The sequence below is a fragment of the Pseudomonas sp. 7SR1 genome (genome assembly GCF_900156465.1).
In the GTDB taxonomy this organism is placed as follows: domain Bacteria; phylum Pseudomonadota; class Gammaproteobacteria; order Pseudomonadales; family Pseudomonadaceae; genus Aquipseudomonas.
Map to the genome: position 1 here is coordinate 3,169,492 of NZ_LT707064.1, position 56,486 is coordinate 3,225,977.

The window sequence follows — 56,486 nt, forward strand, 5'->3', positions numbered from 1 at the left end:
CCGCACAGTTCGACCTGGCGAGGCGTTGCCTCGGGGTCGAGGCTGAAGCTGTCGCCCAGGACAAACAGCGGCACCTCGCGTTCCTCGGCCAGCATGCCGTTGTGGGAGCGGTCGTTGTTCATGCCGTGGTCGGCGGTCACCAGCACCTGGTAACCGGCGTCGAGCCAGGCTTGCAGATAGACCGCCAGGTTGATGTCGGCCGAGCGGGCGCTGTTGCGATATTGCGGGGTGTCGAGGCCGTGCTGGTGACCGGCATCGTCGATGTTCATCGGATGAACCAGGAGGAAATTAGGCTGGTAGCGCTGACGAAGATGTTCGGCGTCGGCGAACAGGTGGGAATCGGGATAGTGGTCGTTCCAGTAGAAATGCCCGTACTGGATGGGCAGGTCGGGATTTTCGGTATGCCGGTCGCGGGCCGATATGAACGGTGAGGCGTTGTAGAGCTCGCTGATCCAGTGATACGCCGCCGCTGCCGTGCTCAACCCGCCGTCGGTGGCGTAGTGGAAGACGCTGCGCTGGTTCGACAGGCGCGAGACGTTGTTGTGCACGATGCCGCTGTCGATGGGCTCGACGCCGGTGAGGATGCATTCATAAAGAGGACGGGACAGGGCCGGCAGTTCACATTCCAGTTTGTAGAGCGCCGCGCGTCCTGCGCCGACATACGCCTGCAGATGTCCCATGGCATGGCGCGCGACTTCGTAGTTGAGGCCGTCGAGCACTACCAGGATGACATTGTGTTTCATAGGGACCGGGACTCCGGATGGAAACCAGAAAGCTCGGATTCAGCGCAGATCAGATGTGGGAGCGAGCTTGCTCGCGATGAGGGCGTGTCAGTCGACATCAATGTTGGCTGATACACCGCTATCGCGAGCGAGCTCGCTCCCACAAGGGGGTCTTCGTTGGATATCCGAGCGGGGCTGACTACCGCCTCACTTCATTTCGACGATGACTTCTTCATTCCACTTCTGCGGCAGTGCCTTGGAGGTTTTTTCCCACGCATCGGCGTCCTTGATTGGCGTCACGCCCTTGTACTGCTCGTTGGGCAGCAGCTTGGTCTTGACCTCTTCCGGCAGTTTCAGGTGCTCGGCGCGGATCGGACGGGCGTTGCCCTTGGCCAGGTTGATCTGGCCGGCGTCGCTGAAGATATATTCACGGGTCAGCTTGGCGGCGTTCGGGTGCTTGGCGTATTTGTTGATGATGGTGGTGTAGCCGGAAATGACCGAGCCATCGGAAGGAATCAGCACGACGTAGTCATCCGGGTTGGCCATCTTGGCCTTGTAGCTCAGGCCGTTGAAGTCCCAGACCACACCGACTTCCACTTCGCCTTTTTCCATGGTGGCGATGGTCGGGTTGGCCATGGACAGGCGCCCTTGCTTGGCGATGTCGGCGAACATCAACAGGGCCGGTTGCAGGTTCTTCTCGTCACCGCCGTTGGCCAGGGCCGCCGCCAGCACGCCATTGGCGGCCTGGGCCGCGGTGCTCACGTCGCCGATGGAGACTTTGTACTTGCCGGTTTTCAGGTCGGCCCATTTGGTCGGCACTTCGGAGCCGTGCAACAGCTTCTTGTTGACGATGAATGCGATGGTGCCGGTGTAGGCCAGTGCCCAGTTGCCGTCCTTGTCCTTGGCCCAGTCCGGAATCTGTTCCCAGGTGCTTGGCTTGTAAGGCTGGACCACGCCCTGCTTGACCGCGATCGGGCCGAAGGCCGCGCCGACGTCGCCGATGTCGGCGCTGGCGTTGTCTTTCTCGGCGGCGAACTTGGCGATTTCCTGTGCCGAGCTCATGTCAGTGTCGATGTGCTTCAAGCCGTAGAGCCTGGCCAGGTCGTCCCAGGTGCCTTTCCAGTTCGCCCAGTCATCAGGCATGCCGACGCTATTGACGGCGCCTTCCGCTTTCGCAGCGGCTTCCAGTGTTTTCAGATCGGTATCAGCGGCCATGGCGGCGGTGCACATGGCGATGGTCGAGCCTAACAGTGATGCCAGGAAAAGCTGTTTCATCCGAAGCTCCTATGGGCGTATTCAACGCTGCGATTGCGGTTGTGTTGGTCTAGGTCAGCAATACCTGAGCCAATTTAAGCGGGCCCTGTGACAATTTGATGTCGATGCGAAAGGGCGCCACGGCTGCGAGACTCGAGCAAAGCGCCTGAGATTTAAGCGTAGACCATGGTTAAACATCTGATCTGAAAGGACTTGGCTATGATTTTGCAGGGGGGGTGAAGTGACCGTTCGGCGGCTCTGTCATCTAGCAGTCATATGCCGTGCCTAGGCTTGCAGGCATGAGAACAGGATCGATGGTCCATCGATTTCTGCCCGGAAACAGTGCTGGTCTAGTCCAGATAGGTAACGTTTGATGCGCATCGATGCAACCAAGGCGGTGACAACCATCGGCCAGGTCCTGCAAGAGCAGCTCGACCACGGATTGCTGGCCCCCGGCAGCCAGCTGCCGGCCGAGCGCAAGCTCAGTGAGTTATTCGGGACAACGCGAATCACCGTGCGTGAGGCCTTGTTGCAGCTCGAGGCCCAGGGACAGATCTATCGCGAGGAGCGCCGGGGCTGGTTCGTCTCGCCGCCACGGCTGGCCTACAACCTGATGCAACGCAGCCATTTCCACGCCATGGTGACGGCCCAGGGGCGGGTGCCTTCCACCCAGGTGATTTCGGCGCGGATGCAGCCGGCTTCGGCGGCGGTGTGCGCATGGCTACAATTGCCGGCGCTGTCGAGGGTGATCCAGATCTGCCGCGTGCGGCGTATCGATGAGCGCCTGGTGCTGTATGTCGAGCATTACCTGAATCCGCAGTATTTTCCCGACATCCTCCAGCTCGACCTGAACCAGTCCATGACCGAGTTGTATGCCCGCCATTACGACTTGCATTACGGCCGGGTGAAATTCGAAATCGTTCCCACGTCCTTGCAGCCGGAGGCTGCGGCAGCGTTGAAGGTGTCAGTGGGCAGCCCCGGGCTGCGCATTGCCCGGGTCAATTACGACCAGCACCAGCGCCTGATCGACTGCGACCTGGAATTCTGGCGGCATGATGCGATCCATGTCGGTGTGGATGTGCCGGAACAGACAACCTGACCCGGCGCTACAGCGACTCGTTGAGCTTGGCGAGAATCCTGAACAGGACCGTGGCCAGGATCAGCAGCATGCCGATCCACATGGCGAAGACCCCGACATTCTTGTCGCGGAAATTGAAGCCGATGCCCAGCAGGACCATGCCGGCCAGAATGGGCACCAGCATGGCGTTCAACGAAGACATGGAAATCATGGCGACAGCCTTGTCCAGGGAGGGATAAGGTCAGTCTAGTTGGGGATTGGCCGGGGTGTGATGATGTACATCACATGAGCCGCGATCCGGAGGCGAACACATTTGTGGCGACGGGATCTATCCCCGCAGGACTGCGAAGCAGTCCCAGGATTCGTCGGTCGCCGCGATCATCCGGTAGGGCATAGGGTTGCTGTGCAACCCAGCGGGGATAAATCCCCTCGCCACAGGAGTCTGCTTGTCTCTGCTGCGGATCTCCGGTCCGGACAGGTTTGGCGGTTCAGGGCAGCTCACGAGAGGCATAGAACGCGCTCAGCACCTTCACCAGGTGCGCCAGGTCATGGCTGCCGCACAGTTCGCGGATCGAGTGCATGGCGAAGGTCGGCAGGCCGATGTCCACGGTACGCACCCCCAACTGGCTGGCGGTGATCGGACCGATGGTCGAACCGCAGCCCATGTCGCTGCGCACCACGAAGCTTTGCACCGGTACTTCTTCGGCCATGCACAGGTGACGGAAGAACCCGGCGGTTTCGCTGTTGGTGGCGTAGCGTTGGTTGGAGTTGACCTTGATCACCGGCCCTGCATTGAGCTTGGGGCCATGGTTGGCGTCGTGCTTGTCGGCATAGTTGGGATGTACGCCGTGGGCGTTGTCGGCGGAGACCAGCAGCGATTTCTGAATGGTCCGTACGAACTCTTCGCCTTCAGGCAGCAGACGGCGCAGGGTCTGCTCCAGCATCGGGCCATCGGCCCCGCAGGCCGAGCAGGAGCCGACTTCCTCGTGATCGTTGCACACCAGTACGCAGGTTTCTTCGGTATCGGCGTTCAGCAAGGCCTGCAGCCCCGCATAGCAGGACAACAGGTTGTCCAGGCGCGCGCCGGCGATGAAATCGCCATGCAGGCCAACGATGGCGGCGCTCTGGGTGTCGTAGAAGCTCAGCTCGTAATCGAGCACCACATCGGCATTCAGACCGTGTTCGCGGGCCAGTTGGTCGGTGAGCACGGCACGGAAGTCGACGCGTTCGTCACCGGCGAACTGGGCGAGGATCGGCGGCAATTCGTTCTGTGGGTTGATGGCCCAGCCCTGGTTGGCTTCACGATTGAGGTGGATGGCCAGGTTCGGAATGGTGGCGATCGGCGCCTTGAAATCGATCAACTGGCTCTCGACCTTGCCATCGCGGCGGAAGGTCACGCGCCCGGCCAGGGACAGGTCACGGTCGAACCACGGCGCCAGCAACGCGCCGCCGTAGACTTCCACGCCCAACTGCCAGAACCCGTGGCGCTGCAGTTCAGGTTGGGGCTTGACCCGTAGGCAAGGGCTGTCGGTATGGGCACCAACCAGGCGGATGCCGTCGTGCAGGGGGGCGTTGCGGCCCAGTTTGAAGGCGATGATCGAAGAGTCGTTGCGCGTGACGTAGTAGCGACCGTTGGCCTCGGTGGCCCAGGTTTCGCGTTCGTCAAGACGCTGATAACCCGCCGCCTCAAGGCGCTTGGCGAGGCTGGCGGTGGCATGGAACGGGGTAGGAGAGGCCTTGAGGAAATCGATCAGGCCCTGGTTCAACTCTGCGCGCATAAATAACTCCAGACAGCAATGGGCGCGAGTTTACCCCATCGACAGCCTGCATTGCAGATCCAATCCCGTTGCTCAGGGCCTCGCGTCCCCGGTATCGATCAGGCCGAAGGCGTGACCTGCCGATTCAGCTGCGCCAGTATCAATGACTTGTCTTGAGCTCTGGAGGGCGCAGGCATTTGCTGCGGCCATTGTTCCAATTGGCCGAAGGACTTCTTTCGGCGTTCGGGTTCCAGGCGATTGATCTCTCGCGATGCCGAGTCCCACCAATGATGTCGGCAAAGGTTGAAGTAGGGATTCTGCGGCGCCTCGCTGCCATACAGCAGGTCACGACCGATTCTATAAAAGGCGCCGCGTTGATTGCGCAACTGCCATTTTATCTTCAGGCGTCTCCAGATAGGCGGGAGTGGTCGGCTTCGCGGTACGTCGCGGCTGCGTTCTATCAATTGCGCATCGAACGTTTCCCCATGCTGCGCGAAGAAGTGCGCATGCATGGTGTGGAAAAACTGCTTATGCCCAAAATAGTGATAGACGTGTCTGTCGGTTTTCCTGATGGTCTGGTTGCGCAGCGTGAATGAGATCGCGATCTGCTCTATGGTGTGGATGTCAAAGCCACCTTCGGTCCATTCATCGATCCGCTCGATGGCCTGCTCCAGCAACGACGCGTCGTTATCGTTAACGCCGCACAGCCCGCTGTTATAGAGCTTGAAGCCGTTCCCCCGACTGACGCCGTGGGCACGCAGGCAGTTACCCAGGCGGAGGTAGGTCTCGCGTTCGCACACCTGGTCCCAGTGATATTCAAAGCTGTCCATCAGGTTCTGTCCTGGCTGGATCTGTTGGAATAATGACCCCGGGTGGGCGAGGAACAGTGTGTCGGTGTCGACGAACAGGGTCTTGTGCGCCAGCTTCAACCCTGCGGCGATTGCACAGGCCTTGCGTCTGTGAATGTAGCCATTGTTGCCTTGCCATTCGCTCAGCAACTGTGGCGTCAGGGCAAGGGTCTCGACGGGCCAGCCAAGGTAGTCCTCGGGCCTGTCGGTCAGGATTCTGATATGCGGCATCGTCGATGACTGACCATGGCTCAGGGCTGTCAGGATGCTGAACTTGGCTTCGTGCCGGTACACCTGCTTGTCGCCATAAATCAGGTACAGCAGTTGGTGACGGACTTTCTTGACGGGTGTTCCTTGGAAATCAATGACCTGCATTCAGGGGCTTCTCGGTTGAAAACTCATGTCTCGGCCAGGGACGATCAGAAGGGCGCCGGGCACTCGAAACGCAGGCGTTCGCCACTTTGCGGATGAGTGAAACTCAGCATGCTGGCATGCAGGCAGAGGCGGGGCCAGGCAGCCAGGGCCTGAGGGTGGGCATAGAGCCCGTCGCCCAGCAGCGGATGGCCGATGCAGAGCATGTGTACGCGCAACTGGTGCGAGCGCCCGGTGATCGGCGTCAGTTCGACCCGGCACCAGTCACCGCAACGTTCCAGCACTCGCCAGAAGGTCAGGGCGTGCTTGCCGTGCTCATGGTCCACCACGTGACGTGGCTTGGTCGGTGGGTCATAGCGCAAGGGCAGGTCGATGCTGCCGCTGTCCAGTGCTGGCTGGCCCCAGCACAGCGCCGTGTAGGCCTTCTCGGTTTCACGGTCATGGAACTGCCGGGACAACTCGCGATGAGTGTCGGGATCGCGGGCCAGCAGAATGATGCCGGAGGTCTCCCAGTCCAGCCGGTGTACGATCCGGGCTTCCGGATAACCGTTTTCCTGCAGGCGGGTGATCAGGCAGTCCTTGTTGTCATCGGCCCGGCCGGGGACCGACAGCAACAGGGTCGGCTTGTCGACCACCAGGATAGCGGCGTCCTGATGAATGATACGGATGTTGGACAGGGGCATTGAAAACAGTCTCGGTACAAACGCCAACGGCGGCTCGGACCCGGCCCTTGAGGGAGCTGCTTGCTCGCGAAAGCGGTTTTGAAAGCACATCGATGCTGGATGTGCTGCCGTCTTCGCGAGCAAGCTCGCTCCCACAAAGGCAGTGGGGTCCGAGCCGCCGTGGCTCCCGCAGGATCGATCAGCGATCCGGCAGGGTGATATTGAGTTCCAGAATCGAGCAGCTGCCCTGGCTTTCCAGTGCGACATGCACGTCATCGTTGCCGATATTGACGTACTTGCGGATCACTTCGACCAGTTCCTTCTGCAGGGAAGGCAGGTAGTCCGGGGTGCTGCGTTGGCCGCGTTCGTGCGCCACGATGATCTGTAGACGCTCTTTCGCGACCGAGGCGGTACTGGGCTTTTTGTTGGCACGAAAGAAGTCAAAAAGGTTCATTACCTACCTCCAAACAGGCGCTCGAAGAATCCCTTCTTCTCGACGTTGAGGAACCGGTGTTCCAGGTCTTTGCCCAGCAGGCGGTCAACGGTATCGCTGTAGGCCTGGCCGGCGTCGCTCTGGTCGTCGAGGATCACCGGGACGCCCTGGTTGGATGCCTTGAGCACCGCCTGGGATTCAGGGATCACGCCGAGCAGCCGCACGGCGAGGATTTCCTTGACGTCTTCGACGCCGAGCATTTCGCCCTTCTCGACACGCTCCGGGTGGTAGCGGGTGATCAGCAGGTGTTCCTTGATAGGCTCCTCGCCTTTCTCGGCGCGACGGGACTTGCTCGCCAACAGGCCCAGCATGCGGTCGGAGTCACGCACCGAGGAGACTTCCGGGTTGGTCACGACGATCGCTTCGTCAGCGAAGTACATGGCCAGGTGGGCACCTTTTTCGATACCGGCCGGCGAGTCGCAGACGACGAATTCGAACTGCTCCTTGAGCTCCATCAGGACTTTTTCCACGCCTTCCTGGGTCAGCGCGTCCTTGTCACGGGTCTGGCTGGCGGCCAGCACGTAGAGGTTCTCAAGGCGCTTGTCCTTGATCAGGGCCTGTTGCAGGTTCGCTTCACCGTTGACCACGTTGACGAAGTCATAGACCACGCGGCGCTCGCAACCCATGATCAGGTCCAGGTTTCGCAGGCCGACGTCGAAGTCGACGATGACTGTCTTGTGGCCGCGCAGAGCGAGGCCGGTACCGATAGCGGCGCTGGTGGTGGTCTTACCCACACCACCCTTGCCGGATGTAACCACGAGAATCTTGGCCAAGGTGTTTCACCCCTAAGGAAAAAGGACTTTGTCAGCCCCTGAAAAACATCTCTAGAGAACGGCGGCAATTGGACAGGCTTGGCTGGAACAGGGTGCAGGGCCGAGTCTACCTCCGGTAAACACTGCCTGGTCCTGTTTCCTACGTCGTTTCAGCCGTTTTCGCTACGTTTCAGAGATGCTTGGAAAATGCGGCAGTATCCGTCAAAGCCGAATGATGTTCAACACGTCGCCCGACAGGCTGACCTGGACGCCGGCCCCCCATAGCGGATCGCGGCGCAGATCCTCGGAAACCTTGTACTGTCCGGCGATAGAGAGCAGTTCAGCGCTCAATTGCTGACAGAAGATCCTGGCTTTCGTATCGCCCTTGACGCCGGCCAGCGCTCGGCCGCGCATCGGGCCGTATACATGGATGTTGCCATCGGCCAGAAGTTCCGCTCCCGGGCTGACCGAGGACACCACCACCAGATCGCCACCCTGGGCATAGATCTGCTGGCCACCACGTACTGGCGAGGTGATCACGCGGGTCGGCTTGACGGTGGGCTCCGGCGGTTTTTCCGGCTTTTTCGTCGATTCGGCCGGGCCTGGTTCCAGCAGCCGTTCCCGGGCACCGGATGGTGGCAGCACGGGAATGTCCACGGCGATTGCCGCGGCGATGTCCTCGATGCGGCTGGCACGGATCGCCAGGGTGCGCAGGCCGTGCTGGCGACAGACGCGCATCAGGCCGGGCAGGTCCACCGCACCTTCGCCAGGAGGCAACTTGTCCAGGGCCAGCACCAGTGGAGCGTTGCTGAAGAAGTTCGGGGCTTGCGCGACTTTCGCCGTGAGCTGTCGGTCGAGGCCCTCCAGGTCGTTGCGGGCCAGCTCCAGCACCGTAATGGCGAGCATGCTGCCCTTCAGCTGGAACACGGGATCTTGGTCTAGCGGTTCGGTTTGGCTCATGGTCGGCGTACAACGGCTTGTCACTAAAAGTGCCGAGACTTATAACGAGATCGTCCGCGAGCCGCAAGCCGGGTCGAACGATGTAGAATGCGCGGCCCATGTCTTTATGGAAGCTGTAATGGATCGCCCGCGTTTTCAAACCGCTTTTTTTCATCCGCGTTTCTGGTTGCTCTGGTGCGGCCTGGGGCTGTTGTGGCTGGTCGTCCAGCTGCCTTATCCGTGGCTGCTGCGGGTCGGACGCGCATTGGGGGCGCTGATGTACCGGGCGGCAGGCGACCGGCGGCGCATTGCCCGGCGCAACCTGGAGCTGTGCTTCCCGGAAAAGTCCGCGGCCGAGCGCAAGCGCCTGCTCAAGGAGAACTTCGCTTCCACCGGCATCGCTTTTTTCGAAATGGCCATGAGCTGGTGGTGGTCGCGCTCGCGCCTGGCGAAGCTGGCTCATATCGAAGGCCTGGAGCATCTCAAGCAGGCCCAGCGCGAAAACCAGGGCGTGATCCTGATGGCCTTGCATTTCACCACGCTGGAAATCGGTGCCGCATTGCTTGGCCAGCAGCACACCATCGACGGCATGTACCGCGAGCACAAGAATCCGCTGTTCGATTATATTCAGCGCCAGGGTCGTGAACGGCATAACCTCGACTCGCTGGCGGTGGAGCGCGACGATGTGCGTGGCATGCTCAAGCTGCTGCGCGCCGGTCGGGCGATCTGGTATGCGCCAGACCAGGACTACGGTGCCAAGCAGAGCATCTTCGTGCCGCTGTTCGGCATCCAGGCGGCGACAGTCACGGCCACCACCAAGTTCGCGCGCCTGGGCAAGGCGCGGGTCGTGCCGTTCATCCAGGAGCGCCTGGCCGATGGCAGCGGCTATCGCCTGGTGATCCAGGCGCCCCTGGAGGATTTCCCCGGCGAGACCGAGGAAGCCGATTGCATTCGTATCAACCAATGGGTGGAGCAATCGGTGCGCGCTTGCCCCGAGCAATACCTGTGGGCCCATCGCCGGTTCAAGAGCCGCCCGCCGGGTGAGCCGAAGCTGTACGACAAGCGCGGTTGAACCTGTAGTCCACATTCATGAGCACGGAGCGTTGCGATGACCCCAGCTGAACCGGTGACAGGTTTGATTCTTTCCGGCGGCGGGGCTCGGGCGGCGTATCAGGTAGGTGTATTGGCGGCAATTGCCGAGTTGTTGCCAGACGGCGCGCAGAACCCGTTTCCGGTGATTGTCGGCACCTCGGCCGGAGCGATCAACGCGGTCAGCCTGGCCAGCGGGGCGATGGACTTCAAGGCCGCCATCGAGCGCCTGACCGCGTTCTGGCAGGCGGTGCGCAGCCATCAGGTCATGCGCAGCGACTGGCGCGGCGTGATCGTCCAGGCGACGCGGTTCATCGCTCACAGTCTGCTGGGCCTGGGTGCCCGGTTGCCGGTGGCGTTGATCGACAGCTCACCCTTGCGCGAGCTGCTCCAGGCACAATTCCATGCTTCGGGTATCGAGCAGGCCATTGCGCAGCAGCAGTTGCGTGCCGTGGCGGTGACCGCGTTCGGCTATGAATCCGGCCAGGCCGTGACCTTCTACCAGGGCCGCGGCACCATCGAAGCCTGGTTGCGACATCGTCGAGTTGGCGTGCCGGCCTTGTTGTCGGTCGAACACCTGCTGGCCAGTTCGTCGATCCCCTTGCTGTTCGCGCCCGTCAAGATCGGCCCGCAATATTTCGGCGATGGTGCGGTACGCCAGTCGGCGCCCATCAGCCCGGCATTGCACCTGGGGGCGAATCGGGTGCTGGTGATCGGTGTCAGCGGCAACCCCCGTGGCCCCAGCCCCCGGGAATCGGTGGAGCGCAGCTACACCGGGCAACAACCGACGCTGGCCCAGATCGGTGGGCACATGCTCAACAGTACCTTCATTGACAGCCTGGAAAGTGACATCGAGTTGCTCCAGCGTCTCAACGGGTTCAGCCATCTGCTGCCCGATAACGTATCGCCCCATGCGTTGGGCGCCGCGCCGGTAGAGGTGCTGGTGATTTCGCCCAGCCAGCCGATCGACGAAATCGCCGCCCGCCATCGCCAGGAGCTGCCGGCCGCGTTGCGAATGTTCCTGCGCGGGCCGGGCGCGACCAAGACCAGCGGTGCCGGTGTGCTGAGCTATCTGTTGTTCGAGGCGGGGTATTGCAACGAGCTGATCGAGCTGGGACGCCAGGATGCACTGGCGCAGCGCGAGGCGTTGACCCGGTTCCTGGGGCTGGCCCAGGGATGACTCCATGCCGAGCCCCTGTGTGAGCGGGCTCGCTCGCGAATGCGTTGGATCGGCTTGCACCGATGTTGAATGCTCAGCCGCCCTTGCGAGCAAGCCCGTTCCCACAGGGGGGCGTGGCGAGCTCCAGGGGCGGGATCGACCTGTACCGAGTCGGATCAGAAGTGGTACTTGAGCAGGAAGCTGGTGGTGCTCTGGTTGGTCTTGAATGCTTCGCTGTCTTCGATGGCGTACTTGTTCTTCCAGTAATCGTACTCCACGCCCACATACAACTGCTTGGCCCCCAGTTTCAGCGCTTTGCCCAGGTCGTACTTGATCTGCGGGACGATGTGCAGGTTGGCGTGGTAGGTGCCCTTGGCGTTGGTGTCGTTATCCACCACCCAGTCGATGAAACCGTCGATCAGGATATCGGATGAACCCACCGGGAGGGTGTAGGCCCAGACTGGCGTGATCTGCCAGACATCGTCGCCGGGGCGGGAGCCTTCGGTCTGGCGGTTATAGAAATTCAACTGGAAATAATCGAAGCCGGGGACCGCCAGGTCGAAGCCCGGGCCGATCAGGTAGGACTCGTTGTCGCCTTCACCGAACTCATAGGTCATGGCCAGCAGCACGTCCTTGATCGGCCCCACTGCCAGCTTCTGGTCGAAGAGCTTGCCGAACGACAGGCGCGGACTGAACTCGCCGTAGTAGGTATTCGGGCCGGACTGGCTGTCGTCCTGGCCGTTGTAGAAGATCCGGTCGAGGAAGAAGAAGTTGTCCCCGTATTTCCAGGCATCGGCGTGTTCGAAGGTCACGGTCTGCTGGATACGCGGGTTGATCTGGAAATCCTTGCCGTAGAGGTAGGTCAGGCTGTTGTTCTGCCACTGGAACAGATCGTCGGCCATCGCCTGGCTGCCGGCCAGCAGGGATCCCGCGACAATCAGGCTGGTGCACGTACGTTTCATTCGGTTTGCTCCCAAGGTTGGTGATTTTTTTGAAGTCAGCGCTCTGGTGTGGCGCCTTTTGCCACGGATAAACATCCGTTCGGTCAGCTTTCTGTTCGTGGCAGGGGCTGACAGGATTGAGCCGAAGCCGGCAAGGGCCATCGGCAGGATCAGGCGTTGGAAATTATTGGAGTGGGCCGGATTCGAGCGGCCGCGCAGGATACGGACTTGCCCCGAGGGGCTCAAGTACCCTGCGACGGTGAGTCTGCCGCGCTTCCGAGGCGTAACGGCGAGTCTGGGTCATCTTGCGTTCCTCTAGTTCTTATTGTTTGAGGCGCAGCAGCCCCTGACGGGCCACCGGCGGTATGTGCCGGTGCCTGTCAGTGGCATGACGGGGGCTGGGGGCTGCGGGGTTGATCGATGGACGAACGTTGGCGTCGGCCAATCAACCCACAGGCCTTAGTTGGTTCGCGCGCCCTGGCTGATCCACGCGCCGATCAGGTCGCGTTCCTGTTGGGTCATCTGGGTGATGTTGCCCAGGGGCATGATCTGGGTGGTCACGGCCTGGGCCTGGATACGCGCGGCCTGTTGCTGGATCTGTTGCGGCGTATCGAACATCACCCCGCCCGGTGCGGCGCTGAAGAGCGGGCTGGTGGGTTTGGCCGAGTGGCAGACCGAGCAGCGTTCCTGGATCACGCTGTGGACCTTCTCGAACGAGGGCCCCTGGGCGTTGCTTGCCTGGGCGGGTTGGGCGGCCGGTGCCGCTGGCGCCGCTTGCGGCTTGGCCCCACCTCCGGCTGCGGTTTCGGGCAAGGGTTGATATTCGATGGCCGCGGGTGCCTTGGTCACTTCCGGTGCGGTGGGAGGGGCCTTGGGGCCTGTGACATAGGCCAGGCAAATCATGGCCAGGGCACCGACCGGCAGCGTCCAGGCGAACCGGTTGCTGTCGTGGCGGGTGTTGAAATAGTGACGCACCAGCACCGCGGCTACCGCGATCCCGGCCAGGATCAGCCAGTTGTATGGACTGCCGTAGGTGCTCGGGAAGTGGTTGCTGATCATGATGAACAGCACCGGCAGCGTGAAGTAGTTGTTATGGCGCGAGCGCAGCAAACCCTTGGCCGGCAGGGCCGGGTCGGGGGTGCGGTTCTCGGCGATGGCGGCCACCAGGGCGCGTTGCGCCGGCATGATGATACGGAAGACGTTGCCGACCATGATCGTGCCGATGACGGCCCCGACATGCAGGTAGGCGCCGCGTCCGCTGAACACCTTGCTGAAGCCGTAGGCCGCGGCGATCAGCAGCACGAACAGGATCAGGCCGAGCAGGGTGGGGTATTTGCCCAGGGCCGAGTCGCAGAGGAAGGAATAGACGAACCAGCCGACGAGCAACGAGCCGAGTCCCAGGGCGACGCCTTCGGGCCCGCTCAAGCCGCTGCCGGGAGCCAGCAGGTAGACGGTCGGGTTCCAGTAGAACACCAGGCACAGCAGCACGATGCCCGACATCCAGGTGAAGTAGGCTTCCCACTTGAACCAGTGCAGATTCTCCGGCATGGACGGTGGCGCGAGCTTGTATTTTTCCAGGTGGTAGATACCGCCACCGTGGATGGCCCACAGGTCGCCGGCCAGGCCGCTCCTGGGGTTGACGCGATTGAGGTTGTTTTCCAGCCAGACGAAGTAGAACGACGCGCCGATCCAGGCCACGCCAGTGATCATGTGAACCCAGCGCACGCTCAGGTTCAGCCATTCCAGCATATGTGCTTCCACAGTCGTTACCTCTCGCCCGTCACGCTTGTTCTCGCGTGATCGGACCTTCTCTTATTGGTGGGGGGCGAGGATCAGACAATCATCCTCTTTGAAGAAATGCTCATCGCAGTTATTGCCTGTGCCACTGCGATCAACCACCAGGAAGTCATCCCGCTTTTCGATCGTCAGCACCGGGTGGTGCCAGACGCCGCGATGGTAATTGATGCCCTGCCTGCCGTTGGTGACGAAGGCGCGGACCAAGCCTGATACAGGTACATCGCCAAGTGGCGCGACCACGATCAGAAAGGGGTTGCCGAGCAGCGGAATGAAGGCCTGGCTGCCCAGCGGATGGCGCTCCAGCATGCGTACGGTCAGCGGCATGTCCAGCGCGTCGGCGCGGAAGATGCTGATGATCGCCTGATCGTCCGGCGTGGCGGTTTGCACCGTCGCCAGGCGATGGAAGCGAATGGTCGAGCCGTTGTTGATCATGAAGTGATCGCTGCCGTCGGTTTCGATCACGTCACCGAACGGGGCGAAGGCTTCTTTGGTCAACGGTTCGATCTTGAGTGTGCGCATGCTGGTCTTCTTGTCTTGAATTCTGTGTTGTTTGTCGTGTCGCCATCGCGAGCAAGCTCGCTCCCACAGGGGAATGCATTGCAAATGTGGGAACGGGCTTGCCCGCGATTCGGGGTCACCCTTGTTTCGATACCTTGCCCAACACCCGCAGACGACTCACACCGCCATCCGGGAAGACGTTCAGGCGGATATGGGTGATTGGCCCAAGTGCCTTGATCTGTTCGGCGAAGGTGTGTTCGGCATGCATTTCCAGTTTCTGGCTCGGCAGCAGTTCGCGCCAGAACAGCGATTGGGTTTCGATCTGGCTGTCGGTGCCGCCCTTGACGAACGCGCCCTGGATCGAGCAGCTGTCCGGGTAGTTGCCCTTGAAGTGCAGGGTGTCGACGATGACTTTCTCGACGATGCCGGCATGGCCCAGGGCGACGATGACCCAGTCGTTACCGGGGGTACGGCGGCGGGCGGTTTCCCAGCCATCGCCCATGTTCACGCCACGGCCCGGGTTGAGGATGTTGCTCATGCGGCCGAAGTGCTCGTCGGAGCAGGCCAGGGCGCGCCCGCCATTGAGGGCCGCCGCCAGATCGACCTGCTCGTTGTCGCCCATGGCCGACCAGTCGCGGTAGGGAATGCCGTGGACACGCAGGCGGGCCACGCCACCATCGGGGTAGATGTTGAAACGCAGGTGGCTGAAGGCCTGGTCGTTGGCGATCTCATGGTAGTGGTGGCTGTCGCCCTTCAATTCCACGGCCGCCAGCACTTCGGTCCACTGGGTGTTTTCGTCCGGATCGCCTTCAGCCAAGAAACAGGCTTCCAGGGAGGCCGACGGTGGATAATTGCCGGTGAAGAATGAGGTGTCGATGTCCACGCCCTTGATCGAGCCTGGCACACCCAGGCGGATCACTGCGCTGTCGTAGCCTTCGAAGCGCTTGCGGCGCGACTCCCAGCCATCCATCCACTTGCCGTTGTCGTCGAACACGCCCTCTTTCCACACGGCCGGGGTCGGCTGGAACAGACGGTTGGCGTCGGCGAACCAGTCATCGGTGACCGAGATGATCCTGGTGCCCAGGCGGGCGTCGGCCAGGTTGACGAATTTCTCGAAGGGTACGGCGTAAGCTTTCATTCTTCTTGTCTGCCTTTTGATTGATTGGCTGGGGATGCTTGCTCGGCCCTGGGTCACCAGGGCTGCTCGCTAAAGGGTCAGTAGTCGGAACAACGCGATCTTGTTGATCTCTGCCAGCGCGCATTGGAACTCGGTGTCCACCGGGTTGTGGATGCGCGTTTCGAACGCCGCGAGGATCTGATGCCGGTTGCTGCCTTTTACCGCCATGATGAAGGGAAACCTGAACTTGGCCTTGTAGGCCTCGTTCAGCTCGGTGAAGCGTTGAAACTCTTCGGCCGTGCATTGGTGGATACCGGCGTCGGCCTGTTCGTTCGTGCTGGCTTCGGTCAGTTGGCCCTGGACGGCTGCTTTACCGGCCAGGTCCGGGTGAGCGTTGATCAGCGCCAGTTGGCTGGCGTGATCGGCGCTTAGAAGGATGTCGCTCATGCGCTGGTGCAGGGTCTCGATCTCGTCGATCGAGGGATCCTGGCCCAGGTCGAAGGCTTTTTCGGCCACCCACGGCGAATGTTCGTAGATGTCGGCAAAGGCCCTGACGAAGGCTTCACGGCCCATGGTGGAAGGCTTGAGGGTCTGGAAGACGGTCATTTCGACGCTCCTGGTTTCCAAGCCCCTTGATACGGGTGGGTCTGCTGCCAGTGACGGGCGATGTCGACACGACGGCTGAACCAGACGCGTTCATGGCCCTTGACGTATTCGAGGAAGCGCTTGAGGGAGGCCAGGCGAGCAGGGCGGCCGATCAGCCGGCAATGCAACCCGATGGAGAGCATTTTCGGCGCCTCGGCCCCTTCGGCGTACAACACGTCGAAAGCGTCCTTGAGGTACTGGAAGAAATCGTCACCCTTGTTGAAGCCCTGCACCTGGGTGAAACGCATGTCGTTGGTGTCCAGGGTGTACGGGATCACCAGGTGCGGCTTGCCAGTGGGCGTGTTGGGTTCCCAATAAGGCAGGTCGTCGTCGTAGGTGTCGCTGTCATAGAGAAAGCCGCCTTCCTCCATCACCAGCCGACGGGTGTTCGGGCCGGTGCGGCCGGTATACCAGCCCAGCGGGCGATCGCCGGTGATCTCGGTGAGGATGCGGATCGCTTCGAGCATGTGCTCGCGCTCCTGGGCCTCGTCCATGTACTGGTAGTCGATCCAGCGGTAGCCGTGGCTGCAGATTTCATGGCCGGCGGCGACCATGGCACGGATTACATCCGGATGCCGCTGGGCGGCCATGGCCACGGCGAAGATCGTCAGCGGGATGTCGAATTCCTTGAACAGCTTGAGAATCCGCCAGACCCCGGCGCGGCTGCCATACTCGTACAGCGACTCCATGCTCATGTTGCGTTCGCCCTGCAACGGTTGCGCCGCGACCATTTCCGAGAGGAACGCTTCGGACTCCTTGTCACCGTGCAGGATGTTGCGCTCGCCGCCTTCTTCATAATTGAGCACGAAGGACAGGGCGATACGGGCATCGCCCGGCCAGTGGGGATGGGGAGGGTTACTGCCGTAACCGATCAGGTCGCGTGGGTAGTCAGCGCTCACTGCAGTCTTCCTTCTTGTTCGAACCATGTAGGTGGCGCCCGGGCAATGCATCTCAGGCTGGCGTCACGACGATGAAGTGATTGTATACAACTTTATGCGCGCTTTGTAAGCCTGATTTTTCGCATTTTTCATCGTCGGCACAGCTTGGTCTACGCTGCAAGAAACCTGCCCAGTCGGTCAGTCAGGTGAGGCGAAGTCATTGTATCCATTGCATTGGCTGCAGATTGAGCCATAGCGTGGCTTGGAGGGCGGGTGAAGCAAGAGTGTGATTTTTATTGTGTACAATTTCCATTTAAAGTGTCTTAATTCGCACATTGTCGTAGCGTTTCGTGCTCCGAAACGGTGCGGTCAGTCCTTATCAACCTATCAGGAGGCGCGCGCAATCAATGGGACGCTTGACTACTCACGTTTTGGATGCGGCACATGGTTGCCCGGGCAGCTCGATCAGGATCGAGCTGTACCGAGTGGAAGGTTCGCAATTGCACCTGGTCGCCAGCGCGTTGACCAACAGCGATGGCCGTTGCGATGCGCCGTTGTTGCAGGGGGATGACTACCGTTCCGGGGTCTACCAGATCCAATTCCATGCCGGCGATTACTACCGCGCCCGTGGCGTCCAGCTGTCCGAGCCGGCGTTCCTGGATGTGGTGGTGCTGCGCTTCGGCATCTGCGCCGAGCAGGATCATTACCACGTCCCCCTGCTGATTTCGCCCTACGCCTATTCAACCTATCGAGGCAGCTGATCCCCCAAGCAGCTGCCTTACCCTGGAAGCGACTGCCCATAAAGCTTCTTTGGTTTTTCGCCCGCTCACACTGCGGGCTTTTTTTTGAGTGGCGCCTCTACAGCCGCGCATTGTCGTCCCGGATGATGAAGACCGTATCGGCAATGCCTGGGCGGATTTCGGACCCCCCCTTGAGCCAGATGATCTTGTTGGCACTTTGGGCGTCCCTGACGACTTTCGCGGCAGCCTCGCCCACCTGGTTTTCCAGGAGGACACCGGCTGTGTTCGGGTCCGTATACGATGGCAGGGAGATCTTCGGGATCCTGGTGCGATGCAGGCTCATGTAAAAGACGTGGTCATGACCTGTTCGTTGGAATACCAGTGCCGGGAAGCTACTGAAAGAGCTGGGCTCCATCACCGTATAGCCATTACGGGTCAGGAGGCCGGCCATGAAGCGCTTGAAATCCACTGGCGAGTAGGTGGTGAGGAAGTACAGCCATTGTTGCTGGAACCGCAGGGGATCGAAGTCCAGCCGTTCCAGCGTTCCGGTCGCGGAGGGGATGGGCAGCGCTATGGCGCGGGCAGTGCCCCTGGACGATGAGGAGGTCGGGAGAATCGGAAGCATCAGTAATGGATCGGTCCATTGCGGGTGCGGCGATGGCGTCGCGTTTTTCCAACTGTGGAAAATCTGTCGGAGCGCGGTCAAGCCCGCGCCGTCGGCGAACGATGAGTCATTGGCGAGCTCAAACTGCCTTCTCGCGATGTTTTCCAGGGTGACGGTGGTGACCTCTGGAAAGACCTCCCTGACATAGGCCGTCAGGGGCTTCTCGAAAGGGAGCCTGGGGTCGATTTCCCAGTGATTGCCCGGGGGGATGCGTACCGCGCTTCGGGGTTGTTCGTCAGGCGTATGTCGGAGAATGGCTTCGAGCAAGTCAAAATCGTAGGCGGGATGGGTAGGCGACTGGACATAGGTGATCGGATACTCACGGGCGGCGGTGCTTGACACTACCTTGTAGTGAATGTCGCCCAGGGTGATGAATTCCGACGTCGAGAACCGCGGGTCGAACCCCCAGTTCTTGGTGAATGCCGGCTCGCCCTGGGTCACCGCCTCGCTTTGAGACGCTGTCGTGCGTGGACGCTTGGGCGCGACCGCTTCCGACGATTCCTCCACCGTTGGCCTGTCGAGTGCAGGAACAGGATCGGGATCACTGCCGTGCGTCACCTCGCCATGGGGGAGCCGACGCCATAGGTGGCTGCCTTCCACTTGTTCCAGGCGGGGGCCGGAGGCGATGAGTTCGGTGCTGGAACGAGCGCGGTAATTCTGCTGGGAATCGCGTCCGAGCAACACCGTTCCCCCTTCCGAAAGCTCCACGTAAGTGCGTGTCCTGAACGTGCGGATGCCAGAGGTTGCGTCTGGCTCCGATAGCATGGGGACCAGCTCGGGAGAGAGGTAACAATCGTCCAGTGACACCGGGACAGACGCGGCGCGGGTGCCTGCCCGGGATGCGATTTCGGCTATCTGGACGGCCGGAGGCAGGGCTTCAGGGGCTTGGGTTTGTCGTCCGGGGGACGAGGGGGGCTGGTCGATTCCTTCTCCTGGCTGGGGATTCCTGGGCAGCGCCTGCGGTGTCGTATCGCGACCGGCATGGGGTGTATCAGGGGACGACTTGGGGCTATTGAGCCGGGTGTTTCGTCTTGGACTCATTGCATTCCGCTCTTGGGTTTGAAAGTACCGATATTCATGAAGCCAGGCCTGTCGTAGCTTGCAGACCGACAGGCCAGGTGCTTTCAAGATGCTCGCGGAAAACCGGCAGGCGGGTGCACTACATATGTATGGGACCGTTGAAAAAGGAACTTTCCAAGCCACGTCAAGGCAACGGACACCGGGACTTGGCTTCACCCAGAGAAAGAAGCCAATTGAGTTGGGAAAGCCTGATGCCGAAGACTGCACTCAGTACCAGCACTTGCGCGAACCTCACCGAATTTCCCAATGTGAAGCCCTCCATCATCTCCACGCATTTTTCCCGTAGCAGACGCAGTGCATCGTCTCCCACGGGGGGCGTCTGAGCGAGGCCCTCGCGAGCCAGGCTGCGATAGGTCTTGAGGGCGTGATCGCAGAGCTCCGTTCTTTTGAGTTGCGCCGCCCCGATGATCCGGGACCTGTCGCTGTCGAGCGTCCACCTGCGGGTCTTGAGGTTATAGCTCAGGTTCCCGGCAGCCCCGTCCCTGACGGCGACGTGCAGCACCTTCAGCGCTTCGTGCTTCAGGTTGGCCAGTTCCCCGGGCAATGCTCCGTCGGGGTCGCTGGGAGGTGTGAAATACCGGCCATCGAGTGCTTCCACGTACACCCGTTCAAACAGACTATCGACAGCATGGACGACACCCTGTGCCGTGATGACGCGTATCTGGTCGAGCAGGTCGTCAGCGTCATGGACGGGAAGGTGGATGGTGATTGTGCCGATACGCAGCAGATTGGAGGACAGCCTTATCTCGACTGCGCCCAGGTGCGTGGCGTCGAGTTCCCAGGTGGAGGCATGGGGCAGTCGAGGATTGGCACTGACCAATGCGCCCGGCGTGGACAGGCGTAGGGTCATGTTCGGGCTGAGGTGCACAAGGTAGGTGGCGCCTTCGCCAATCAGGACTTCGATGCCGGTCTGTTCAGTGGGGGCTGTCAACAGGGCGCAAGTTGCCCAACTGCGCATGTAATGAGGTGTGTTATCCAGTGGGCGGAGGTAGGTGTATTTCCTGTTTGTGAGCGGGGCCGGCATTGGGACTTGCGCAGTCCATGCCACCGGATCCTTGCCGACGAAGGTTTCGTCCAGCAACAGGCCATAGTCGGGTGAAGGTTGGACCAGGCGGTAGCATACGTCGTCATTCAGGATGAGGATGACCGTATGGTGGGACGCCAGGGCGGAAAATGCGCGGCGGCCCGTCACCGCGCTTTGCGCGCTGTAGCGTTCGTCGGAACTCGCCAGGTTTTTCAAGGCCACCTGGCGGGTGCCAAAGTGGAGCGTCAGGCCGCATTCGCCATACCGTGCCACCTCCAGTTCATCCTGCCCGGTGGCCTGGGCCTGGTAGTGAGCCTCGATGCGCGTCAGCTCGGGACTGCGATAGTCCAGGTGAAGGGTGGTGCAGAAGGCGCTTTTTTGTTTGAACCTCAGTGTCGTGAGCTCATTAAGCCGCGAAACATGATAGTTCGTGTCTTTGTCATGGGCGACCTGCTGTTCGCTTCGATCGTTCAGGATGGACGGATGTCGCGGTGTGCCTTGCTGCACCACGACGACTTCAATATCGAGAGGATGGTCGTGCTCGATCATATCGGGCAGGTCGGGTATCAGATGGTAGCCGTCCCGGGTGATGAACATCAGCCGATCATTTTGCAGGGCCTTCGGATAATGGCTGTCGGTATAGACATTCCTGACGATCACTTTGCGACGCTCCCGGTCATCTGCATCGAAGCCCGACGTGATGACCAGGTGGCCTTCTTCGACAGTCCAGCTTTCAATCAGGTCGGCACGCCAGTCCAGGGCGATGACACTGTTGTCCGCACCGTCTTCGGTGATGGTGACGCAGCCTGGCTTATGAGCGATGGCATAGACATCGCTGCCAGGCCCTCCGTCGGCGTTGCGGTTGTTTCCAGTGAGAATGAAGATCCGGTCATCTCCCGGGCCGGCCTCTAGGGTGTCATTGCCCCGGGATTTGATGATGTTCGCGCTGGACGTGCCCTTGATGATGTTGGCTCCGCCCTCGGGGATCTCCACGTTTTCGATGCCTTCAAGGGCCGCATGGCGATAATGTCTGCTCCCTGTGCCATGACCTTCCTGGACGATGGTGGATACTTGCCCGGCGTCCAGGTCGACCTGGTAACCCAGCCGCGGCGCTTGGCTATTGCCGGTACGGCCCGATAGGACGAGGGTGTCGTTACCCTGGCCGCCTTCGAGACGATTCGTCGAAAGTGCCTGCTGCCCTCCGGGGGCCTGTGTCGAGCCTTCGAAAATGAAAACGTCATCCCTGGAACCACCGGTCAGTTTTTTTACGCCGCCTGCGTAGTGAAAGACATTCGGCTTGTCTGCGACGCCGACAACGGTGTCGTTGCCACCGCCGAGGTACCACTGGATGGCTTTATCTTCTCCGGACGTTTCGATGACTGCACCGGGCGTCTCGGCGGTGACGCCTTTGCTTGCGTCTATGCGATCGTCGTTGTCCATGATCCGGGGGCGTACTGTCGTCGCCTGGTACCTTTCACCGGTCCACCAATTCCAGGTGTTGTAAGTCACCGGTTCGAGTTCCACGGTGAACGTGCCGTTCACGATGGCCTCGGTGCTGTCTTTCAACGGGCCCTTGAGGAGGGCCAGGGCATCGGCTTGCAGGCGCTTGGTATGCTCGGCGGTCGCCTTGGCCACGAGATAGCGGTCCTGGATATCCTGATCGGCATCGATCGTCCAGAAGGCGAACCAACCTGTGCGCAGGCGCTCGTTGACGGTGAGGGTGATGTAGTCGTCGATCTCATCGACTTGCCGAATCGCCCCCCAGACCTGTGATCCAACCAGCAAAATCAGGCCCGCTGCCAGGCCCACGGGACCGGCTGAACCAAACCCCGCCAACGCCGCCATGCCGATGGTCAGGGTCATGGCGGCGCTGGTGACGCTCAGGGCGGCGCTGACGTAATGGTCGGTGGCCTCTTTGCCAGTGGTGTTGCCCGCGGCCTTGAAGGCATCGATGGCGGCGACGATGTCGAAGGGCAGGGTCAGCACGCTGGCAATCAGGCTGCTTCCACGGGCCAGCCGCGTGGCGAATGTCGTTTTGGAGAAATCCCCGAGGGAGCGCTGGCCGGCCTTGATCATTTGCGTGGCTTGCCTGGTCACGGCCGCCTCGACGCCGATCGACGTGACCTCGGCGGCCACGCTGCTGCCATTGAACACGGCCTGGTAGGCGTCCTTGTTGCGGATGGCGTCCTGCAGGCCCCGCAGGCCGCTATAGATTCCGAAAGCCTGGAGCCCAAGCCCTGTAGGGATGAGGACATTGCTCTTGGTTGTGCTGGCCCAACTGAATGCTTTGTGAGCTGGCCTCTGGATATCGAGCTTTTGGGCACTTGCCAGGAGCCTTTCGAGGGGACCTCGATAACGGGCGGGTGTAGCGGTGGATTCAGGTTTTTCCCTCAGCATTGAAGGTGCGGAGGACGAGCGCTGGCTCGCCATTTCAAACAGCAACGTCGACAGCCGATAGTCATCCGCATCGGCGGACAGTTTCAGACGGGTTTCGATATCAGGCGCGCTGAATTGCAAAGAGTCCACGAAGAAACGATTGGCAATGCGGAAGAACGTATTGTCCCCGTTCAGAGGCTGCCCATCAGTCGTTGCTCCCAGTGCATCGAGGGCTGAGCGGGTCACCGTTACGGAACCGATGTGCAGCGGACCATAAAGCCTATCGACGACTTCAAGTTGAGCCCGCCTGTGCAGGTGGGCCGACAAGAGCGCTACGTTATCCACAGCGTTGAAGTGGAGTGTCTCGACGGTGTGTTCGTTAACGGGAAAGCCCAGGTCCGAAATGACGACGGTAGGCTTGTCGGGAGCGGAGCTGGGCTGGAGAGCCTTGGCCATGGTGAACGTCCTTGTTCAGTGATGATAGCTACCCACCTATGAAAGGCGTTCGCCAGAGAGGTGTACATCGACTGGTTGTTGCTAGGTTTTGCAAACGCTTCAGGTGGAAAAAGAGAGTCGCCAGAGGATTTGAATATTTTCGAATCGCCTCTCATGCCCCAGTTATGTTGGGAGCTGTATTTTTATGAATATTAATCGGCAAGTGCAGTAGCAAAATGTTATAGGTGACTGTAATACCTGACAGTGCCGAGTTCTGTTTGTGTGTATTAGATTTTAGGTGTGGGCTGAATAAGGGCTTTTATTGTGTAAGTTGCTGTCAGCTTAATTCTTGTCGATCAGTCTGGTTATAGTGCTGGATTGAAGGGAGTGTATGTCATGTCTAATGCGCGTGTTGCGGCGTTGAAGGTCGTGGGTCTACTGCTAACTGGTTTTGCGCTATCTGTCGGTGCTACAACTGAAACTTTTACTCAAAGTGGGAGTTTCAATGTTCCCTACGATGTGACGCGTATCAAGTTCACTGTTATAGGCGCAGGTGGTGGCGGTGGTGGCGGTGGAGGAGCTTATGATGGTTATGTGCTCAACGGACGTGGAGCAGGCGGCGGAGGCGGTGGAGGTGGCGCCAATTTGGAGTGTGATTCCTCCGTTCCGGCAGGTGGGCAATTGACAATCGAAATCGGTACCGGGGGGGCGGGAGGAAGCGCTGGCGCTCTGAGTCAGGGCGGCGGATCAGGAGGCAACGGAGAAACCACTAACGTCAATTTTCCGTACGGAGGTGGAGTATGGGCCGGAGGAGGGGCCGGTGGAGGTGGTGGCAGTGCCGGGGGCGTGCCCAGCAATACCCCTGGCAGCGCTGGGTATGGGGCGGATCAACCGAGGGTTACAGGCTGTGTTAATGGCAAGGTAGGATTTCAGGGGAAACCTGGAGGGTCCCAAGGGGGGAGCGAAACCGGTGGTGCAGGCGGGGCGGCCGGAGCGACGATTCCTTCTTCTTGCGGCAATGCTGGTATGGGCGGTTCGGGGGGAACTGGAGGTACTATCAATACGAGCAGCCAAACGGGGCATGGTGGACTTGCGGGCAATAAAGGCTCGGATGGTTGTGTGGTCCTCGAATATTGAATTTCTGGTGCTGTTGACTACCTGGTGTTGTGTGTTAACAAATACCATCCCGTTTTGACTATGGCTGTTGCCGTCATGCTGGGTCTAAGCCTCTCGTTATAATGAGTCACGACCCGTCGTGACACCTTGCCTGGCGGCAATCGCTATTTTTAGGAAAGACACTTTATTTACAGGGGTCGGGCGTTGGAATGAAACTTTAGTTAATGTGAAGAGGGTATTCATTAAGGCGTAAACCAAAGCGAGTACCCGTCGATTGTTTGGTGATAAGACGCCCACCGCGTGAGGTTCTCAGAAATATCCTGTTAACGATGGAGGAACAGTGTGCGAGCCCGCTAGGATGCTTTTACTGTTTAACGGCTCAACAACGAAGCCGTCCCTGCACCACCAAACAACCCGGCACTGATGCGATTGAACCAGCTCTGGCCCTTGCCCGTTCGCAAGTACCTCGCCGCACCGTGGGCGCCGAGGCCGTAGGCCAGCTTGCAGAGCAGGTCCAGGAGGGTCCAGGTGACGATCATCACCAGCAGTTGCGGCAGGAACGGTTGTTCGGCGCTGAGGAATTGTGGCAGGAATGCGGCGAAGAACAGGATGTCCTTGGGGTTGCTGGCGCCCAGTACGAACGCTCGGCCGAACAGCGCGCGGAAACGCGGAACGGCAGCAGCCTGGGGAACCTCGGCCCCTTGGGACGGCTGGCGCGATTGCTGCCAGCTCTGCCAGGCCAGGTAGAACAGGTACAGTGCGCCGACGATTTTCAAGGCACTGAACAGTTGTTCCGAAGCCAGCAACAACGCACCGAGTCCCAGCGCCGATGCGCTCAACAGACAGATAGAGGCACTCACCCCGCCCAGGAAGGCGGGGTACGAGCGACGCAGGCCATAGTTCAGGCTGTTGCCGATCATCAACAGCGACAGCGGGCCCGGAATGAGGATCACCACCAGGGCGGCACCGCTGAACAACAGCCAGGTTTCCAGATTCATTGCTTTGCTCCTGATATACAAAAGCCCCACCCGAAGGGGTGAGGCGGGTGGATCGATGTATCGCCTACAGGAAAATGAACTTGGCGATGAAAATCGCGCAGAGCGCCCACAGGCTGACTGAAATGTCCTTGTGTTTACCGGTGCAGGCCTTGAGCACCACATAGGTGATGAAACCCAACGCGATGCCGTCGGCGACCGAAAAGGTCAGGGGCATCATGATGGCGGTCACGATGGCCGGGATGCTGTCGGTCGGTTCGTCCCATTCGATATGGGCCATACCGCCCATCATCAGCATGGCGACATAGATCAACGCTCCGGCGGTGGCGTAGGCAGGAATCATCCCGGCCAGCGGCGCGAAGAACATCGCGGCAATAAATAGCACGCCGACGGTCACCGCGGTAAGCCCCGTCCGGCCACCGGCCGCCACGCCGGCGGCGCTTTCCACGTAGCTGGTCACCGGCGGCACGCCGACCATGGCGCCAAATACACTGGAAGCGCTATCGGCCTTCAGGGCGCGGGACAGGTTCTCGATCCGGCCATCGGCCTTCACCAGGCCGGCGCGTTGGGCGACGCCCATCAAGGTGCCGGCAGTGTCGAACATGTGCACAAACAGGAAGGCCAGCACCACGCTGATCATACTGACGTTGAACACGCCGGCCACGTCCATTGCCATCCAGGTCGGCGCCAGGCTCGGCGGTGTCGACATGACCCCGTTGTACTGCACCAGCCCCAGGCCCCAGCCGGCCAGGGTCACGGCGATGATGCTGATCAGGATCGCGCCGAACACGCGGTGGTAGCTGAGCACGGCGATCATCAGGAAGCACACCGCGGCCAACAACGGACCGGGTTCACGCAACGAGCCGAGCTTGATCAGGGTGGCGGGGCTGTCCACCACGATCCCGGCGGTCTTCAGGCCGATCAGTCCCAGGAACAACCCCACCCCCGCACCCATGGCGAACCGCAGGCTCACTGGAATGCTGTTGAGCAGCCATTCCCGGATGCGTGACAACGTCAGCACCATGAACAGCACACCGGAAATGAACACCGCGCCCAAGGCGGTTTCCCAGTTGTAGCCCATGGTGCCGACCACGGTGTAGGTGAAGAACGCGTTCAAGCCCATGCCCGGGGCCAGGCCCACCGGCCAGTTGGCGTAGAGGCCCATCAGCAGGCATCCCAGGGCGGCGGCGATGCAGGTGGCGACGAAGGCCGCGCCATGGTCGATCCCGGCATCGGCCATGATGTTGGGATTGACGAAGATGATATAGGCCATGGTGATGAAGGTGGTCAGGCCGGCAATCAACTCGGTCTTGACCGTGGTGCCATGCAAGCTGAGTTTGAAGAGGCGGTCCAGCCAGCCACTGCGTAGGGGCGGCGAAAGGTCTAGCGTCCGGGCGTCGGGTTTGCGGCTTTCCACAGCGAGTACTCCTCAAGAGTTTTATTTTTATTTCCAGCTCCGCAGGCCCTGGGGGGTGGTTGCGCAGCGTTGAGGCAGGTAAGGCTGGCGACGTTTGTTGACCTGTTGGTCAGGAACTCGCACGAGGCGAATTATGCTTTTGTATACAAATAAAGCAAATAATGTTTTCTATGTTGTCGACGAAAAATCGGACGATAGGGATATATCGCTGGATAAATAGTAAGCCCGCCCCGCGAGGAGAGATGGATGTGACGAGAGGCTTGCATGCGCCGCCAAACCTTGTGGTAGCGGTCTTCGTGCGAAGGCATTGACGCAGGCGATGGGAATTTGCCTCAGTCGCCAGACTTGCCCAACGCCATATTCACCGCCAACCACCCGTCCACCGCCGCCTCCCCAGCCTCGGCAAACACCCGCTCCAGCAGTTTCACCTGTTCACGCCGCAACGCCTGTTCGAACCGCTCACCTTCGGCGGTCAGCTCCAGCAGCCGCTTACGCTTGTCGGTCTGCGAGGCGACGCTGTTCACCAGGTGCATCTCCATCAACTGCCGCAATGGCATGTTCAGGGCCTGTTTGCTCACCCCAAGCAATCCCAGCAGTTCTTTCACGCTCAGTGTCGGGTAGCGGGCGATGAAAAAGACGATCCGCTGATGCACCCGGCTCAAGCCACGTCGTTCGAGCATCTCGTCAGCCTTGGCGGTGAACGCCTGGTAGCCGAAGAAGAACGCTTCCATGGCCATTTGCTGGGAAGTCGGGTTTTTAAGGTCAAGCATATTGACGTATCCAGAAAGGTCGGGGTAATTTCGGTCAAGCAGTTTGACTTATTTCCCTAATACCTCGCTACAGGGTGATCCCATGGCTTTTTCCGAACGTGTCTCGCGCCTCAAAAGTTCGTTGATCCGAGAAATCCTCGCCGCGGCCCAGCGCCCTGAAGTGATGTCGTTCGCCGGTGGCCTGCCGGCCGAAGCCATGTTGCCGAAGGTGGAGTGGGAGGCCATGCCGTCGGCCATGGGTCAATATGGCATGAGCGAAGGGGAGCCGGCCCTGCGTGAGGCCCTGGCGGCCCAGGCGCGGTCGTTGGGCCTGGCCTGTGAAGCGAGTCAGGTGCTGGTGGTCAGCGGTTCCCAGCAGACCCTCGACCTGGCGGCGAAACTGCACATCGATGTCGGTACCGAAGTCATGCTGGAGGCGCCGACCTACCTGGCGGCGTTGCAGATCTTCCAGTTGTTCGGCGCCGATTGCATCACCGTACCGTTGCAGGCCGATGGTCCGGACCTGCAGCAGTTGCGGGCACGGCTGGAGCGGCATCGACCGGCATTCATCTACCTGATTCCCACTTTCCAGAACCCTTCGGCGGTGCGCTACAGCGAGGCCAAGCGCGATGCGGTGGCGGCGCTCCTGGATGAATTCGGCGTGACCTTGATCGAAGACGAACCCTACCGCGAACTGACGTTCGACGGTGCTAGCGCCACGCCGATTGTCAGTCGCCTGAAAAAGGCCAGCTGGATCTACACCGGCACGGTGTCGAAGACCCTGCTTCCCGGGCTGCGGGTGGGCTACCTGATCGCCAGCCCGGACCTGTTCCCGCATCTGCTGCGGCTCAAGCAGTCGGCGGACCTGCACACCAATCGCATCGGACAATGGCAGGCCTTGCAGTGGATCGGCAGCGAGAAGTACCAGCGGCATCTTGGCGTGTTGAGGGATTTCTACCGGGATCGTCGCGACCGTTTCGAAGCGGGCCTGCAAAAACACTTTGGCGACATCGCGGATTGGAACATGCCCCAGGGCGGGCTGTTTTTCTGGCTGACCCTGAGGCAGCCCCTCGACACCCGCACCTTGCTCGCCGCCGCGCTGGCGGCCGACGTCGCGTTCATGCCGGGGGAGCCGTTCTTTCCCGAGCCGGACAAGCACCCGGGACACTTGCGCTTGAACTTCAGCCACATCGACCCGACCCGCCTGGATGAAGGGCTCAAGCGGCTGGCGGGGGTGGTGCGGCAGGCTCTGGCGGCAAAGGCGGCCTGAGGTGGGAGCATTTGCGCTGATCTTGCTGGCCACTTCGCAGGCAAACCCCACATAGGTGCATGGGGCTCTGTGGGAGCGGGTTGCCCGCCCCCAGGCTAGCGAAAACTCAGACCACCGAGAAGCGCTTGTCCAGGTAATCGATGATCACCTTGGACTCATACATCCAGGTGGTCTCGCCCTTTTCTTCAATGCGCAGGCACGGCACCTTGATCCTGCCGCCTTGCTCCAGCAGCGTCTGGCGATCCTGGGCGTTGTTCTTCGCATCGCGCAGGGCCACCGGTACGTTGAGGCGGTGCAGGGTACGGCGGGTCTTCACGCAGAACGGGCAAGCATGGAACTGGTACAGCGTCAGGCTGCGTGCCGCCTGGTCCACTTGCGCCTGGGCCTCGGCCGAACGCCGCTTCTTGGCGGGACGGGTGATGAAATCGATGAAGATGATGAGCTGGCCCAGGCCAACCCGAAGCGCTTTGACGATCACGTGACAAGCCTCACGGCAGGGAAGAAGAGGGGCGCAGCTTACCTGATTTTTCGCGGACGAAAAAAACCGGCGATCACTGCCGGTTTTTTTCGTGAGACGGATTACTTGATGAGGCTGAGGAATTCGCTGCGGGTCGCGGCGTTTTCCCGGAACTCGCCCAGCATCACTGAGGTGATCATGGAAGAATTCTGCTTTTCCACACCACGCATCATCATGCACATGTGCTTGGCCTCGATCACCACGGCCACGCCCAGGGCACCGGTCACCTGCTGGACCGCGTCGGCGATCTGGCGGCTGAGGTTTTCCTGGATCTGCAGGCGACGCGCATACATGTCGACGATGCGCGCCACCTTCGACAGCCCCAGCACCTTGCCGCTGGGGATGTAGGCGACGTGGGCCTTGCCGATGAATGGCAGCAAGTGATGCTCGCACAGCGAGTACAGCTCGATGTCCTTGACCAGCACCATTTCGCTGTTGTCGGAGCTGAACAAGGCTCCATTGGTGACCTCTTCGAGGGTCTGTCCATAACCGCGGCAGAGGTACTGCATGGCCTTGGCAGCGCGCTTGGGCGTGTCGAGCAGGCCCTCGCGGGAGACGTCCTCGCCCAGTTGGCCGAGAATCGCGGTGTAATTCTGTTCCAGAGACATGAAACTACCTGTGGGATTTTACGCAAAGGGCAAGGGTACGGTGGCGGACACGGCGCTGCAAGCTCGGCAATCGAGGGCTACTCGTCGCGGCCTTCCATCATGGTGCGCTTGAGCATCACGTACACCGCCCCGGCGCCGCCGTGTTTCGCCTGGCAGGACGTGAAGCCCAGTACTTGCGGGTGCTGGCGCAGCCAGGTGTTGACGTGGCTCTTGATCATTGGCCGCTTGCCGTCCAGGCGCACGGCCTTGCCGTGGGTGACGCGTACGCAGCGGATTTCGAACCGGGTGGCCTCGGCCAGGAAGGCCCAGAGGGTTTCCCGAGCTTTTTCGACGCTCATGCCGTGCAGGTCGAGGCTGCCTTCGAAGGGGATCTGGCCGGCCTTCAGCTTGCGCATCTGGCTTTCCTGGACGCCATCGCGGGCCCACATCAATTCATCTTCCGGCCCGACGTCGATCACGAACTGATCGGACAAACCGTCCACGGTGGTGGCGTCGGCGCGTACGGTGGCGGCCTGGCGCAGCTTGGCGATCTGGGCGCGATCGGTCTTGGGTTTGCCGGTTTCGGCGCGATCGTGCTTGATCGGTTTTACGCCCTGGATCGCACTCTTGAACAGGGAAAAGTCGTCGTCTTGCATGTCAGCCTCCGCGAAGGCCGGCCAGTTTACCCAAGTCCGGCGGGATCGGGCGCGAGAAAAACGTCGGGCGGTGGTTCAGTCGTGTTTTTTCATCAGGTGGGGAGCCATGGCCAGCTCCAGGGATTGGCGGGCGCGACGGCGGCAGCGGCGCCAGAGCCAGATGCCCAGCAGCAGCACCAGCAGGCCGACCGCCAGGATGATCGCCGAGCCCAGGGGGGTGGCGTTCAGCTCGCCCAGTGCGGGCGGGCGTCCCAGCAGGCTGGCGGCACCGGCCATGGCCAGCAGCACACCGAGTGTTGCCAGCAGCGCAGCGATCGCCGCGCCGAAACGAAATCGCCAGTTGCTCGGGCCCTTGGGCCGCAGGCGACGTGCGTCAAAACCATCGGATAACTTCATTCCGACCTTCCTCAATGGGTATCGGCCCTTCGACCGGAAGATGTTCGGGTTGTTCCTGAGGCCTGGCGAGTGAGTGGCTTTTGCGGATGAGCGGCGGAACAGGGCCGCTCATCGAGGCAGGGTCAGATAAGGTCCTGGGTCAGGGCCAGGGTGGCGAAGTTGTCCGCCATGATCGCCATTTCGGTCTGGTGCACGTGTTCGGCGCTGAGGACGGTGCCCTTGTGCGGCAGGTCGCGGGTGGCGCAGGCGTCTTCCACCAGCGTGCAGCGAAAGCCCAGGTTCTTGGCGGCGCGTACCGTGGTGCTGACGCTGGAGTGGCTCATGAATCCGCAGACGATCAGGTCGAGGGGGCCGAGCTCTTCCAGGCGTTTCTTCAGGTCCGTGCCGTGGAATGCGCTGGGCAGCAGCTTGCCGATGACGATCTCGTCACCCTCAGGTTCCAGGCCCGGAATGAACTCGCCGCGTTCGCCCTGGGGGTCGAACAGCCCGCCGTGGGTGCCCAGGTGGCGCACATGCACGATCGGTCGACCGGCGGCACGGGCCGCACCGAGCAATTGCTTGATGTTCGCGACCGCTGCATCCATGCCGCTCAGGGCCAGGGGGCCGGCGAGGTATTCCTTCTGGGCATCGATGATGATCAGGGTCGCTTGACTCAGGTTGGCCGCCGCGTAACCACGGCCACTGAGTTGAAACATCGTTTTTGGAACGGACATTCTGGGGCTCCTTCGAGTGGGGCTTTTGCGACATTCTCCTCTGGCTGAGCGGTTCTGTGAATCGCTTCCATCGCAAGGGCCGCCGTTGCTGGCCTACAGCCTTGTCAAGATGCCTGTATTGTTCAATGGGGGCACTCGAAAAACGGAAGGATCCTACAATCTCTTCGGGAATTTCAGTGGTCCCCGAGGCGGGTTTGGGCTGGGACGTGTTTGGCTGTTAGACTCGCCCGTCGTTTTTTCTGGAGTTTGCCGCCGTGATCACTTCCCGCCTTCGTACCCTGCGCGACCATATCCGTTGGGCCGTCAGCCGTTTCCACGGGGAGGATCTGTTTTTCGGCCATGGCACCGACAACGCCTGGGACGAAGCCCGGCAACTGGTGTTGGGGGCATTGCATCTGCCTTGGGAAATCTCCGACAGCTACCTGGACTGCCGCCTCGAAGACGAAGAGCTGGTCCATGTACAACGCCTGCTGCATCGGCGTATCGCCGAGCGCATCCCGGCGGCCTACCTGCTGGGCGAAGCCTGGTTCTGCGGGATGTCTTTCATTGTCGACGAGCGCGTGCTCATTCCGCGCTCCCCCATCGGCGAGCTGATCGAAAAACGCTTCGAGCCCTGGCTGGGCCAGGAACCGACACGGATTCTCGACCTTTGCACCGGTTCCGGCTGCATCGGCATCGCCTGTGCCCAGGAATTTCCCGAGGCCGAAGTGGTGCTGGCCGACCTGTCGTTCGAGGCGTTGGAAGTGGCCAACCAGAACATCGAGCGCCATGTCGTCGACGAGCGGGTCTTCACGGTCCAGGGCGATGGTTTCGATGGCCTGCCGGGGCAGCGCTTCGACCTGATCGTGTCGAACCCGCCCTATGTCGATGCGCAAGACTTCGCCGACATGCCCCAGGAATACCAGCATGAGCCGGAGCTGGGCCTGGCCTGCGGCGATGATGGCCTGAACCTGGTCCGCCGGATGCTGGCCGAGGCGGCCGATCATCTGACCGAAAAAGGGCTGTTGATCGTCGAGGTGGGCAACAGCCAGGTGCACGTCGAGGCACTCTACCCGGAAGTGGATTTCGCCTGGCTGGAGTTCGAGCGGGGCGGCCATGGCGTGTTCATGCTCAGCGCCGAACAGTGCCGCCAGCATCAGGCGTTGTTTGCTTCGCGGGTTTGACCCGAGTGAGCTGACGGAACTGTCCTTGTGGTGAGGGGATAAATCCCCTCGCCACGGGGTTATGTTTCAAGCGGCCCTCAATCAGTGCCGCGTCGCAATCCAGATCAGCAACCCCGCCTGGAACATGGCGAAAGCCACCAGGCAGGTGATGGTGAAGCGCAGGCCGGTGTCTTCGCGCTTGAACTTGCTGACCCTCTCTTCCTGCTGCTTGATCTTGACTTCCTGTTCCGCCAGGTTCTGCTCGGCTTGCTGCAGCATCTGCGCGGCTTCCAGGATGGTCACGAACTGCAGCTTCTCGGTGTTCCAGTCTCCCACCAGGTCGCCGACCTGGACGGCCTTGACGCTGCCCTTGAGGTGCTGGGCGTCGGCGTAGACCACCTCGAAACCCTGGGCCTTGAGGAAGTGATCGCGGCGCAGGCGGGTGTCTTCGTTCAGCGCGTCCTTGTTGTTCAGGTCGGTGCCTTCCACCCGATAGCTCGACCAGCGCTTCTTGGCCCAGGCAATACCCTGGGCCGCGAGGAAGCGGCCAATGCCACGATTCATCGGCTCGACCTGCAGGCTCTCCGGGGAAAAATGCAGGCGTTTTTCCACGTGGTCGGCCCAGACGTCCAGGTGGTTCTGTTCCTTGCGCACCCGCTGGCCCGGCAGCTGGATGCTCATGCGCAGCAGGCTGCGCTCCTTGCTGTGCCGCTCGGCATAGCTGAATTCGACGAACCGCAATGGCCGCGCACCCGTGGCGCGATCGGTCTTGAGCGGTGCCAGCCGGAGCATCTTGTGATGCTCGGCTTGCACGTCCGCCCAGGGCAGCTCCGCGCTTGGCGGGGCAGCGGTCTCGGCGGTGGTGTCGGGTGAAGTTTCAGTTTCAGTCATAGCGGCAAAATCCTGTCCAGGCCGGCTCCTCGGCAGCCAATGCGCTGTCCGACACCGGTTTATCGGCCGTTTTTGCCAGGACTGGAGCGTTAATCGCTTAACGGGAGGTGATCGAGTCGATAAAACCCACGATCCGGATGCCCAGTTCCGCTGCCAGGGGCAGGTTGGGGTCCTTGTAGGATTGCAGTTGGCGTCTCTCATCGTTGGGCACGATGCGCAGCACATGATTCATGCCATTGACCAGCGCCAGCTCGGCGTCGGGCTTGGCGGCCTTCAACTGCCTGGCGTCATCGACACCGACCTGGATGTCGTGAGTGCCCTGGACGATCAGCGCCGGCATCTTCAGTGCGGCGAAAGCCTGGGCCGGATCCTGGCGGAACAGCGAGATCAGGTACGGCTGGACGCTGGGGCGGAAGATGAACTGCAGTTGTGGCGGCACATTCAGGTCGACTCGACCGCCCTTGAGGCTGTCGAGCAGCTCGTTGCTGCGTAGCATCAGGGGAGGCGGCAGGCGGCTGCCCAGTTGTTGGCGAAGCACCTGGTCGATCGGCCGGGCACTGCCGCCCACTGAAACCACCGCCACCGCGCTGGCCTGGGGAGCGGCGAGACTGGCGATCAAGGCACCCTCGCTGTGCCCCAGCAGGACCAGCGGCCCCAAGCGCGGATCGGCGGCGAGCTTGCGACTCCAGGCCACGGCATCGGCCACGTAGGCTTCGACGCTCAGGTTGCGTTCATCCGCAGTGGCGGCCAGGCTGGCGGCCACCCCGCGCTTGTCGTAGCGCACACTGGCGATATTGTGCCTGGCCAGCACCCAGGCCAGGCGCTTGAGGCTGTCGTTGCGCCCGCCTTCGGGGTTGTTGCCGTCGCGATCCGTGGGGCCGGAGCCGGAGATGATCAGGACAACCGGCACGGGCGTATCGGCCTTGGGCAACAACAAGGTGCCGAACAGCTCACCGTTGCCCGTGTCGAGGCTGATGGGGCGTTGCAGGACCGTGGCCTGGGCCAAGCCGCAAAACAGGCAAGTGAACAGGGTGAGGCTCAGGGCAAGCAGGTTTAACATCATCACGCCATTAGTTGCGAAGGTGCCGGTTGGACTGACGGGCCTCGATAAGGTTCGAGGATGAACTACGCAGGGAGCCTGCGTATACTGGCGTCCATCACGAATCCAAGGTTGAGTCTCTCAGCGATTTCACGGAGCACCCTGCATGTCCGGCAATACCTACGGCAAGCTGTTCACTGTCACCACCGCGGGCGAAAGCCATGGCCCGGCGTTGGTCGCCATTGTCGACGGCTGCCCGCCGGGCCTGGAGATTTCCCTGGAAGACCTGCAGCGTGACCTGGACCGCCGCAAGCCGGGCACCAGCCGCCATACGACCCAACGCCAGGAAGCCGATGAAGTCGAAATCCTCTCCGGGGTGTTCGAAGGTCGCACCACCGGCTGCGCCATCGGCCTGCTGATCCGCAACACCGACCAGAAATCCAAGGACTACTCGGCCATCAAGGACCTGTTCCGGCCGGCCCACGCTGACTACACCTACCACCACAAGTACGGTGAGCGCGACTACCGTGGCGGCGGTCGCAGTTCGGCCCGGGAAACCGCCATGCGCGTGGCGGCAGGGGCGATTGCCAAGAAATACCTGGCCAGCCAGGGCATCGTGATCCGCGGCTACATGAGCCAGCTGGGGCCCATCGAGATTCCGTTCAAGACCTGGGACTCGGTGGAGCAGAACGCCTTCTTCAGCCCTGACCCGGACAAGGTGCCGGAGCTTGAGGCCTACATGGACCAGCTGCGTCGGGACCAGGACTCGGTCGGTGCGAAGATTACCGTGGTGGCCGAAGGCGTGATGCCCGGCCTCGGTGAGCCGATCTTCGACCGTCTCGACGCGGAACTGGCCCATGCGTTGATGAGCATCAACGCGGTGAAAGGGGTGGAGATCGGCGCCGGTTTCGCCTGCATCGCCCAACGTGGCACCGAGCACCGTGACGAGCTGACGCCGCAGGGTTTCCTGAGCAACAATGCGGGTGGCATCCTCGGCGGCATTTCCTCGGGCCAGCCGATCGTGGCGCACCTGGCGCTGAAGCCCACGTCCAGTATCACCACCCCGGGGCGCTCCATCGACATCCACGGCAATCCGGTGGACGTGATCACCAAGGGCCGTCACGACCCCTGTGTCGGCATTCGGGCTACGCCAATCGCCGAGGCGATGATGGCGATCGTGCTGATGGACCACCTGCTGCGTCATCGCGGCCAGAACGCCGGCGTGCGGGTCGCCACGCCGGCGCTGGGTCAGCTTTGATGGCTGGCCTGCCGACCGCAGTGGCCTGACGACCGTGGCGGCACTGCCGTACTGGCGGCTCTCCAGTTTCTATCTGTTCTATTTCGCGCTGCTCGGTTCGACGGCGCCGTTCCTGGCGCTGTATTTCGATCATCTGGGTTTCAATGCGGCGCGCATCGGCGAGCTGGTGGCGATTCCCATGCTGATGCGCTGCGTGGCGCCGAATATCTGGGGCTGGCTGGGGGACTACACCGGCCAGCGCCTGGCAATCGTGCGTTTCGGCGCGATCTGCACGTTGCTGACCTTTTCCCTGATCTTCATCGACAAGAGCTATGCCTGGCTGGCGATGGTGATGGCGCTGCATGCCTTCTTCTGGCATGCGGTGTTGCCCCAGTTCGAGGTCATTACCCTGGCTCATCTGGGGGGCCAGGCCTCGCGCTACAGCCAGGTTCGCCTGTGGGGCTCCATCGGCTTCATCATCGCGGTGGTGGCCCTGGGGCGGCTGCTCGAATGGCTGAGCCTGGACATCTATCCGGTGGCGCTGGTGCTGATCATGGGCGGCATCGTGTTCGCCAGTTTCTGGGTGCCCAACGCCCAGCCGGTGCAGGGGCCCCGGGTGGCGGGGGATGGTTTCCTGCGCCAACTGCGCAACCCGGGCGTCCTGGCGTTCTATGCCTGCGTCGGCCTGATGCAGGTGAGCCATGGGCCGTATTACACCTTCCTGACCCTGCACCTGGAACACCTGGGCTACAGTCGCGGCCTGATCGGCGTGCTCTGGGCCGTGGGCGTGGTAGCCGAAGTCTTGATGTTCCTGTTGATGAGCCGGATCCTCGCGCGCTTTTCCGTGCGTCGTGTGCTGCTGGCGAGTTTCCTGTTGGCGGCATTGCGCTGGTTGCTGCTGGGATCGCTGGCCGAGTTCCTCTGGGTGCTGCTGTTTGCCCAAGTGCTGCATGCCGCCACCTTTGGCAGCTTCCATGCCGCCGCCATCCATTTCGTGCAACGTAGCTTCGGCCCACGCCAGCAAGGCCAGGGTCAGGCCCTGTACGCAGCGCTGGCTGGCACGGGTGGGGCGCTGGGTGCGTTGTATTCCGGCTACAGCTGGAATGCCCTGGGCGCCAGTTGGACATTCAATATCGCCAGCCTCGCGGCCTTTGCGGCAGCAGTCCTCATTGCCATTCGCATGAAAGAGGACAGGCCATGAGCCTTCGAACCGTTAATTTGCTGGAGCCACAGTCATGAGCAGCCTGTCCGTTTATCACCTCTCAAGCCCCGACATCCCGAACAAGGTGCTGACCCACTTCGAAGATATCGCCGCGACCCTGGCCGAAAAGGGCGTTCGCTTCGAGCGTTGGCAAGCCGCCACGAAGATCCAGCCTGACGCGACCCACGACGAGATCATCGCGGCCTACCGGCCCCGGATCGAGCAGTGGATGGGTGAGGAGGGATTGTGTGAGGTCGAGGTCATCAGCTTGGATAACGACCATCCGCAAAAAGACGAAGTCCGCGCCCGGCTCCTCGAAGAGCACCACTACGAACAGGACGAAGTCCGTTTTTTCTTGGCCGGTCGTGGCCTGTTCAGCCTGCACATGGACGATTACATCTACGCTGTGCTGTGTGAAAAGAACGACCTGATCTCGGTGCCCGCCGGCACGTCTCACTGGTTCGACATGGGGGAGCAACCGTATTACGTGACTCTTCGCCTGTTCAAAGATCAGGAAAAGCGCGCCGCCCGGTTCACCGGCAATGACATTGCCAGCCGTTTCCCACGGCTCGAGGACTGACGCGGCGCCTTGAGCGTGCCAGGAAAAACGAAGCGGGCTTGTTGGCAAAAGCGCGGTGTCGGCCAGTATTCAACTGACTGACACCGCGCTTTTGTCAGCAAGCCCGCTTTTTTTCGACAGGCTCAGGCGCTGTGATAGGTCGGCAGCGCGAAGCGATGTTGGCTCTGCAGCAGGGTAATCTGCGGCAATTCGCTGGCCTGCTCAGCCAGGTCACGACGGATGGCGCTGATGGCCCAGGACAGTTGATCCCCGGCGTGCAACTGGGCGTAGGAAATCGTGCGTTTGAACAGTTTGCCTTCGCTGTTGCGCAAGGTCAGCAAGATGCCGCCGTCCGGGCGTGCCTGAGTGGTGACTTCATAGTTGGAAAACAGGGATGCAAACTTTTCTTGAATCATGTTCATGTGACTGCTCCATGGTGAGGCAAACCGTGGAGGAGCTGTTGCAGTGTCTGTGCCAGCCTTTGAAGTTAAATAAATGCCTTTAAAAACAATAGGTTAAATTTTCATTGAGTTTTTGCGGTCGTGCATCTTGCATGAATGGCCATCGTGCATCCTGCATTTTGCGTGGTGGGTCGATGTTTTACGGAACCAAATCGCTTCGCGATGCTCCCGTTTCGCTCCCAGGGTGGTGGGATACAAAACATTGCAAAAACCGCATGTACAGCCCCGCGATCCCTGGCGTACTTTCGAGCCCATACCACCTTCCGCCCGATAACAAGACACTCGAAGGTCGAACGGGAAATCCATGAGTCCAACACCCAGCGATGCCATTACCTGGGGCATGATGCTGCGCAAGCTGCCCACCCTGGCCAGGGCCGTTCCCCGGATCGTCAAAGGCCTCAAGCTGGCCAACGTTCAGGACCCGACCCAGCCCTGCGGCCTGGGCTGGTGTTTCGAACAGGCCGTCCAGCGCAACCCCCAGGGGCCGGCGCTGCTGTGCGGCGACCTCTGTTTGAGTTATGCACAGGTCAACGAGCAAGCCAACCGCATCGCCCACTACCTTTTGGCGCAAGGGATCGGCAAGGGTGACTGCATCGCCATCTTCCTGGAGAACCGCCCGCAGCTGCTGGTCACGGTATTGGCCGTGGCGAAGGTCGGCGCGGTCAGCGCCATGGTCAACACCTCGCAGACGGGGGATGCACTTGTCCACAGCCTGGCGTTGGTCGCGCCGGTGGCCGTGGTGGTGGGCGACGAGCGGGTCCCGGCGTTCAATGAAGTACGCGGCCGAACCGGATTATCGGACACCCGCACCTGGTGGGTCGCGGATGAACAGAGCGCCGCCATGCCCGAGGGGTTCGTCGACCTGATGGGCAGTACCGCAGACTACCCGCACGATAACCCGGCCAGCAGCCGGCAGGTCTTTTCCAACGACCCCTGCTTTTACCTCTACACCTCGGGCACCACCGGGCTGCCCAAGGCCGGCGTGTTCCGCCATGGCCGCTGGATGCGCACTTCCACCAGCTTCGGGCTGATCGCCCTGGACATGAAGCCCGATGACATTCTCTATTGCACCTTGCCGCTGTACCACGCCACGGGCCTGTGCGTCTGCTGGGGCGCGGCAATCTGCGGAGCCTCGGGATTCGCGATCCGGCGCAAGTTCAGCGCCAGCCATTTCTGGAGCGATGTGCGTCGCTATAGGGCCACTACCCTGGGGTATGTCGGTGAGTTGTGCCGATACCTGATCGACCAGCCAGCCAGTACCGAAGACCGCCGGCACCGGGTGCGCAAGATGATCGGCAACGGCCTGCGACCGGGGGCCTGGTCGGCTTTCAAGACGCGCTTTGGCGTGGAACATATCTGCGAGCTGTACGCCGCCAGCGACGGCAACATCGGCTTTACCAACGTGTTGAATTTCGACAATACCGTCGGTTTCTCCCTGATGGGCTGGGAGCTGGTGCGCTACGACCATGACAGCGGGGCACCGCTGCGCAACCTGCAGGGGCGCATGCAGAAGGTTCCCAAGGGCCAGCCGGGCCTGCTGTTGGCGCGCATTGACGACAAAGCCCCCCTGGACGGCTACACCGATCCGGCCAAGACCGAAAAGACCATCTACCGGGACGTCTTCGTGCCGGGCGACCGCTACTTCAACACCGGCGATCTGCTGCGCAACATCGGCTTCGGTCATGGGCAATTCGTCGATCGCCTGGGTGACACCTATCGTTGGAAAGGTGAAAACGTCTCCACCACCGAGGTCGAGAATGTGTTGTTGCAGCATCCGCAAGTGGCCGAGGCGGTGGCTTACGGTGTGGAGATCAATGGCACCAACGGCCGGGCAGGCATGGCGGCGATCACCCCGTCCGAGTCCCTGGCGACCCTGGATTTCAGCGAGTTGCTCCTGTTCCTCCAGGGCAAGTTGCCGAGCTATGCGGTGCCGTTGTTCTTGCGCATCAAGGTGAAAATGGACACCACCGGCACCTTCAAGTACCAGAAGAACCGCCTCAGGGCCGAGGCCTTCGATCCCTGTGTCACCGGCGACGAACCGGTCTTTGCCTGGCTGCCCGGCACCGAAACCTATGTGCGTATCGACCGGCCATTGGCCGCACGGATTCAGGGCGGGCAATACCGTTATTGACTACGGCTATGGCCGGTACAGAAAAAAAGCGAGTGACAGGGCATGGGGCGCCCCGGAAACTAGCCGCTTCGTAAAGAGCCAAGTGGAGTTGCCCATGTCCGATACAAGCCGCCAGATGACCCCGCAAGAAGCCGCGGAATTTGCCGAGCAGGTATTCAACGTTGCACGCCAGGGCGATGCCGCCATGATGGCGGCCCTGCTCAATAAAGGCCTGCCACCCAACTTGCGCAACCACAAGGGCGATACCCTGCTGATGCTCGCTGCCTATCACGGCCATGTGGACACGGTGAAAGTCCTGCTGGAGCACAAGGCCGACCCGGAAATACGCAACGACAATGGCCAGAGTCCGATTGCCGGCGCGGCATTCAAGGGCGACCTGGCCGTGGTCACGGCGTTGGTGGAAGGGGGCGCACAGGTGGAAGGCGCCTCCTTCGACGGCCGCACGGCGTTAATGATGGCGGCCATGTTCAACCGGGTGCAGATCGTCGATTACCTGATCAGCCAAGGCGCCGACCCGAAAGCCCGGGACGCCAATGGCAGTTCGGCGCTGGACGCGGCCAGGACCATGGGCGCGGCCGACACCACGGCGCAGTTGGAGAAGTTGCTCGGCTGAGAGCCTTGGGTACAAGGCTCGAACCTGCTGCTGGTGGCGAGGCGCTTGCGTTCGCAGGGCTGCCTGGTCACCTGTCAGCCCCATCCTAATCGGTTCGCGGATGCGCTATTCTGCGCGCCCTTGAAATTCCCTCGCCACAGGATTTGCCATGAAACCCGCACTCGTCGAACTCATCAGCAAAATCAGCTCCGGTTGCCTGGGCGATGCCGAGATTGAGCGAATCGCAGATGAAGCGGCCCAGGCCTATGCCGATCCAGCGATATTTCTGGCGGCCAACCCGGACATCAATTACGACGACACTTTCCCGATCCCGCTGGGTGAGTGGGTCGTGGTCGGCAGCCTGCCGGATACCGTGCTGTTCCAGGCCGATACCTATGTGCAGTTGTTCGAGCAGATCCTCGCCTCGTTCGGCCCGGGCGTGGCGTTCAACCTCAAGCCCAAGCAGTTGGCGAAGACCGAGGCACTCACCGCGCTGAATCGTATCCAGGTCCAGATGAGCAGCCTGAACAAGGAAAACGGCGGCTACGTGCTGATGAACTTCAGCCAGTTGCTCGACGATGAATTGCAGATGGTGCTGGTATACGGCAATGACGTGCCGCGGGTGCTGGAACTGTGTGCCGAGGTCGGCATCGCCGCCACGCCAGCCCTTGAGGCCCTCAGGATCGCCGTGCATATCTGAAGCGATAAACGGAACCCTTGCCGAGGCGCCGCTATCCTAAGAGTGCATGTCACCATTCTGGAGCGACACCATGGGTTCTACCTTCAACGGCCTGATAGGCCTGATCATCCTGGCGCTCGATATCTGGGCGATCATCAATGTGCTCAAGAGCGGCGCGGGAACCGGGGCGAAAGTGCTGTGGGTGCTGCTCATCCTGCTGCTGCCGGTGCTGGGGCTGATCATCTGGGCGATTGCCGGGCCGCGAGGCAACGTGCGGGTCTGACGGCTGCCTGCGATACCCGGCGGTCCCTGACCGCCGGGTTGTCGTTCGTGTCAGGCCGTCGCCACTGAGCGCTCCTGCGAAGCGCCCAGGAAGCGCAGCAAGGCCAGCAACGGGAATACGCTGCCGACGATGACCACCCACGACCAGCCGCCGTGTTCATAGATCGCGCTGGCAATCGACGAGCCGAATGCGCCGCCGATGAAGATGCTGGTCATGTACAGCGCATTGAGGCGACCGCGACTCTTGGCGTCGAGGGCGTAGATGGTGCGCTGGCCCAGGACCATATTCATCTGTACACAGAAATCCAGCAGCACCCCCGTGACGGCCAGGCCGATGACGCTGTAGAGCGGATGCACGAATGCCGGCAGGAAGCTCAGGCTCGCAAAGAGCATGGCCAGCAGCGAAGCGATGCGGGTATGACCGGCGTCCGCCAGGCGCCCGGCGATGGGCGCGGCGATGGCGCCGATGGCCCCGACCAGGGCGAACAAGGCAATTTCGCTCTGGCTCAGGCCATGGTTGCGTGCCAGTTCCAGGGGGACCGCCGTCCAGAACAGGCTGAAGGTGGCGAACAGGCAGGCCTGGTAAAAGGCCCGTTGCCGCAGCAGCGGTTGCTGGCGCAGCAGGGTGCCGAGGGAGGCCAGCAACTGGCCGTAGGAGGCACTGTGGTCAGGCTGGCGCTTGGGCACGGTGAAAGCCAGGATGATACTGATGGCTGCCATCAATCCGGCCGCGCCCATGAACATGGCACGCCAGCCGAAGTGGTCGGCGACGACGCTGGACACCGGCCGCGCCAGCAGGATCCCCAGCAACAGGCCCCCCATGATCCCGCCGACCACCCGTCCCCGGGAGGCTTCCGGCGTCAGGTGCGCGGCCAGGGGAATCAGGACTTGCACCGACACTGAACTGAAGCCCACCAGCAATGAAACCAGCAGGAACACATTGGGCTGATCGGTGAACGCCGCGCCCAGCAGGCTGGCGATCGCCACCAGGCTGGTGAGGATCATCAACCGGCGGTTTTCCAGCAGGTCGCCCAGCGGCACCAGGAAAAACAGGCCCAGGGCGTAGCCGATCTGGGTCAGCGAGACGATCAGGCTGGCCATTGTGCTGGTCAGGCCGATGTCTGGTGCGATCAGTTCGATGATGGGCTGGGCGTAGTAGATGTTGGCGACGATGGCGCCGCAGCAGAAGGCGAACAGCAGCACCATGCCGCGGGTCATGCTTGTACCGGCGGGTGCGGTGGATGGGGGGGCACTCATGGCAATCTCGTCAGTAGCTTGAAAGGATGGCGTGAGGCTAATGAGTTGCGCCGCTCAGGAACAGGCTTTGCGGCTGATATCAGACATGCTTGCCGTTGATGGTGCGGCGAACCCTTTATAGGGCGAGGGCGTTGCCTCTGTGGGAGGGGATTTATCCCCGCTGGGCTGCGCAGCAGCCCTAAAACAGGACACAACGGTATTCAGACAACCCGCGTCGGCTGGATTGGGGCCGCTACGCAGTCCAGCGGGAATAGATCCCCTCGCCACAGGACTGCGCATGACCCATTGGTTTTGTTACTGGCCGCTGTAGATCTGGTCGAAGACCCCACCGTCATTGAAGTGAGTCTTCTGCACCGTGCGCCAGTCACCGAAGGTTTTTTCCACCGACAGGAAATCCACTTTCGGGAAACGATCGGTGTATTTGGCCAGGACAGCCGGGTCTCGTGGACGCAGGTAGTTGGCGGCGGCGATTTCCTGGCCTTCCGGCGACCACAGGTACTTGAGGTATGCCTCGGCGGCCTGGCGGGAGCCTTTCTTCTCGACGACCTTGTCCACCACGCTCACGGGCGGCTCGGCTTCGGCGGACACGCTCGGGTAGACCACTTCGAACTGGTCGCGGCCGAACTCGCGGGCGATCATTTCGGCTTCGTTTTCAAAGGTCACCAGGACATCGCCGATCTGGTTGGTCATGAAGGTCGTGGTCGCCGCGCGGCCGCCGGTGTCCAGGACCGGGGCCTGCTTGAACAGCTTGCCGACGAAGTCCTTGGCCTTGCTTTCATCGCCGCCATTCTTGAGCACGTAGCCCCAGGCCGACAGGTAGGTGTAACGGCCGTTGCCGGAGGTCTTGGGGTTGGGCACGATCACCTGCACGCCGTCCTTGAGCAGGTCGGGCCAGTCTTTCAGGGCCTTGGGGTTGCCCTTGCGCACGATGAACACCGTGGCCGAAGTGAACGGGGCGCTGTTGTTCGGCAGACGGGTGACCCAGTTCTCGGGGACCAGCTTGCCGTTGTCCGCCAGGGCATTGATGTCGGTGGCCATGTTCATGGTGATGACATCCGCCGGCAGCCCGTCGATCACCGAGCGCGCCTGCTTGCTGGAGCCGCCGAAGGACATTTGCACCGTGATGCTTTCGTTGTGTTCGGCCTGCCAGTGCTTCTGGAAAGCAGCGTTGTAGTCCTTGTAGAAGTCGCGCATCACGTCGTAGGAAACGTTGAGCAGGGTCGGGGCGGCGTGGGCCAGGCTGCCGAAGGTCAGACCGGCGGCAAGGAGTGAGGCGCCAAAGAGTTTCTTCACTGCGAATTCCTTTTTATTGAAAGGGGTTCCGGACACTAGCTGTAAGCCTAGGGCCCTTCAAGCATCAAAAAGTGCTTTGCTTATTCCAGTTTCTTGAACAGTGCATTACCGCAGCGGGAGCAGAACGCCGCCCCGTGCTCGTGGTTGTTTTTGCTGCACACCGGGCAGTCGTGCTTGAGCTGGTCCCCGCGCATGGCCGAGGCCAGTTCAGCCGTGAAGATACCGGTCGGCACCGCGATGATCGAGTAACCGGTGATCATCACCAGGGATGAGACCACCTGGCCCAGCGGTGTCTTGGGCACGATGTCGCCGAAGCCCACGGTGGTCAATGTCACGATAGCCCAGTAGATGCCCTTGGGGATGCTGGTGAAGCCGTGCTCGGGACCTTCGATGACATACATCAGCGTGCCGAATACGGTCACCAGGGTCGAGACGCTGACCAGGAACACGATGATTTTCTGCTTGCTGCCCCGCAGTGCCGACATCAGGTAATTGGCCTGCTTGAGGTAGGGGCTGAGCTTGAGCACGCGGAAAATGCGCAGCATGCGGATGATCCGGACGATCAGCAGGTACTGGGCATCGCTGTAGTACAACGCCAGGATACCCGGCACGATCGCCAGCAGGTCCACCAGGCCGTAGAAGCTGAAGGCGTAGCGCAGTGGCTGGGGCGAGCAGTACAGGCGCAGGCCATATTCCACCAGGAAGATGAAGGTAAAGCCCCATTCGATGTAGGCCAGCAGGGCCGCGTAGTCCTTGTGCACGCTGTCGATGCTGTCGAGCATCACCGTCACGAGGCTGGCGAGGATGATCAACAGCAATGCGCTGTCGAAGCGTCGGCCGGCCACGGTGTCGGTCTGGAAAATCATGATGTAGAGGCGCTGACGCCAATCGTTGCTGTGGTCCATAACCTTCGCCTGAGTCGGAATCAGCGAAGCCTAGGTCGATTGCGTTGCAGAGCGCAAGGCGTGGCGTCGAGACTGGCCTGGCGCCATGTCCGAACCGTGGCGTGGACCAGCCAGCAGGCGAGGATGAACGGGGCCGTCAGCGGCACCAGGCCGAGGGCGGCGAACCCTGGTGCGAGGATCAACGCCAGCACGATGCCAGTCAGTGGCAGCCATGGCCGGTGATGCTGTTGGCTGAGGGCCAGGGCCACCAGCACCGGGTTGTAGCCGCCCAGCCCGGAAAGGGCGGTTGCGTTTTCATGCTGTAGCAACGTGAAGGCCAGGCCGACGGCGGAAGCGAACAATGCCCAGGCGCCGGCGCGCCGGTTGGCCAGCAGCAGACCGGTGGCAATCAGCGCACCGGCCACCGGATGGCCGAGAAACATGGCCTGGCCCAGTCCGCTCAACTGAGCGGCCAGTAGGTTGGGTAAGGTTATTTCAATCGAGGTGGCGAGAGGCGGCGGCAGGGTGAACCCCATCAGCAGCCAGGCCAACGCGACAAAGGGCGCGGTGTAGGCGGGCAGGCAGCGAGGGTCTCGGGTGCGCTTGAGCCATTGCTGGGTGAGCATCGCGCTGAGGCCACCCGCGGCGATGATCAACGGTGGCAACAGGACGGACCAGGGCAACGTGAGGCTCAGCAGCAAGCCCAGCAGAATGCCGTTGTAGCTGAACAGTCCGGCTTGCCGGTCGGCCTTGGTGTAACCACGTCGCTGGGCCGTCAGCAACCCGGCCACCCCGCCGAGCAACGCGCCGCCGAACAGGGCGGGCGCAGTGAGCAGAATCGCCGACAGGCACAGCAGACCGCACAGCGGATGGCGCTGGAGGAAAACCTGGCTGAAGCCGTTGAGCAGGGCGGTGGCCCAGTCGGGGCAGTGGGTGTTGGGCATGATAGGTATATGTCAGAGGGACGAGTCGACTTCATCGCGAGCAAGCTCGCTCCCACAAGGGCACCGCAGCTCCCTGTGGGAGCGAGCTTGCTCGCGATGAGGCCAGTACCGACGTTCGTGGCCTGTGTGGCTGATTCGTGCGCTCAAATTCGAATCAGCCGTACAGGCCCCTAGATCAACGTCTCGATGCGCAGGGAATTGGTCGACCCCGGTTTCCCGAACGGAACGCCCGCGGTGATCAGCAGCGTATCGCCGCGTTGGGCCATGCCTTGCGCCTGGGCGATTTCCAGGGCGGTGGAGCACACCTCGTCCACCTGCCGCAGTCGATCGTTGACCACCGAGTGCACGCCCCAGGCCACCGTCAGGCGGCGGGCGGCCTGCAGGTTCGGCGTGAGATTGAGGATCGGTACTGTCGGCCGCTCCCGCGCCGCTCGCAGGCTGGAGCTGCCCGACTCGCTGTAGTTCACCAGCACCGCCACCGGCAGGACATTGCTGATCCGGCGGATCGCGCAACTGATGGCGTCCGACACCGTGGCCTCGGCTTTCGGCCGGCTGACATCCAGCTGGGCCTGGTAATCCGGACCGTTTTCCACCTGGCGAATGATCTTGCTCATCATCTGCACGGCTTCCAGGGGGTAATCGCCGGAGGCGGTCTCCGCCGACAGCATCACCGCGTCGGCGCCTTCGGCCACGGCGTTGGCCACATCGGTCACCTCAGCCCGGGTAGGCGCCGGGGAGAAACGCATCGACTCCAGCATCTGGGTCGCCACCACCACCGGTTTGCCGAGGGCGCGACAGGTGCCGATGATGGTCTTCTGGATCTGCGGCACACTCTCGGCAGGCACCTCCACGCCCAGGTCTCCACGAGCGACCATGATCGCGTCGCTCAGTTCGGCGATTTCCCGCAGCCGGGTCACCGCCGATGGCTTTTCGATCTTCGCCATCAGGAAGGCCTTGTCGCCGATCAGAGCGCGAGCTTCGCGGATATCTTCGGGGCGTTGCACGAAGGACAGGGCCACCCAGTCCACACCCAGTGCCAGGCCGAAGCTCAAGTCGCGGCGGTCCTTGGCCGTCAGCGGGCTCAGGTCGAGCAAGGCCTGGGGCACGTTCACGCCTTTGCGGTCCGACAGCTCGCCGCCATTGAGCACTTCGGTGTCGATGGCGTCATCATGCCGGGCCGTCACCCGCAGGCGCAGCTTGCCGTCATCCAGCAACAGGTCCATGCCGGGTTCCAGGGCCGCGATGATTTGCGGGTGGGGCAGGTTGACCCGACGGCGATCGCCCGGTGTCGGGTCCAGATCCAGCCGCAGGGCCTGGCCTCGCTGCAGCGACACTTTTGCTTCGGCGAAGCGGCCGACCCGCAGTTTCGGACCTTGCAAGTCCATCAGGATGCCCAATGGGTAGTTGAGCTGTTGTTCGACCTCACGAATCCACTGGTAACGCTGGGCGTGGTCGGCATGCTCGCCGTGGCTGAAGTTGAGGCGAAAGATATTCACGCCGGCCTCCACCAGTTCACGTACATCGTCGAGGCCACGGGTGGCGGGGCCGAGGGTCGCGAGGATCTTGACCTTTTTATCAGGCGTCATGAGTGGGGGTCTCGAGAATCAGGAGGGCGCGAAAGTCGTTGACGTTGGTGCGGGTCGGCTCGGTGACGATCAATGCGTCCAGCGCGGCGAAATAGCCATGGCCGTTGTTGTTATCCAGTTCATCGCTGGCATTGAGGCCCAGCTCGGCGGCGCGGCGGTAACTGTCCGGGGTCATGATGGCGCCGGCGTTGTCTTCGGAACCGTCGATGCCGTCCGTATCGCCGGCCAGTGCGTAGATGCCAGGGTGGCCCTTGAGGCTGTCGGTCAGGCTCAGCAGGAATTCGGCATTGCGCCCGCCACGGCCCTGGCCACGCACGGTCACGGTGGTTTCGCCGCCGGACAGGATCACGCAGGGTGCCGCCAGAGGCTGGCCATACCGGGCGACTTGCCGGGCAATGCCGGCATGGACCTTGGCCACTTCCCGGGACTCGCCTTCCAGGTCGCCCAGGATCAACGGGCTGAAGCCGGCCTGGCGGGCTTTCACCGCGGCCGCCTCCAGGGATTGCTGGGGCCGGGCGATCAACTGGAAGTGACTGCGGGACAGGCTCGGGTCGCCGGGCTTGACGGTTTCCGATTCCGGGCTCAGCAGCCAGTTGCGCACCGAGGCCGGGACCTCGATGTCGTAGCGCTTGAGGATCGCCAGGGCTTCGGCCGATGTACTGGGGTCGGCCACGGTGGGACCGGACGCGATGACCGTGGCCAGGTCGCCCGGCACATCGGAGATGGCATAGGTGTAGACCGTCGCCGGCCAGCAGGCCTTGCCCAGGCGTCCACCCTTGATGGCCGACAGGTGCTTGCGCACGCAGTTCATCTCGCCGATGGTGGCGCCGGACTTGAGCAGGGCTTTGTTGATCGCCTGTTTGTCCGCCAGGGTGATCCCGGCGGCTGGCAGCGCCAGCAACGCCGAGCCGCCGCCGGACAGCAGGAAGATGACCCGGTCGTCTTCGTTCAGGTGGCTGACCAGCTCCAGCACCCGCCCGGCCACCGCCAGGCCGGCCGCGTCGGGCACGGGATGAGCGGCTTCCACCACCTCGATTTTCTGGCACGGCGCGCCGTGGCCGTAGCGGGTCACCACCAGGCCGGTGACTTCGCCCTGCCAGCAAGCCTCGACCACCTGGGCCATTGCCGCGGCCGCCTTGCCGGCACCGATGACGATCACCCGGCCGCTGCGGTCGCTGGGCAGGTACTGTTCGAGGACATGCTGCGGATGGGCCGCTTCGATGGCTGTGGCAAACAGCTCGCGGAGCAATTGTTGCGGATCGACCGACATGGCGGGCTCCCGGTTTTTTATTATTGGTGTTGAAGCGAGCCTTGTGGGCGCGAGCTTGCTCCCACAAGGGGCAGGGTTTATTTGTCGCGAATCGAGAAATTGGCCATATGCTCCAGGCCCTTGATCAGCGCCGAGTGGTCCCAGTTGCTGCCGCCGATGGCCGCGCAGGTGCTGAACACTTGCTGGGCGTTGGCGGTATTGGGCAGGTTGATGTTCAGTTCCCTGGCGCCTTGCAGGGCCAGGTTCAGGTCCTTCTGGTGCAGGCTGATGCGGAAGCCTGGGTCGAAGGTGCCCTTGATCATGCGCTCGCCATGCACTTCGAGGATCTTCGACGAGGCGAAACCGCCCATCAGGGCTTCGCGGACCTTGGCCGGGTCGGCGCCGTTCTTCGAGGCGAACAGCAAGGCTTCGGCCACGGCCTGGATGTTCAGCGCCACGATGATCTGGTTCGCCACTTTCGCGGTCTGGCCGTCGCCGTTGCCGCCCACCAGGGTGATGTTCTTGCCCATGGCCTGGAACAGCGGCAGGGCGCGCTCGAAGGCCGCACTGTCACCGCCGACCATGATGCTCAAGGTCGCGGCCTTGGCGCCGACTTCGCCGCCGGAAACCGGCGCATCGAGGTACTGCGCGCCCTTTTCGTTGATCTTCGCCGCGAACGCCTTGGTGGCGGTGGGGGAGATCGAACTCATGTCGATGACCACCTTGCCCGCACCCACGCCAGCCGCCACGCCGTCGGTGCGTAACAGCACATCCTCGACCTGCGGAGTGTCCGGGACCATGACGATGATGAACTCGGCTTCCTGGGCGACTTCCTTCGGATTGGCCAGGGCCACCGCGCCGCCATCCAGGAGGTCGGCGGGTGCCGGGTCGTGATGCACGGACAGGAACAGGCTGTGCCCGGCCTTTTGCAGGTTCAGTGCCATGGGGTGGCCCATGATGCCGGTGCCGATGAATCCGATTTTAGCCATGGGAAAATCCTCTTGTGGTTATCGCTGCTTCAAGCAAACGAGGGAGTGCTTTCTGTGGGAGCGAGCTTGCTCGCGATGACGGTGTGTCAGCCAGAAAATGAGTGACCGGACTGACGCCATCGCGAGCAAGCTCGCTCCCACAGGGGGAATTGCGTCAGATCGCGTTATGGCTCTTCAGCCACCCCAGACCTGCTTCGGTGCTGGTCAACGGCTTGTATTCACAGCCGACCCAACCCTGGTAGCCGATGCGGTCCAGGTGTTCGAACAGGAAGCGGTAGTTGATTTCGCCGGTGCCCGGCTCGTTGCGTCCCGGGTTGTCCGCCAGCTGCACATGATTGATCTCGCCCAGGTGCGCCGACAGGGTCCGGGCCAGGTCGCCTTCCATGATTTGCATGTGATAGATGTCGTATTGCAGGAACAGGTTGGTGCTGCCCACCTGCTCGCGGATCGACAGGGCCTGGGCGGTGTTGTTCAAGTAGAAGCCTGGAATGTCGCGGGTGTTGATGGCTTCCATCACCAGCTTGATGCCTTTGGCCTGCAGTTTTTCGGCGGCGTACTTGAGGTTGGCGACGAAGGTTTTCTCCGCCAGGGCTTCGTCGCATTTGTGCGGGCGAATCCCGGCCAGGCAGTTGACCTGGGTATTGCCCAGGACCTGGGCGTAGGCGATTGCCAGGTCGACGCCGGCGCGAAACTCCTCGACCCGGTCCGGCAGGCAGGCGATACCACGTTCGCCTTTGGCCCAGTCGCCGGCCGGCAGGTTGAACAGCACCTGGGTCAGGCCGTTGGCGTCCAGCAGGGCCTTGAGTTCGGCGGAGCTGTAGTCGTAGGGGAACAGGTACTCGACACCGCTGAAGCCGGCCTTGGCGGCCGCCTCGAAACGGGCGAGGAAATCCTGCTCGGTAAACAGCATGGACAGGTTGGCTGCGAAACGCGGCATGGTGGTCTCCTGTGAATATTTATCAGGCCCCCTGTGGGAGCGAGCTTGCTCGCGATAGCGGTGTGTCTGCTTGCATCCAGGTTGAATGTTGCGCCGTCATCGCGAGCAAGCTCGCTCCCACTGGGACGCCGGTCGGTCAGTCCAGCAGCGAAATGGCGGTTGGTGCATCGTTGCCCACCAGCGCCAGGTCTTCGAACTCGTTGACCGCGTTGATCTCGGTACCCATGGAAATATTGGTCACCCGCTCCAGGATGATCTCGACGATCACCGGTACCCTGAATTCCTCGATCATGTCCTGGGCCTTGCGCAGCGCCGGCTGGATGCCGGATGGCTCGAATACCCGCAGCGCCTTGCACCCCAGGCCCTCGGCCACGGCGATGTGGTCCACGCCATAGCCGTTGAGCTCCGGCGCGTTGAGGTTGTCGAAGGACAGCTGCACGCAGTAGTCCATATCGAACCCGCGCTGGGCCTGGCGGATCAGTCCGAGGTAGGAGTTGTTCACCACGACATGGATGTAGGGCAGCTTGAACTGCGCCCCCACCGCCAGTTCTTCGATCATGAACTGGAAGTCGTAGTCCCCCGACAGCGCCACGACCTTGCGGCTCGGATCGGCCTTGACCACCCCCAGTGCCGCCGGAATGGTCCAGCCAAGTGGACCTGCCTGGCCGCAGTTGATCCAGTGACGCGGCTTGTAGACATGCAGGAACTGCGCACCGGCGATCTGGGAAAGGCCGATGGTGCTCACGTAGCAGGTGTCCTTGTCGAACACCTGGTTCATTTCCTCGTACACCCGTTGCGGCTTGACCGGCACGTTGTCGAAGTGAGTCTTGCGCTGCAGGCTGGCCTTGCGCTGGCGGCAGTCCTGCAACCAGGCGCTGCGGTCCTTCAGCTTGCCTGCGGCCTGCCATTCGCGGGCCACTTCGATGAACGCCGTCAGCGCCGAAGCGGCATCGGAGACGATACCCAGGTCGGGTGTGAAGACCCGGCCGATCTGGGTCGGCTCGATATCCACATGAATGAACGTTCGGCCTTCTGTATAGACGTCCACCGAGCCGGTGTGACGGTTGGCCCAGCGGTTGCCGATACCCAGCACCAGGTCCGACTTGAGCAGGGTCGCGTTGCCGTAACGATGGGATGTCTGCAAGCCGACCATGCCGACCATCTGGGGATGATCGTCCGGGATGGTTCCCCAGCCCATCAGCGTAGGGATTACCGGAATGCCGGTCAGCTCGGCGAACTCCACCAGCAGGTCGCTGGCATCGGCGTTGATGATGCCGCCACCGGCCACCAGCAGGGGACGCTCGGCCTGATTGAGCATGGCCAGGGCTTTCTCGATCTGCACGCGGTTGGCGGCGGGTTTGGCCAGGGGCAGCGGCTGGTAGGCATCGATGTCGAATTCGATCTCGGCCATCTGCACATCGAAGGGCAAATCGATCAGCACCGGGCCCGGACGGCCGGAGCGCATCTCGAAGAATGCCTTCTGGAAGGCATACGGCACTTGTCCGGGTTCGAGCACGGTGGTCGCCCACTTGGTCACGGGCTTGACGATGCTGGTGATATCCACCGCCTGGAAGTCTTCCTTGTGCAGGCGAGCGCGGGGGGCTTGCCCGGTAATGCACAGGATGGGAATGGAATCGGCCGAGGCGCTGTAGAGCCCGGTCACCATGTCGGTACCGGCCGGACCCGAGGTACCGATGCATACGCCGATATTGCCGGCCTTGGTGCGGGTGTAACCCTCGGCCATGTGCGAGGCGCCTTCAACGTGGCGAGCGAGGACATGATCGATGCCGCCCACCTTTTGCAGGGCCGAGTACAGCGGGTTGATCGCAGCGCCCGGGATACCGAAGGCGGTGTCCACGCCTTCACGGCGCATCACCAGAACAGCGGCTTCGATTGCTCTCATTTTGCTCATTGTTTTGTGCCTCTTGCGTTTTGTAATTGTATACAAGTTGCTGTGTGGCGGAGTTTATTCACGGCAAGAGGCTCAGGTCAATGCCTTTTCTCAAGCGGCTGTTTCATTGCCTCGTCCCCAGGAATGCGCCGGCCTTTCGTCGATAATGAGACTGTGTAGAGTATTTTTGTATACAAAAAATGTGTTTGTTGTGTTCTATTTGGCTGGTCCGGTTTTGCTGGAAATTTGATCCGGAAGGCTTCTCCATAACAAAAGAAGGACAGCACCCATGAGCGCTTTAACCTTGGAAACAGCCGTAGACCTGGCAAGACAGGCCCTTGCCGCGGGACGGGAAATCAACGCCGCCCCCTTGACCGTGGCGGTCCTGGACGGCGGCGGGCATCTCATCACCCTGCAGCGCGAGGACGGCGCCAGCCTGCTTCGCCCACAGATCGCCATCGGCAAGGCTTGGGGCGCTATCGCCCTGGGCAAAGGCTCCCGCCTGCTCGCCCAGGACGCCCAACAACGCCCGGCGTTCTTTGCGGCTTTGAATGGGTTGGGACAAGGCAACGTCGTACCGGCCCCGGGTGGGGTGTTGATCAGGGATCAGGATGGGAGGGTGCTGGGGGCGATGGGGGTCAGCGGCGATGTTTCGGATGTGGATGAGCAGGTGGCGATCAAGGCTGTGGAGGCGGTGGGGTTGTGGGCGGATGCGGGGATGGTTGTCTGATTTTGTGGTGAGTGGGCCGGCGCCATTGTGAGCGAGCTCGCTCACACAGGGTTTGATGCTGGACACATAGTGTCTAGACACCGCAAACCAGTGTGGGAGGGGGCTTGCTCGCGATGAAGCCTCGGGCTATCGGTCTGGCTCGCATCCCTTCAACACCAACCGGATAATTGTCTGCGCCGCGGCTTCGTAGTCGGTTTCATCCAGCTTCGCCTTGCCGGTCACGGCGGAGATCTGCCAGTCGAAATCGGCGTAGGTCTGGGTAGCCGCCCAGATGCTGAACATCAGGTGGTTGGGGTCGACGGGGGCGATCTGGCCGCGGTCGATCCAGGTCTGGATGCACTCGATGTTGTGCCGGGCCTGGGCGTTGAGCTGTTCCACCAGGTCGGGGCTCAGGTGCGGGGCGCCGTGCATGATTTCGCTGGCGAAGACTTTCGAGGCAAAGGGCAGGTCGCGGGAGATGCGGATCTTGGAGCGGATGTAGTGACTGAGCACCTCGCCCGGCACGCCATCGGCGTTGAACGGCGTCGAGGCCTGGAGGATGGGTTCGATGATGCTTTCCAGGACTTCCCGATACAGGTTTTCCTTGGATTTGAAGTAGTAGTAGACGTTGGGTTTGGGCAGGCCCGCCTTGGCTGCGATGTCGCTGGTCTTGGTCGCCGCGAAGCCCTTGTCGGCAAATTCCTCGCTGGCGGCACGCAGGATCAATTCTTTGTTGCGCTCGCGGATAGTGCTCATAAACCCAGGGGTTCCTTGCCTGTTCTGGCGGTTGCGCATGGTAGCACCGGCCTCGTGAGGCGCTCAAGAATGCCCCGGATTGACGCATGCGCTATGCTGCGCAGCATTTATGATCAAGGAGCCTTTCCATGGCCGGAAGCAGTTTGCTGGTGCTGATCGATGACATCGCCACCGTGCTCGACGATGTTGCATTGATGACCAAGATGGCCGCCAAGAAAACCGCCGGGGTGCTCGGCGATGACCTGGCACTCAATGCCCAGCAGGTCTCCGGCGTCCGTGCCGAGCGAGAGTTGCCCGTGGTCTGGGCGGTGGCGAAGGGGTCCTTCATCAACAAACTGATCCTGGTGCCTTCGGCCCTGGCCATCAGCGCTTTCGTACCCTGGCTGGTGACGCCGTTGTTGATGGTGGGGGGCGCCTACCTGTGCTTCGAAGGCTTCGAAAAGCTCGCCCACAAGTTTCTTCACAGCCCGGCCGAGGACCAGGCCGAGCATGAGCAATTGGTGGAGGCGGTGGCTGACCCGGCGGTCGACCTGGTGGCCTTCGAAAAGGACAAGATCAAGGGCGCGGTGCGCACCGACTTCATCCTGTCGGCGGAAATCATCGCCATTACCCTGGGCACCGTGGCCGATGCACCATTGACCCAGCAGGTGATCGTGCTGTCGGGCATCGCTATCGTCATGACGGTGGGTGTCTACGGCCTGGTGGCCGGGATCGTCAAGCTCGATGACCTGGGCCTGTGGTTGACGCAGAAACCAGGCCAGGCCGCCAAAAGCATCGGCGGTGCGATCCTGAGTGCGGCCCCCTACATGATGAAAAGCCTGTCGGTGATCGGCACGGCGGCGATGTTTCTGGTGGGCGGTGGCATCCTGACCCATGGCGTGCCAGTGGTGCATCACTGGATCGAAGGCGTGGCGACCAGTGCTGGCGGTGCCGGGTTTATCGTGCCGATGCTGCTCAATGCGGTGGCGGGGATCGTGGCAGGGGCGGCGGTGTTGGCGGGGGTGATGGTTGTCGGCAAGGTCTGGAAAGCGCTGAAAGGCTAAGACCTGGCAACCCATGATAACTGTGGGAGCGAGCTCGTTCGCGATAGCGGTCTGTCAGACAACATCAAGGTTGAATGTCAGGCCCTCATCGCGAGCAAGCTCGCTCCCACAGAGGGTTTGGGGCGGCGAAAATTACTCGGCAATCTGCAACTTGCGTGACTCGGTGTACACGTAGCGCACCTTCTCGTATTCGAACGGCGAGTTCAGCTGGCCGTAGCGGAAGCTGGTCTGGTAACGCCGGTCCACGCCACGCAAGAGCAGCAGTTCCGGGTGGTTGGAGCTGACCTCAGAGACGTTCAGGAAGTTGATCGCCGATTCGGCGGTGTAATCCACCAGCAAGCCCGAAGTATCCCGCAGGTTCGAAGGGCCGAAGATCGGCAGTACGAAGTACGCCCCGGCTGGCACGCCATAGAAGCCCAGTGTCTGGCCGAAGTCCTCGCTCTGGCGCGGCAGGCCCATGGCGGTGGCCGGGTCCCACAGGCCGGCGATGCCGACGGTGGTGTTGAGCAGCAGCCGCGCCGTGGTTTCCATCGAACGCTTGCCCTTGAACTGCAGCAGGCTGTTCATCAGGTTCGGCACATCCCCCAGGTTGTTGAAGAAATTGCTGACCCCTGTGCGCACGAAACTCGGGGTGATGTAGCGATAGCCGTCCACCACCGGCAGGAACACCCATTGGTCGAAGCGGTAGTTGAAGTGATAGACGCGACGGTTCCAGGATTCCAGCGGGTCATAGACGTTCAAGGCGCTGAGGGTCGAGCGCTCGAATTCCCGCTGGTCCAGCCCTGGGTTGAACTTGAGCTTGGTCAAGGGCTCCTTGAAGCCGTCGGCGTCCTCTACCACGGGGTCGTTGGCCTTGCTGTTGTCGGCATGAACAAGGCCTGCGCTCATTAAAGCGGCGATAAGCAGGAGATATTTAGCCACGGAAGAACTCCAGCATGGCGTCGCTGTTGACGCGATAGTTAAGGTTGCCGCAGTGGCCGCCCAGTGGATAAACCGTC

At 61.6% G+C, this 56,486-nt stretch carries 55 protein-coding genes (2 of these 55 only partly in view); 15 read left to right on the top strand and 40 right to left on the bottom strand.

The annotated features are described in order from the left end of the window. Together BW992_RS14425 and BW992_RS14430 are read right to left on the bottom strand one after the other, a co-directional pair. Positions 1-743: the 5' portion of an alkaline phosphatase family protein gene (locus BW992_RS14425; RefSeq protein ID WP_072459326.1), read on the bottom strand. It extends 64 nt beyond the left edge of the window; only the first 743 of its 807 coding nucleotides appear in the window; it begins with the start codon at positions 741-743; the stop codon falls past the left edge of the window. 186 nt (positions 744-929) lie between these two features. Further along, on the bottom strand, positions 930-1,997 hold the full coding sequence (locus BW992_RS14430; RefSeq protein ID WP_072393904.1) for an ABC transporter substrate-binding protein: 1,068 nt from the start codon (positions 1,995-1,997) through the stop codon (positions 930-932). A gap of 352 nt (positions 1,998-2,349) precedes the next feature. Here BW992_RS14430 and BW992_RS14435 point away from each other — a divergent pair, with 352 nt between their 5' ends. Continuing rightward, positions 2,350-3,075 carry a UTRA domain-containing protein gene (locus BW992_RS14435; protein ID WP_072393901.1) on the top strand — a complete coding sequence of 242 codons (726 nt, stop codon included), beginning with the start codon at positions 2,350-2,352 and terminating at the stop codon, positions 3,073-3,075. Positions 3,076-3,082: 7 nt separating this feature from the next. Here the strand turns inward: BW992_RS14435 and BW992_RS14440 are convergent, their stop codons facing one another. The 7 genes from BW992_RS14440 to minC all read right to left on the bottom strand — a co-directional run bounded on the left by BW992_RS14440 (position 3,083) and on the right by minC (position 8,898). After that, positions 3,083-3,265: a hypothetical protein gene (locus BW992_RS14440; RefSeq protein ID WP_072393898.1), complete on the bottom strand. Its 183-nt coding sequence runs from the start codon at positions 3,263-3,265 to the stop codon at positions 3,083-3,085. Positions 3,266-3,542: 277 nt separating this feature from the next. Continuing rightward, the gene (locus BW992_RS14445) at positions 3,543-4,832 is read right to left on the bottom strand and encodes a M18 family aminopeptidase (protein WP_072393895.1); all 1,290 of its coding nucleotides are present in this window, start codon (positions 4,830-4,832) and stop codon (positions 3,543-3,545) included. Between the two features lie 98 nt (positions 4,833-4,930). Next, positions 4,931-6,034 carry a hypothetical protein gene (locus BW992_RS14450; protein WP_072431614.1) on the bottom strand — a complete coding sequence of 368 codons (1,104 nt, stop codon included), beginning with the start codon at positions 6,032-6,034 and terminating at the stop codon, positions 4,931-4,933. Between the two features lie 44 nt (positions 6,035-6,078). Continuing rightward, a complete protein-coding gene (locus BW992_RS14455; RefSeq protein WP_072393889.1) occupies positions 6,079-6,714 on the bottom strand; it encodes an RluA family pseudouridine synthase in 636 nt (211 codons plus the stop codon). Between the two features lie 178 nt (positions 6,715-6,892). Beyond that, complete coding sequence (gene minE, locus BW992_RS14460) at positions 6,893-7,147, bottom strand: cell division topological specificity factor MinE (RefSeq protein WP_007960071.1); 255 nt, start codon at positions 7,145-7,147, stop codon at positions 6,893-6,895. Next, positions 7,147-7,959 (bottom strand): septum site-determining protein MinD, encoded by an 813-nt coding sequence (minD, locus tag BW992_RS14465; protein WP_024779631.1) that lies wholly within the window; start codon positions 7,957-7,959, stop codon positions 7,147-7,149. Before minD ends, minE begins: the two co-directional genes overlap by 1 nt. Before the next feature lie 201 nt (positions 7,960-8,160). Next, the gene (minC, locus tag BW992_RS14470) at positions 8,161-8,898 is read right to left on the bottom strand and encodes a septum site-determining protein MinC (RefSeq protein WP_072459324.1); all 738 of its coding nucleotides are present in this window, start codon (positions 8,896-8,898) and stop codon (positions 8,161-8,163) included. 118 nt (positions 8,899-9,016) lie between these two features. On the opposite strand from minC, the gene BW992_RS14475 reads away from it, so the two are divergent. Together BW992_RS14475 and BW992_RS14480 are read left to right on the top strand one after the other, a co-directional pair. Beyond that, positions 9,017-9,949 carry a lipid A biosynthesis lauroyl acyltransferase gene (locus BW992_RS14475; protein ID WP_072459323.1) on the top strand — a complete coding sequence of 311 codons (933 nt, stop codon included), beginning with the start codon at positions 9,017-9,019 and terminating at the stop codon, positions 9,947-9,949. Between the two features lie 36 nt (positions 9,950-9,985). Then, positions 9,986-11,146 (top strand): patatin-like phospholipase family protein, encoded by a 1,161-nt coding sequence (locus BW992_RS14480; RefSeq protein ID WP_072393880.1) that lies wholly within the window; start codon positions 9,986-9,988, stop codon positions 11,144-11,146. A 155-nt stretch (positions 11,147-11,301) separates the two neighbouring features. On the opposite strand, the gene BW992_RS14485 is transcribed toward BW992_RS14480, so the two are convergent. The 6 genes from BW992_RS14485 to puuE all read right to left on the bottom strand — a co-directional run bounded on the left by BW992_RS14485 (position 11,302) and on the right by puuE (position 17,022). Next, positions 11,302-12,087, bottom strand: a complete 786-nt coding sequence (locus BW992_RS14485) for an outer membrane protein OmpK (protein WP_072393877.1) — start codon at positions 12,085-12,087, stop codon at positions 11,302-11,304. A 438-nt stretch (positions 12,088-12,525) separates the two neighbouring features. Then, positions 12,526-13,827, bottom strand: coding sequence for a urate hydroxylase PuuD (locus BW992_RS14490; RefSeq protein ID WP_072393874.1), 1,302 nt, complete (start codon positions 13,825-13,827; stop codon positions 12,526-12,528). Between the two features lie 51 nt (positions 13,828-13,878). After that, positions 13,879-14,382, bottom strand: a complete 504-nt coding sequence (locus BW992_RS14495) for an ureidoglycolate lyase (RefSeq protein ID WP_076406450.1) — start codon at positions 14,380-14,382, stop codon at positions 13,879-13,881. A 115-nt stretch (positions 14,383-14,497) separates the two neighbouring features. Next, positions 14,498-15,499, bottom strand: coding sequence for an allantoicase (gene alc, locus BW992_RS14500; RefSeq protein WP_076406452.1), 1,002 nt, complete (start codon positions 15,497-15,499; stop codon positions 14,498-14,500). 69 nt (positions 15,500-15,568) lie between these two features. After that, a complete protein-coding gene (gene uraD, locus BW992_RS14505) occupies positions 15,569-16,084 on the bottom strand; it encodes a 2-oxo-4-hydroxy-4-carboxy-5-ureidoimidazoline decarboxylase (protein WP_076406454.1) in 516 nt (171 codons plus the stop codon). Continuing rightward, positions 16,081-17,022, bottom strand: coding sequence for an allantoinase PuuE (puuE, locus tag BW992_RS14510; RefSeq protein WP_072393859.1), 942 nt, complete (start codon positions 17,020-17,022; stop codon positions 16,081-16,083). Before puuE ends, uraD begins: the two co-directional genes overlap by 4 nt. Positions 17,023-17,408: 386 nt before the next feature. Between puuE and uraH the strand changes: the two genes are divergently transcribed. Continuing rightward, positions 17,409-17,762 (top strand): hydroxyisourate hydrolase, encoded by a 354-nt coding sequence (uraH, locus tag BW992_RS14515; RefSeq protein WP_072393856.1) that lies wholly within the window; start codon positions 17,409-17,411, stop codon positions 17,760-17,762. A gap of 97 nt (positions 17,763-17,859) precedes the next feature. Here the strand turns inward: uraH and BW992_RS14520 are convergent, their stop codons facing one another. The 5 genes from BW992_RS14520 to BW992_RS14540 all read right to left on the bottom strand — a co-directional run bounded on the left by BW992_RS14520 (position 17,860) and on the right by BW992_RS14540 (position 27,618). Next, the gene (locus BW992_RS14520; protein ID WP_148049137.1) at positions 17,860-19,113 is read right to left on the bottom strand and encodes a hypothetical protein; all 1,254 of its coding nucleotides are present in this window, start codon (positions 19,111-19,113) and stop codon (positions 17,860-17,862) included. Between the two features lie 496 nt (positions 19,114-19,609). Next, positions 19,610-23,341 (bottom strand): calcium-binding protein, encoded by a 3,732-nt coding sequence (locus tag BW992_RS14525; RefSeq protein WP_072431609.1) that lies wholly within the window; start codon positions 23,339-23,341, stop codon positions 19,610-19,612. Positions 23,342-24,807: 1,466 nt separating this feature from the next. Beyond that, on the bottom strand, positions 24,808-25,434 hold the full coding sequence (locus tag BW992_RS14530; RefSeq protein ID WP_072393850.1) for a LysE family translocator: 627 nt from the start codon (positions 25,432-25,434) through the stop codon (positions 24,808-24,810). Positions 25,435-25,498: 64 nt separating this feature from the next. Further along, positions 25,499-26,848 carry an NCS2 family permease gene (locus BW992_RS14535; RefSeq protein WP_072393848.1) on the bottom strand — a complete coding sequence of 450 codons (1,350 nt, stop codon included), beginning with the start codon at positions 26,846-26,848 and terminating at the stop codon, positions 25,499-25,501. Positions 26,849-27,180: 332 nt separating this feature from the next. Next, positions 27,181-27,618 carry a MarR family winged helix-turn-helix transcriptional regulator gene (locus tag BW992_RS14540; RefSeq protein WP_072393846.1) on the bottom strand — a complete coding sequence of 146 codons (438 nt, stop codon included), beginning with the start codon at positions 27,616-27,618 and terminating at the stop codon, positions 27,181-27,183. Positions 27,619-27,700: 82 nt separating this feature from the next. On the opposite strand from BW992_RS14540, the gene BW992_RS14545 reads away from it, so the two are divergent. Further along, entirely contained in the window at positions 27,701-28,867 is a 1,167-nt protein-coding gene (locus BW992_RS14545; protein ID WP_072393844.1) for an aminotransferase-like domain-containing protein, read from the top strand. Positions 28,868-28,973: 106 nt separating this feature from the next. Here the strand turns inward: BW992_RS14545 and BW992_RS14550 are convergent, their stop codons facing one another. The 5 genes from BW992_RS14550 to BW992_RS14570 form a co-directional block, all read right to left on the bottom strand. Next, on the bottom strand, positions 28,974-29,345 hold the full coding sequence (locus BW992_RS14550; RefSeq protein ID WP_072459319.1) for a glutathione S-transferase N-terminal domain-containing protein: 372 nt from the start codon (positions 29,343-29,345) through the stop codon (positions 28,974-28,976). A 101-nt stretch (positions 29,346-29,446) separates the two neighbouring features. Next, the gene (gene folE, locus BW992_RS14555; RefSeq protein WP_072431607.1) at positions 29,447-29,992 is read right to left on the bottom strand and encodes a GTP cyclohydrolase I FolE; all 546 of its coding nucleotides are present in this window, start codon (positions 29,990-29,992) and stop codon (positions 29,447-29,449) included. Between the two features lie 77 nt (positions 29,993-30,069). Next, positions 30,070-30,627 carry a Smr/MutS family protein gene (locus tag BW992_RS14560; RefSeq protein ID WP_072393683.1) on the bottom strand — a complete coding sequence of 186 codons (558 nt, stop codon included), beginning with the start codon at positions 30,625-30,627 and terminating at the stop codon, positions 30,070-30,072. A gap of 75 nt (positions 30,628-30,702) precedes the next feature. Then, a complete protein-coding gene (locus BW992_RS14565) occupies positions 30,703-31,023 on the bottom strand; it encodes a hypothetical protein (protein WP_072393681.1) in 321 nt (106 codons plus the stop codon). A 122-nt stretch (positions 31,024-31,145) separates the two neighbouring features. Next, complete coding sequence (locus tag BW992_RS14570; RefSeq protein WP_072393679.1) at positions 31,146-31,736, bottom strand: cysteine hydrolase family protein; 591 nt, start codon at positions 31,734-31,736, stop codon at positions 31,146-31,148. A gap of 254 nt (positions 31,737-31,990) precedes the next feature. Between BW992_RS14570 and prmB the strand changes: the two genes are divergently transcribed. Beyond that, positions 31,991-32,899: a 50S ribosomal protein L3 N(5)-glutamine methyltransferase gene (gene prmB, locus BW992_RS14575; RefSeq protein ID WP_072393677.1), complete on the top strand. Its 909-nt coding sequence runs from the start codon at positions 31,991-31,993 to the stop codon at positions 32,897-32,899. Between the two features lie 81 nt (positions 32,900-32,980). On the opposite strand, the gene BW992_RS14580 is transcribed toward prmB, so the two are convergent. Then, complete coding sequence (locus BW992_RS14580; protein ID WP_072459318.1) at positions 32,981-33,769, bottom strand: hypothetical protein; 789 nt, start codon at positions 33,767-33,769, stop codon at positions 32,981-32,983. 97 nt (positions 33,770-33,866) lie between these two features. After that, on the bottom strand, positions 33,867-34,832 hold the full coding sequence (locus BW992_RS14585) for an alpha/beta hydrolase (RefSeq protein ID WP_072459317.1): 966 nt from the start codon (positions 34,830-34,832) through the stop codon (positions 33,867-33,869). Between the two features lie 142 nt (positions 34,833-34,974). Between BW992_RS14585 and aroC the strand changes: the two genes are divergently transcribed. From aroC to BW992_RS14600, 3 genes are read left to right on the top strand one after another with little or no spacing between them, the layout of a single operon-like run. Further along, on the top strand, positions 34,975-36,066 hold the full coding sequence (gene aroC, locus BW992_RS14590; protein WP_072431604.1) for a chorismate synthase: 1,092 nt from the start codon (positions 34,975-34,977) through the stop codon (positions 36,064-36,066). Positions 36,067-36,100: 34 nt separating this feature from the next. After that, positions 36,101-37,246, top strand: coding sequence for an MFS transporter (locus tag BW992_RS14595; RefSeq protein ID WP_072393665.1), 1,146 nt, complete (start codon positions 36,101-36,103; stop codon positions 37,244-37,246). A gap of 34 nt (positions 37,247-37,280) precedes the next feature. Beyond that, positions 37,281-37,826: a 1,2-dihydroxy-3-keto-5-methylthiopentene dioxygenase gene (locus BW992_RS14600; protein ID WP_072431602.1), complete on the top strand. Its 546-nt coding sequence runs from the start codon at positions 37,281-37,283 to the stop codon at positions 37,824-37,826. A gap of 122 nt (positions 37,827-37,948) precedes the next feature. Here BW992_RS14600 and BW992_RS14605 read toward each other — a convergent pair whose 3' ends face one another. Beyond that, complete coding sequence (locus BW992_RS14605; protein WP_053149889.1) at positions 37,949-38,227, bottom strand: DUF3509 domain-containing protein; 279 nt, start codon at positions 38,225-38,227, stop codon at positions 37,949-37,951. A gap of 343 nt (positions 38,228-38,570) precedes the next feature. Here BW992_RS14605 and BW992_RS14610 point away from each other — a divergent pair, with 343 nt between their 5' ends. The 4 genes from BW992_RS14610 (at position 38,571) to BW992_RS14625 (ending at position 41,951) form a co-directional block, all read left to right on the top strand. Beyond that, positions 38,571-40,397 (top strand): long-chain-acyl-CoA synthetase, encoded by a 1,827-nt coding sequence (locus BW992_RS14610; RefSeq protein WP_072431601.1) that lies wholly within the window; start codon positions 38,571-38,573, stop codon positions 40,395-40,397. Positions 40,398-40,491: 94 nt separating this feature from the next. After that, entirely contained in the window at positions 40,492-41,010 is a 519-nt protein-coding gene (locus BW992_RS14615) for an ankyrin repeat domain-containing protein (RefSeq protein ID WP_072393656.1), read from the top strand. Positions 41,011-41,158: 148 nt separating this feature from the next. Continuing rightward, positions 41,159-41,689, top strand: a complete 531-nt coding sequence (locus tag BW992_RS14620; protein ID WP_076406458.1) for a hypothetical protein — start codon at positions 41,159-41,161, stop codon at positions 41,687-41,689. Positions 41,690-41,759: 70 nt separating this feature from the next. After that, the gene (locus tag BW992_RS14625; RefSeq protein ID WP_053149901.1) at positions 41,760-41,951 is read left to right on the top strand and encodes a PLDc N-terminal domain-containing protein; all 192 of its coding nucleotides are present in this window, start codon (positions 41,760-41,762) and stop codon (positions 41,949-41,951) included. 50 nt (positions 41,952-42,001) lie between these two features. Here the strand turns inward: BW992_RS14625 and BW992_RS14630 are convergent, their stop codons facing one another. The 9 genes from BW992_RS14630 to gcl form a co-directional block, all read right to left on the bottom strand. Next, positions 42,002-43,207 (bottom strand): MFS transporter, encoded by a 1,206-nt coding sequence (locus BW992_RS14630; RefSeq protein WP_072393650.1) that lies wholly within the window; start codon positions 43,205-43,207, stop codon positions 42,002-42,004. Between the two features lie 294 nt (positions 43,208-43,501). Beyond that, a complete protein-coding gene (locus BW992_RS14635) occupies positions 43,502-44,500 on the bottom strand; it encodes a sulfate ABC transporter substrate-binding protein (protein WP_072393647.1) in 999 nt (332 codons plus the stop codon). A gap of 80 nt (positions 44,501-44,580) precedes the next feature. Further along, positions 44,581-45,405 (bottom strand): ion transporter, encoded by an 825-nt coding sequence (locus tag BW992_RS14640; protein WP_072393644.1) that lies wholly within the window; start codon positions 45,403-45,405, stop codon positions 44,581-44,583. 20 nt (positions 45,406-45,425) lie between these two features. Beyond that, positions 45,426-46,328: an urea transporter gene (locus BW992_RS14645; protein WP_072393641.1), complete on the bottom strand. Its 903-nt coding sequence runs from the start codon at positions 46,326-46,328 to the stop codon at positions 45,426-45,428. Positions 46,329-46,498: 170 nt separating this feature from the next. Beyond that, on the bottom strand, positions 46,499-47,914 hold the full coding sequence (gene pyk / locus BW992_RS14650; protein ID WP_076406460.1) for a pyruvate kinase: 1,416 nt from the start codon (positions 47,912-47,914) through the stop codon (positions 46,499-46,501). After that, the gene (locus BW992_RS14655; protein ID WP_076406462.1) at positions 47,904-49,184 is read right to left on the bottom strand and encodes a glycerate kinase type-2 family protein; all 1,281 of its coding nucleotides are present in this window, start codon (positions 49,182-49,184) and stop codon (positions 47,904-47,906) included. Before BW992_RS14655 ends, pyk begins: the two co-directional genes overlap by 11 nt. 77 nt (positions 49,185-49,261) lie before the next feature. Then, positions 49,262-50,152, bottom strand: coding sequence for a 2-hydroxy-3-oxopropionate reductase (locus tag BW992_RS14660; protein WP_072393631.1), 891 nt, complete (start codon positions 50,150-50,152; stop codon positions 49,262-49,264). 154 nt (positions 50,153-50,306) lie between these two features. Beyond that, positions 50,307-51,089, bottom strand: coding sequence for a hydroxypyruvate isomerase (gene hyi / locus BW992_RS14665; protein WP_076406464.1), 783 nt, complete (start codon positions 51,087-51,089; stop codon positions 50,307-50,309). A 136-nt stretch (positions 51,090-51,225) separates the two neighbouring features. Continuing rightward, positions 51,226-53,001: a glyoxylate carboligase gene (gcl, locus tag BW992_RS14670; RefSeq protein WP_072393624.1), complete on the bottom strand. Its 1,776-nt coding sequence runs from the start codon at positions 52,999-53,001 to the stop codon at positions 51,226-51,228. A 268-nt stretch (positions 53,002-53,269) separates the two neighbouring features. Here gcl and BW992_RS14675 point away from each other — a divergent pair, with 268 nt between their 5' ends. Next, entirely contained in the window at positions 53,270-53,710 is a 441-nt protein-coding gene (locus BW992_RS14675) for a GlcG/HbpS family heme-binding protein (RefSeq protein ID WP_076406466.1), read from the top strand. Between the two features lie 126 nt (positions 53,711-53,836). Here BW992_RS14675 and BW992_RS14680 read toward each other — a convergent pair whose 3' ends face one another. Beyond that, positions 53,837-54,445, bottom strand: coding sequence for a TetR/AcrR family transcriptional regulator (locus BW992_RS14680; RefSeq protein ID WP_072393620.1), 609 nt, complete (start codon positions 54,443-54,445; stop codon positions 53,837-53,839). Positions 54,446-54,573: 128 nt separating this feature from the next. Between BW992_RS14680 and BW992_RS14685 the strand changes: the two genes are divergently transcribed. Further along, a complete protein-coding gene (locus BW992_RS14685) occupies positions 54,574-55,488 on the top strand; it encodes a DUF808 domain-containing protein (RefSeq protein WP_072393618.1) in 915 nt (304 codons plus the stop codon). A gap of 132 nt (positions 55,489-55,620) precedes the next feature. Here BW992_RS14685 and BW992_RS14690 read toward each other — a convergent pair whose 3' ends face one another. After that, positions 55,621-56,409, bottom strand: coding sequence for an MlaA family lipoprotein (locus BW992_RS14690; RefSeq protein ID WP_072393617.1), 789 nt, complete (start codon positions 56,407-56,409; stop codon positions 55,621-55,623). Then, positions 56,402-56,486, bottom strand: the final stretch of a protein-coding gene (locus tag BW992_RS14695) for a serine/threonine protein kinase (RefSeq protein ID WP_072393615.1). The gene runs 1,214 nt beyond the window's last position; only the last 85 of its 1,299 coding nucleotides appear in the window; its start codon lies beyond the right edge, outside the window; it ends in the stop codon at positions 56,402-56,404. Before BW992_RS14695 ends, BW992_RS14690 begins: the two co-directional genes overlap by 8 nt.

What these genes read in the sequence shown, in the direction of transcription:
- BW992_RS14625 (WP_053149901.1), top strand. Translation starts at nt 41,760, where the DNA reads ATGGGTTCTACCTTCAACGGCCTGATAGGCCTGATCATCCTGGCGCTC.
- BW992_RS14680 (WP_072393620.1), bottom strand. Translation starts at nt 54,445, where the DNA reads ATGAGCACTATCCGCGAGCGCAACAAAGAATTGATCCTGCGTGCCGCC.
- BW992_RS14435 (WP_072393901.1), top strand. Translation starts at nt 2,350, where the DNA reads ATGCGCATCGATGCAACCAAGGCGGTGACAACCATCGGCCAGGTCCTG.
- BW992_RS14605 (WP_053149889.1), bottom strand. Translation starts at nt 38,227, where the DNA reads ATGAACATGATTCAAGAAAAGTTTGCATCCCTGTTTTCCAACTATGAA.
- alc (WP_076406452.1), bottom strand. Translation starts at nt 15,499, where the DNA reads ATGAAAGCTTACGCCGTACCCTTCGAGAAATTCGTCAACCTGGCCGAC.
- uraD (WP_076406454.1), bottom strand. Translation starts at nt 16,084, where the DNA reads ATGACCGTCTTCCAGACCCTCAAGCCTTCCACCATGGGCCGTGAAGCC.
- BW992_RS14560 (WP_072393683.1), bottom strand. Translation starts at nt 30,627, where the DNA reads ATGCAAGACGACGACTTTTCCCTGTTCAAGAGTGCGATCCAGGGCGTA.
- BW992_RS14655 (WP_076406462.1), bottom strand. Translation starts at nt 49,184, where the DNA reads ATGTCGGTCGATCCGCAACAATTGCTCCGCGAGCTGTTTGCCACAGCC.
- BW992_RS14545 (WP_072393844.1), top strand. Translation starts at nt 27,701, where the DNA reads ATGGCTTTTTCCGAACGTGTCTCGCGCCTCAAAAGTTCGTTGATCCGA.
- BW992_RS14565 (WP_072393681.1), bottom strand. Translation starts at nt 31,023, where the DNA reads ATGAAGTTATCCGATGGTTTTGACGCACGTCGCCTGCGGCCCAAGGGC.
- BW992_RS14610 (WP_072431601.1), top strand. Translation starts at nt 38,571, where the DNA reads ATGAGTCCAACACCCAGCGATGCCATTACCTGGGGCATGATGCTGCGC.
- minE (WP_007960071.1), bottom strand. Translation starts at nt 7,147, where the DNA reads ATGAACCTTTTTGACTTCTTTCGTGCCAACAAAAAGCCCAGTACCGCC.
- BW992_RS14675 (WP_076406466.1), top strand. Translation starts at nt 53,270, where the DNA reads ATGAGCGCTTTAACCTTGGAAACAGCCGTAGACCTGGCAAGACAGGCC.
- aroC (WP_072431604.1), top strand. Translation starts at nt 34,975, where the DNA reads ATGTCCGGCAATACCTACGGCAAGCTGTTCACTGTCACCACCGCGGGC.
- pyk (WP_076406460.1), bottom strand. Translation starts at nt 47,914, where the DNA reads ATGACGCCTGATAAAAAGGTCAAGATCCTCGCGACCCTCGGCCCCGCC.
- BW992_RS14640 (WP_072393644.1), bottom strand. Translation starts at nt 45,405, where the DNA reads ATGGACCACAGCAACGATTGGCGTCAGCGCCTCTACATCATGATTTTC.
- minC (WP_072459324.1), bottom strand. Translation starts at nt 8,898, where the DNA reads ATGAGCCAAACCGAACCGCTAGACCAAGATCCCGTGTTCCAGCTGAAG.
- BW992_RS14445 (WP_072393895.1), bottom strand. Translation starts at nt 4,832, where the DNA reads ATGCGCGCAGAGTTGAACCAGGGCCTGATCGATTTCCTCAAGGCCTCT.
- BW992_RS14685 (WP_072393618.1), top strand. Translation starts at nt 54,574, where the DNA reads ATGGCCGGAAGCAGTTTGCTGGTGCTGATCGATGACATCGCCACCGTG.
- BW992_RS14475 (WP_072459323.1), top strand. Translation starts at nt 9,017, where the DNA reads ATGGATCGCCCGCGTTTTCAAACCGCTTTTTTTCATCCGCGTTTCTGG.
- BW992_RS14570 (WP_072393679.1), bottom strand. Translation starts at nt 31,736, where the DNA reads ATGTCCGTTCCAAAAACGATGTTTCAACTCAGTGGCCGTGGTTACGCG.
- BW992_RS14645 (WP_072393641.1), bottom strand. Translation starts at nt 46,328, where the DNA reads ATGCCCAACACCCACTGCCCCGACTGGGCCACCGCCCTGCTCAACGGC.
- BW992_RS14480 (WP_072393880.1), top strand. Translation starts at nt 9,986, where the DNA reads ATGACCCCAGCTGAACCGGTGACAGGTTTGATTCTTTCCGGCGGCGGG.
- BW992_RS14585 (WP_072459317.1), bottom strand. Translation starts at nt 34,832, where the DNA reads ATGATGTTAAACCTGCTTGCCCTGAGCCTCACCCTGTTCACTTGCCTG.
- BW992_RS14615 (WP_072393656.1), top strand. Translation starts at nt 40,492, where the DNA reads ATGTCCGATACAAGCCGCCAGATGACCCCGCAAGAAGCCGCGGAATTT.
- BW992_RS14450 (WP_072431614.1), bottom strand. Translation starts at nt 6,034, where the DNA reads ATGCAGGTCATTGATTTCCAAGGAACACCCGTCAAGAAAGTCCGTCAC.
- BW992_RS14620 (WP_076406458.1), top strand. Translation starts at nt 41,159, where the DNA reads ATGAAACCCGCACTCGTCGAACTCATCAGCAAAATCAGCTCCGGTTGC.
- uraH (WP_072393856.1), top strand. Translation starts at nt 17,409, where the DNA reads ATGGGACGCTTGACTACTCACGTTTTGGATGCGGCACATGGTTGCCCG.
- folE (WP_072431607.1), bottom strand. Translation starts at nt 29,992, where the DNA reads ATGTCTCTGGAACAGAATTACACCGCGATTCTCGGCCAACTGGGCGAG.
- BW992_RS14660 (WP_072393631.1), bottom strand. Translation starts at nt 50,152, where the DNA reads ATGGCTAAAATCGGATTCATCGGCACCGGCATCATGGGCCACCCCATG.
- BW992_RS14430 (WP_072393904.1), bottom strand. Translation starts at nt 1,997, where the DNA reads ATGAAACAGCTTTTCCTGGCATCACTGTTAGGCTCGACCATCGCCATG.
- BW992_RS14455 (WP_072393889.1), bottom strand. Translation starts at nt 6,714, where the DNA reads ATGCCCCTGTCCAACATCCGTATCATTCATCAGGACGCCGCTATCCTG.
- BW992_RS14540 (WP_072393846.1), bottom strand. Translation starts at nt 27,618, where the DNA reads ATGCTTGACCTTAAAAACCCGACTTCCCAGCAAATGGCCATGGAAGCG.
- BW992_RS14600 (WP_072431602.1), top strand. Translation starts at nt 37,281, where the DNA reads ATGAGCAGCCTGTCCGTTTATCACCTCTCAAGCCCCGACATCCCGAAC.
- BW992_RS14525 (WP_072431609.1), bottom strand. Translation starts at nt 23,341, where the DNA reads ATGGCCAAGGCTCTCCAGCCCAGCTCCGCTCCCGACAAGCCTACCGTC.
- BW992_RS14485 (WP_072393877.1), bottom strand. Translation starts at nt 12,087, where the DNA reads ATGAAACGTACGTGCACCAGCCTGATTGTCGCGGGATCCCTGCTGGCC.
- BW992_RS14530 (WP_072393850.1), bottom strand. Translation starts at nt 25,434, where the DNA reads ATGAATCTGGAAACCTGGCTGTTGTTCAGCGGTGCCGCCCTGGTGGTG.
- BW992_RS14440 (WP_072393898.1), bottom strand. Translation starts at nt 3,265, where the DNA reads ATGATTTCCATGTCTTCGTTGAACGCCATGCTGGTGCCCATTCTGGCC.
- gcl (WP_072393624.1), bottom strand. Translation starts at nt 53,001, where the DNA reads ATGAGCAAAATGAGAGCAATCGAAGCCGCTGTTCTGGTGATGCGCCGT.
- BW992_RS14630 (WP_072393650.1), bottom strand. Translation starts at nt 43,207, where the DNA reads ATGAGTGCCCCCCCATCCACCGCACCCGCCGGTACAAGCATGACCCGC.
- hyi (WP_076406464.1), bottom strand. Translation starts at nt 51,089, where the DNA reads ATGCCGCGTTTCGCAGCCAACCTGTCCATGCTGTTTACCGAGCAGGAT.
- BW992_RS14580 (WP_072459318.1), bottom strand. Translation starts at nt 33,769, where the DNA reads ATGACTGAAACTGAAACTTCACCCGACACCACCGCCGAGACCGCTGCC.
- BW992_RS14495 (WP_076406450.1), bottom strand. Translation starts at nt 14,382, where the DNA reads ATGCGCACACTCAAGATCGAACCGTTGACCAAAGAAGCCTTCGCCCCG.